General features: G+C 39.0%; 39 protein-coding genes and 2 tRNA genes (2 of these 41 running past the window's edge). 15 read left to right on the plus strand and 26 right to left on the minus strand.

The window, feature by feature from the left end; translation table 11 throughout:
* The 4 genes from H6G25_RS01845 to H6G25_RS01865 all read right to left on the minus strand — a co-directional run.
* Positions 1-1,126, minus strand: the start of a protein-coding gene (locus H6G25_RS01845; RefSeq protein WP_190391035.1) for a DNA translocase FtsK. The gene continues 1,421 nt to the left of window position 1, outside the view; only the first 1,126 of its 2,547 coding nucleotides appear in the window; it begins with the start codon at positions 1,124-1,126; its stop codon lies off the left edge, out of view.
* A gap of 29 nt (positions 1,127-1,155) precedes the next feature.
* Positions 1,156-3,207, minus strand: coding sequence for an ATP-binding protein (locus H6G25_RS01850; RefSeq protein ID WP_190391036.1), 2,052 nt, complete (start codon positions 3,205-3,207; stop codon positions 1,156-1,158).
* Positions 3,208-3,218: 11 nt separating this feature from the next.
* The gene (locus H6G25_RS01855) at positions 3,219-4,094 is read right to left on the minus strand and encodes a transcription factor RcaD (protein WP_190391037.1); all 876 of its coding nucleotides are present in this window, start codon (positions 4,092-4,094) and stop codon (positions 3,219-3,221) included.
* A gap of 694 nt (positions 4,095-4,788) precedes the next feature.
* Positions 4,789-4,860 (minus strand) — tRNA-Thr (locus H6G25_RS01865).
* Between the two features lie 33 nt (positions 4,861-4,893).
* Here H6G25_RS01865 and H6G25_RS01870 point away from each other — a divergent pair.
* Positions 4,894-5,157 carry a DUF3493 domain-containing protein gene (locus H6G25_RS01870; protein ID WP_190391039.1) on the plus strand — a complete coding sequence of 88 codons (264 nt, stop codon included), beginning with the start codon at positions 4,894-4,896 and terminating at the stop codon, positions 5,155-5,157.
* Positions 5,158-5,209: 52 nt separating this feature from the next.
* On the opposite strand, the gene H6G25_RS01875 is transcribed toward H6G25_RS01870, so the two are convergent.
* The 6 genes from H6G25_RS01875 to rimP form a co-directional block, all read right to left on the minus strand.
* Positions 5,210-6,859, minus strand: coding sequence for a DUF1565 domain-containing protein (locus H6G25_RS01875; RefSeq protein ID WP_190391040.1), 1,650 nt, complete (start codon positions 6,857-6,859; stop codon positions 5,210-5,212).
* A gap of 369 nt (positions 6,860-7,228) precedes the next feature.
* Complete coding sequence (locus H6G25_RS01880; protein WP_190391094.1) at positions 7,229-7,477, minus strand: hypothetical protein; 249 nt, start codon at positions 7,475-7,477, stop codon at positions 7,229-7,231.
* A gap of 596 nt (positions 7,478-8,073) precedes the next feature.
* Positions 8,074-11,178 carry a translation initiation factor IF-2 gene (gene infB / locus H6G25_RS01885; RefSeq protein WP_190391041.1) on the minus strand — a complete coding sequence of 1,035 codons (3,105 nt, stop codon included), beginning with the start codon at positions 11,176-11,178 and terminating at the stop codon, positions 8,074-8,076.
* 459 nt (positions 11,179-11,637) lie between these two features.
* The gene (locus tag H6G25_RS01890; RefSeq protein WP_190391042.1) at positions 11,638-11,913 is read right to left on the minus strand and encodes a YlxR family protein; all 276 of its coding nucleotides are present in this window, start codon (positions 11,911-11,913) and stop codon (positions 11,638-11,640) included.
* Positions 11,914-11,986: 73 nt separating this feature from the next.
* Complete coding sequence (nusA, locus tag H6G25_RS01895; RefSeq protein WP_190391043.1) at positions 11,987-13,240, minus strand: transcription termination factor NusA; 1,254 nt, start codon at positions 13,238-13,240, stop codon at positions 11,987-11,989.
* Positions 13,241-13,380: 140 nt separating this feature from the next.
* A complete protein-coding gene (gene rimP, locus H6G25_RS01900; RefSeq protein WP_190391044.1) occupies positions 13,381-13,842 on the minus strand; it encodes a ribosome maturation factor RimP in 462 nt (153 codons plus the stop codon).
* Positions 13,843-14,106: 264 nt separating this feature from the next.
* Between rimP and H6G25_RS01905 the strand changes: the two genes are divergently transcribed.
* The gene (locus H6G25_RS01905) at positions 14,107-15,099 is read left to right on the plus strand and encodes a zinc-dependent alcohol dehydrogenase family protein (RefSeq protein ID WP_190391045.1); all 993 of its coding nucleotides are present in this window, start codon (positions 14,107-14,109) and stop codon (positions 15,097-15,099) included.
* Between the two features lie 285 nt (positions 15,100-15,384).
* On the plus strand, positions 15,385-16,257 hold the full coding sequence (locus H6G25_RS01910; RefSeq protein ID WP_190391046.1) for an S-methyl-5'-thioadenosine phosphorylase: 873 nt from the start codon (positions 15,385-15,387) through the stop codon (positions 16,255-16,257).
* A 366-nt stretch (positions 16,258-16,623) separates the two neighbouring features.
* On the opposite strand, the gene H6G25_RS01915 is transcribed toward H6G25_RS01910, so the two are convergent.
* The 8 genes from H6G25_RS01915 to H6G25_RS20800 all read right to left on the minus strand — a co-directional run bounded on the left by H6G25_RS01915 (position 16,624) and on the right by H6G25_RS20800 (position 37,073).
* Positions 16,624-17,601, minus strand: a complete 978-nt coding sequence (locus H6G25_RS01915; RefSeq protein ID WP_190391047.1) for a Uma2 family endonuclease — start codon at positions 17,599-17,601, stop codon at positions 16,624-16,626.
* Between the two features lie 220 nt (positions 17,602-17,821).
* Entirely contained in the window at positions 17,822-19,987 is a 2,166-nt protein-coding gene (locus tag H6G25_RS01920; protein WP_190391048.1) for a caspase family protein, read from the minus strand.
* Positions 19,988-20,063: 76 nt separating this feature from the next.
* Entirely contained in the window at positions 20,064-21,245 is a 1,182-nt protein-coding gene (gene sat / locus H6G25_RS01925) for a sulfate adenylyltransferase (protein WP_190391049.1), read from the minus strand.
* 252 nt (positions 21,246-21,497) lie between these two features.
* Positions 21,498-26,876, minus strand: coding sequence for an alkaline phosphatase (locus tag H6G25_RS01930; protein ID WP_190391050.1), 5,379 nt, complete (start codon positions 26,874-26,876; stop codon positions 21,498-21,500).
* Positions 26,877-26,970: 94 nt separating this feature from the next.
* A complete protein-coding gene (locus tag H6G25_RS01935) occupies positions 26,971-27,330 on the minus strand; it encodes a putative 2OG-Fe(II) oxygenase (RefSeq protein WP_347239138.1) in 360 nt (119 codons plus the stop codon).
* Positions 27,331-27,725: 395 nt separating this feature from the next.
* Entirely contained in the window at positions 27,726-27,896 is a 171-nt protein-coding gene (locus tag H6G25_RS01940; protein WP_190391051.1) for a hypothetical protein, read from the minus strand.
* Positions 27,897-28,009: 113 nt separating this feature from the next.
* Positions 28,010-28,576: a hypothetical protein gene (locus H6G25_RS01945; RefSeq protein WP_190391052.1), complete on the minus strand. Its 567-nt coding sequence runs from the start codon at positions 28,574-28,576 to the stop codon at positions 28,010-28,012.
* A gap of 175 nt (positions 28,577-28,751) precedes the next feature.
* Entirely contained in the window at positions 28,752-37,073 is an 8,322-nt protein-coding gene (locus H6G25_RS20800) for an ExeM/NucH family extracellular endonuclease (RefSeq protein ID WP_199319624.1), read from the minus strand.
* A 1,445-nt stretch (positions 37,074-38,518) separates the two neighbouring features.
* Here H6G25_RS20800 and H6G25_RS01975 point away from each other — a divergent pair.
* The 3 genes from H6G25_RS01975 to H6G25_RS01985 all read left to right on the plus strand — a co-directional run bounded on the left by H6G25_RS01975 (position 38,519) and on the right by H6G25_RS01985 (position 43,338).
* The gene (locus H6G25_RS01975; protein WP_347239139.1) at positions 38,519-38,905 is read left to right on the plus strand and encodes a hypothetical protein; all 387 of its coding nucleotides are present in this window, start codon (positions 38,519-38,521) and stop codon (positions 38,903-38,905) included.
* A gap of 236 nt (positions 38,906-39,141) precedes the next feature.
* A complete protein-coding gene (locus H6G25_RS01980) occupies positions 39,142-42,465 on the plus strand; it encodes an N-6 DNA methylase (protein ID WP_199319625.1) in 3,324 nt (1,107 codons plus the stop codon).
* Between the two features lie 6 nt (positions 42,466-42,471).
* Positions 42,472-43,338: a hypothetical protein gene (locus H6G25_RS01985; RefSeq protein ID WP_190391053.1), complete on the plus strand. Its 867-nt coding sequence runs from the start codon at positions 42,472-42,474 to the stop codon at positions 43,336-43,338.
* Positions 43,339-43,523: 185 nt separating this feature from the next.
* On the opposite strand, the gene H6G25_RS01990 is transcribed toward H6G25_RS01985, so the two are convergent.
* Entirely contained in the window at positions 43,524-43,955 is a 432-nt protein-coding gene (locus H6G25_RS01990) for a MerR family transcriptional regulator (RefSeq protein ID WP_190391054.1), read from the minus strand.
* A 37-nt stretch (positions 43,956-43,992) separates the two neighbouring features.
* Here H6G25_RS01990 and cas12k point away from each other — a divergent pair, with 37 nt between their 5' ends.
* A complete protein-coding gene (cas12k, locus tag H6G25_RS01995; protein WP_242034858.1) occupies positions 43,993-44,589 on the plus strand; it encodes a type V CRISPR-associated protein Cas12k in 597 nt (198 codons plus the stop codon).
* 71 nt (positions 44,590-44,660) lie between these two features.
* Here the strand turns inward: cas12k and H6G25_RS02000 are convergent.
* Positions 44,661-44,732: transfer RNA gene (locus H6G25_RS02000), tRNA-Thr, on the minus strand.
* 238 nt (positions 44,733-44,970) lie between these two features.
* Here H6G25_RS02000 and argF point away from each other — a divergent pair.
* The 8 genes from argF to H6G25_RS02040 all read left to right on the plus strand — a co-directional run bounded on the left by argF (position 44,971) and on the right by H6G25_RS02040 (position 51,419).
* Complete coding sequence (gene argF, locus H6G25_RS02005) at positions 44,971-45,891, plus strand: ornithine carbamoyltransferase (RefSeq protein ID WP_190391055.1); 921 nt, start codon at positions 44,971-44,973, stop codon at positions 45,889-45,891.
* Between the two features lie 201 nt (positions 45,892-46,092).
* Positions 46,093-46,698 (plus strand): transcriptional repressor LexA, encoded by a 606-nt coding sequence (lexA, locus tag H6G25_RS02010; RefSeq protein ID WP_190391056.1) that lies wholly within the window; start codon positions 46,093-46,095, stop codon positions 46,696-46,698.
* 47 nt (positions 46,699-46,745) lie between these two features.
* Positions 46,746-46,883: an alpha/beta hydrolase gene (locus H6G25_RS02015; RefSeq protein WP_190391057.1), complete on the plus strand. Its 138-nt coding sequence runs from the start codon at positions 46,746-46,748 to the stop codon at positions 46,881-46,883.
* A complete protein-coding gene (locus H6G25_RS02020; RefSeq protein WP_190391058.1) occupies positions 46,874-48,355 on the plus strand; it encodes a DNA phosphorothioation system restriction enzyme in 1,482 nt (493 codons plus the stop codon). Before H6G25_RS02015 ends, H6G25_RS02020 begins: the two co-directional genes overlap by 10 nt.
* 63 nt (positions 48,356-48,418) lie before the next feature.
* Positions 48,419-48,652 (plus strand): hypothetical protein, encoded by a 234-nt coding sequence (locus H6G25_RS02025; RefSeq protein ID WP_190391059.1) that lies wholly within the window; start codon positions 48,419-48,421, stop codon positions 48,650-48,652.
* A gap of 199 nt (positions 48,653-48,851) precedes the next feature.
* Entirely contained in the window at positions 48,852-49,460 is a 609-nt protein-coding gene (locus H6G25_RS02030) for a hypothetical protein (RefSeq protein ID WP_190391060.1), read from the plus strand.
* A gap of 10 nt (positions 49,461-49,470) precedes the next feature.
* Positions 49,471-51,033, plus strand: coding sequence for a pentapeptide repeat-containing protein (locus H6G25_RS02035; protein ID WP_190391061.1), 1,563 nt, complete (start codon positions 49,471-49,473; stop codon positions 51,031-51,033).
* A 56-nt stretch (positions 51,034-51,089) separates the two neighbouring features.
* Positions 51,090-51,419: a Nif11-like leader peptide family natural product precursor gene (locus H6G25_RS02040; RefSeq protein ID WP_190391062.1), complete on the plus strand. Its 330-nt coding sequence runs from the start codon at positions 51,090-51,092 to the stop codon at positions 51,417-51,419.
* 130 nt (positions 51,420-51,549) lie between these two features.
* On the opposite strand, the gene H6G25_RS02045 is transcribed toward H6G25_RS02040, so the two are convergent.
* The 6 genes from H6G25_RS02045 to sufB form a co-directional block, all read right to left on the minus strand.
* A complete protein-coding gene (locus tag H6G25_RS02045; RefSeq protein ID WP_190391063.1) occupies positions 51,550-52,182 on the minus strand; it encodes a Uma2 family endonuclease in 633 nt (210 codons plus the stop codon).
* A 9-nt stretch (positions 52,183-52,191) separates the two neighbouring features.
* A complete protein-coding gene (locus H6G25_RS02050; RefSeq protein ID WP_190391064.1) occupies positions 52,192-52,791 on the minus strand; it encodes a hypothetical protein in 600 nt (199 codons plus the stop codon).
* 163 nt (positions 52,792-52,954) lie between these two features.
* Positions 52,955-54,220 (minus strand): cysteine desulfurase, encoded by a 1,266-nt coding sequence (locus H6G25_RS02055; RefSeq protein ID WP_190391065.1) that lies wholly within the window; start codon positions 54,218-54,220, stop codon positions 52,955-52,957.
* 150 nt (positions 54,221-54,370) lie between these two features.
* On the minus strand, positions 54,371-55,741 hold the full coding sequence (sufD, locus tag H6G25_RS02060) for a Fe-S cluster assembly protein SufD (RefSeq protein ID WP_190391066.1): 1,371 nt from the start codon (positions 55,739-55,741) through the stop codon (positions 54,371-54,373).
* On the minus strand, positions 55,741-56,526 hold the full coding sequence (sufC, locus tag H6G25_RS02065; RefSeq protein WP_190391067.1) for a Fe-S cluster assembly ATPase SufC: 786 nt from the start codon (positions 56,524-56,526) through the stop codon (positions 55,741-55,743). Before sufC ends, sufD begins: the two co-directional genes overlap by 1 nt.
* A 52-nt stretch (positions 56,527-56,578) precedes the next feature.
* A protein-coding gene (gene sufB, locus H6G25_RS02070; RefSeq protein WP_190391068.1) for a Fe-S cluster assembly protein SufB crosses the window boundary here: on the minus strand, positions 56,579-57,671 show its 3' portion. 347 nt of this gene lie beyond the right edge of the window; only the last 1,093 of its 1,440 coding nucleotides appear in the window; its start codon lies off the right edge, out of view — the gene reads right to left on this strand; it ends in the stop codon at positions 56,579-56,581.

A 57,671-nucleotide genomic window follows, 5' to 3' on the forward strand; every position in this document is an offset into this window, starting at 1 on the left:
AAAGACGTTTAAGTTCAAAATTAAAAACCAGACAATCAAACTCACCTCTAATTAATTGTTTTGTGCCATTAGGTAAATCAAAGTAATATTCTAAATTGTGTTCTCCAGAAATAAAAGTATTTTGAATAACTGTTTCCGCACTGCAATAACGACGATTGATGATCAACAATTCAGTAAACTTTTTAATTAATCCTTGTAAACCTTGCCAAACTTGTAATAATATAGGTGCTTTACTTCCGTCTTGTACAATTGTATTTTGTAAATAGGGAAAGAACTTAATTTGATAGAATAATTGTTGAATTTCCGATGTAATTTGATCTACATTTAATTCTGTTGTAGATGGATTAAATAAACTTTTAAATCTGGGTTCAATCAGCAGTAAATTAATAAAATCATCTGCTAATTTATGAAAAACATTACCAACACCCCCAAGAGTATCTTTAGGAGAGAATATTGCTTTACAATTAAAATGGTGATTGAGATAAAATAGTCGAGGACATTCAAAAGCTAATCTAACTTTAGTGGGAGTTAAAGAGGAATTTTCAGATTTGTGATCTACCATATTAAATACACGACTGATAACATCAGGATTGGATATTTCAAGCAAGCGATAATGAACAGCAGCGAGATAAACAGTATCCATAGCTGCATAGTTTAACTGTTTTTGAGTCAGGGGACGTTTTCCCCAATCACTTGTTCCTTCTTCTGCGTCTACATGAGAAAATTGACAGAGTTCAGCAGCTAGAGTTTTTAGTTTTAAGTTGGTAGTTTGTAAAACTTCTTTAGTGATTTTTCTCGCTATTTTTAAAGTACAAGTGACATTTTGTGCTAGTTCCTTCCCTAAATATTTTAAATCAAAACCAGCATTATGAAAAACTTTCTCAATTTTGGAATTAACCATAATTTGGTTAATGAAATATACAGCCAAATCAGGCTTATCTAAAACATCAAAAATGTAAGCAGATTCACCAGTTAAATCTGTATAATCAGCTAATACCTGAATTAGTGCTAATTTTGGTTTATCGGTATACCAATCAGCAATTTCCGTATCTATCCATAGGGTTTTATATAGGGACAGTTGGAAAATTTGCTGGTAAATTTCAGAAGCTTCTGTCAGGTAGTGCATTGGCTGATATAAAAAATGTGCTGGATAGATTACTTGTGAGGAACTAAACAAATTAATTGAGCTTCTGGCTTGGCTTTGGGGTCAAGAATTTGAATTTTATTTTCCTCACATAGTTGTTGAATCAATACATTAATTTGATCTTCGTTAACTGTAGGAAAGTTGCTAATAGCATTGTCAATTAAAGTTGGTTTTCCTAAAAAATGTTGAGTTTTAACTAGATCGAATAAGTAATCTTTACATTCTGTTAATTCTATTACTTTTGGTGGCGGTGTGATTATTATAGGTTTAATCTTTTTAAAGATTCCCAAATCTTGTAATAGAGAACAACCTTCTAAGATTTTAGACTCACGAATTAGTTCTTGTAAACTCTTGAAGTTGAGGTTTTTACTTCCTATTACCAAGTCTCCCTCACGAGCATCTTTTACTAAGTTGTGATATGTAACCAAGTAATGAACAGAATTAATATGTGGGGTGATGTGACGATGGGGAGAACCTGTAAAAAACTTTGTATAGCTTTGATAGCCTTTGTTCTTGGTATTACCTAATACTTCTGCACGAATGAGGTATAGGGTTAAGGTTGAATCTTCTTTAGCTGCTTTTTTGCACGCTTCCATAACATGAAAAAAAGTAGTCATACTACCATCTTCTGTCCAGACAACTCCTAAAAGTCTAGATTTATCTGACAATTTATATTCTAGTGAATAACTAGCATATTTTGTACCTGTAAACAGTGGATATTTAACTCCCTCTACGTGCAAAGTTTCTAAAACATCTTGCAGCATCTTAATTAAATCCGGTGCAGAAAAATGGCGAATTTTAGTAATTTGGTGCTGAACTTTATTAAATTCATTGAGCCATTTCAATTTAAAAGCTGCAAGTAATTCTGAAGGGTCATCTTTTTTTACACTTAAGTCAGGTTTAAACTCACCTTTACTACCACCAACCAACCATTCCTTATATTGTTGAATTACATCTTTCCCAAATATTATTATCTCTCTAGGTTTAGTTTTTCCTCCTGGAAATTCTTCCTCTAGATATTGGCGAGTTAAAGGGTAAATAGGAGATGATGGTTGAGAATGTGCTTGAAGGTGTAGAGAATAAAGACGAGATGATAAAAGTGATTCAGCTTGGGTCAAACTAATACTTTTTAAATAAATTCTTTCATCAATACGATCTTTGTGACTTTGATCAATTCGAGATTTATTTTGTTCCCAAGTATTAGTTCCTATGCTGATAATGATCAGAAAGTTACCATTTTCGCCACTAATTATAGTATTGACGTTGAATAACGCTTGTAAATTTTGTCTTCCGTCAGGTAAAAGAGCAATACTTTCTAATTGGTCGAAACACAGGACAATTGGTTGAGTATCACCAGCAATTCTGCTAAAATTTCTTAGATTTTCTCTTGCAGCTTCTTCTGTATCAATTGATTTTTTAATCCCTAAAGTTTTTAGAGAATCTTCACTTAAGTCATCACCTCGTAACCACTCGCAAGCTAATGGATAGAGTTCCGTATCAGTCAAATCATGCAGGACACCAAAAAAAACATCCGCATTGTAGATAGAGATACCTGCTTTTTTGTAGATATCCCTGAGTTTATTAATAAATTTTCCCCGCTCATTTCGCAGCAAATCAAGTACATCATCTTTGAAAATACTGTCTTTAACACTGCGTTCCTTGATAGAGGTTAATACATTTTCTACCCAAAGTAATAATTGAGAATCTTTTTGTCCCTCTGGAACTTGTACCAAACTATCAACCGTATATCGCAAAATATGCCGCCAAATTCTATCAGTTTCAGTAAATGGCGGAATATAGACAAAAAATGCCTTATGATTGAATTTCTTTTTGAGTCTACCCAATAAATAAGTCTTGCCACAACCAGCATCACCATCAAGTATTATAGTGCGTGTATTATGATCTTGAACAACTTGATCAAGTGTTGTTTCAATTTTAGTGATCGCTTCTTGATGGATAGAATCAACCGTAGGTTCTGGTTGTTGTTTATGCCAAAAGTTGACTGACCTAATATTACCAAAGGGGTTAATACTCCTGAGAATAATCTCATCAATAGATGTCATAAGCTTGCTCTTTAATTCTCTGTAAGTTGAATGAAAAATAATGGACTTCCTGAACGCTGGCTAATTCCGGCGTTAACTTGATCTGGGGTATATACTTCAGCGTGAATAAGCCCTCGCAGTTCAATTTGATCAGTCTTTTGCAACCTATACAACGCCTGATCTAAATCATCTCGTAATAAAGGTGGTTGTAATTTTTGTCGTAAATGGAAAATTGGTAAATAATTCTCTGTCCCCAATTCCCGATCTAATTTCTTGATAGTCTCTAAAATTTCTTCATCACTAATATTGCTATTAATATCAGAATATGATTCCACATTATCAGAATTATCAGAAACTAAAGTAGAAACTTTTTCTGACTTAACTCGCAAATTCTTCCGTAAAAACTGCACATAATTACCCAGCAAATCTAAACTAATAACAGGCTTATTACCTTTATTGGGAACATATTCATCCCGCAAAAACTCAATTCCTCTTTCTGTTAACCAAACTTCAGCCTTAGCCCTTTTCATCTTAATTTCAGCAGTAATCAAACCCCGTTCACTCAAGGTTTTTAAGATTACATCTCTTTCATCAGATTTTAGTCCTGAAACTTTGATTTCACTGGGGGCTATTTTTCCAGAACTTTTACTTATCTTCTCCAGTACCTTGAGTTCTTGATTATCAATAGGTAACTGTGTAGAGTCAAGTTTCAATAGTGCTTGACCAGCAGGTAAAATCTTCACCGTAGCAACTTCACGGGAATAGTCCACATATTCCAATTCTCCCAAATCTCGACAAATTTTGTTTTTTTCACTTTTAAAACCATCAAGAATGTTAGAACTCAAGCCAGTACGATAATTAGCACATCCTAACAGCATTAATAGAAACTTTAACTGATTTGTATCCATGCGGGTAATCTTGCTGTATTTGACACCTCTCCCATAGTAACTCAATGTGTATGATTTTCATAGGTTATATGTTGCAAATTTTTATTACTTCCTGAAGAGAAGTCTACCTTCGCAACTAACGCGCAATCTCCCAAACTCCTGTTTTCTCGTTTCCTCTGTATCCTCAAGTCCTTAGCTGCGATCTTATTTATACGTAGGTATGAGGATGAAAAAATATATTTTTCTAAAAATATTTTATACAGATAGTAAATAATTTCCACCAAAAAGCGAGATTTATATGTATCATCTTTTAGATAACCAGATCATCCAGAAATATTACCCCATATACCAGGTAAAATCATGAATAATTACAGCCATTGTCCGCGCAATTATCTACTGCAAAAACCAGTAAATAAAGATCAAATCAAACAAAAAGAATTATGTGATTTTTGTTGGAATGAATATTGTTTTTGTTGGTCAGAATACTGTTTAAATGAATGGTACGAACTGCAAATAAAACATGACAATTTAAAAAATAGACATCATACCAAAGACAGGAACTAAAATAGACAGGACTTACGCAAAATATTCCTCAAACCCTCATTTCTCTGTGTTCTCTGTGCCTGGAGTGGTTAGTTATTCCGTGACCCCTGCGTAATTCCTAAAAAAATGCGATCGCTACCCTCACGAATGTGCGAATGTATATATTACTAAAAGCCGATGATGGGATTTGAACCCACGACCTACTGATTACGAATCAGTTGCTCTACCCCTGAGCCACATCGGCGTACACAGTCAAACATCATAACATAATTTATTGATGATAGAACCAAATTCTCCAAATAATCTCAAACCTCAACAATATGAGCGTTTAAAAGCCGAAGTAGCCGCACCCTACCGGGGGTTAAGGCAATTTATCTATATCAGCGTGGGCGCTTCGGGTTTTATTGGTGCATTTGTTTTCTTTTTCCAACTCCTAGCCGGGCGCGATATTGAACAAGCCCTGCCAAATTTCGCAATCCAGCTAGGAGTAATTGGGTTAATGGTGTTTTTCTGGAAATGGGAAAATAAAAGGCGTAAATGACAGACAAGAGGCAGAAGACAAAATAATATTTCTCCTCTGCACCTCTCCTTAACTACTTAGTAGTTACAATATACTGAGAAGCAATAGGTTGAACACGACCAGCATTAACCAAGGCTTGATAGACAAAGGCCGCAATTTCGGCTCTAGTTGCTTGACGCTTAGGGGCAAGCTCTTTCACGTTTGGATAGTTAATGACTAATTGCCGTGAAGTTGCTGCGGCCACAGGACCTGCTGCATAACTGGGAATTTGACTAGCATCAGTGTAGAATTTGATTGCATTCTGATTACTGGCAGTTAAACCCAAACCATTTGCTAAAGCCACTATTGCCTGGACTCTTTGAATTTGTTGTTCTGGTTTAAAGGTTAGGTCAGGATAGCCGGTCAGGAATGGACTACTAGAAGCGGCTTGAATAGCACCATAACCCCAATAATTACTTTTTACATCTTTAAAGGTAATGGCATTGCGTGTAGCTGAGGGTTTAAAGGCTTTGTTGATAATGGCAGCGAATTGGGCGCGAGTGACGGGTTCATTGGGTTTAAAATTGCCATCTGGAAAACCAGCGATAATACCTTGAGAAGCTAAAGCTTCGATGTAAGCTTTTGCCCAATAACCTGTTTGCACATCTTTAAACGCCACTTTACCAGTATTTCCGGTATTGTTATTGTTATCGGGAGGTGTAGTCACCGTAGCAGCAATAAAATCAACAGAACCGGATATCTTCTTCTGGTTAATATCGTTACCAATGGCCGTAATCTTGCCTTTAGTGGAATTGTTCAGATCATAACGAGCGTTATCACGGATGAGATTACCACCAGGATTGCTGCTAGTACCGAGGTCAGGGGAGGCATTAATGGTAGCGACTATACCATCCTGTATATTATTGCGAATTGCGTTTTTACGGAGTATAGGTTTTGCCGTTTCCGAAATATACAAACCACTCTTATTTTGAGTAATGTTGTTAGCCTCTAACAGGGGTGTGGAACTACCGCCAATTGCTACACCGAAACCAGTATCCTGAAATAAGTTACCACGAATCGAACCTTGTGCTGATTTAGTTACGGAAATGCCCTGACCCCCGTTTTTCAGAAAGATATTACTTTCAATTTGGGGATTAGCATTACCAGTAAGATAAATCCCATCTCTATTGCTGTTAGTAAAGGTACTGTTTTTGATAACAGGGTTACTTGATTCTACCCATACAGCACTTCCCCGTGAATTGGGATTGGTAAAAGTTAACCCTCTAATGATAGTATTATCGTTAGCTAACAGTGTAATATCCTGTTTAGCCCAAGTGCGACTGGTGTAAAAACCACCACCATTGATTAAGATACCTTGACCTTTGTTAGTTTCATTACCTTGAAGTGTCACGCCTGAGTTGAGGACAAGGGGAAATGTTTCCCCAGTATCTTTACTATAAGTACCGGGGGCAACTTGAACTACTGTTCCGGGTTGAGCCTTGGACAGAGCAAAGGTAATTGTTTTATAAGGCGCTGCTGCGGTTCCAGCGCCAGCGATATCTTGTCCTGTAGCTGAGTTAACGTAAATGACGGTGGCTGTAGCCGGGGCTTGGGCTGTTAAAATTGGGTTAGGACTAGCCTTAACTTGATTAGATACCAGAGTAGAATTACCAGCAATTAATAACAAAGCTGTAAGGCTGGCTTGCAAGGATAAACTAGGAATGTGGAAACCCTGATTTTTCATTTTCTTACTGAATTGTGTGTTTAATAATGGTACTTTCACAAGAGTCTCAGGTGACAGATTGAATTCTGTAACAACATAAGACAAACTATACCCGATGATTGGCAATTTTTTAGCTAGAATTATAATTAAAAAAAATCACGGAACTTAACGCTCCCGTATGCTTCAGTGGTTATTGCCCCCCATTGTTGCATTTTTGGGTAGTTTTTCAGCCAGAAAATCAAAATTTTTTGGGGGTAAAAATTTTCGGTTTCTGCTGTTTTTGACTCTTATCTGCTCTTTCTTGTTCCCGGATATACATAAAAATTGAGGATAAGAAATCTTATCCTCAAGTCTCCTGCTAAAAACAGGTGGTAAGTATTGGCCAAATGATTAATAAGCTAAAGTGTCTAAAGTCTCTCGTAAATACATTTGCACTTGTTGATCTAGGCGTAAACTTTGTAATTGAGCATTACATTCTAGTTGCCACCGTTTAAAACCGGAACTAGCAGATATAACATATTTTAGTTCCTGCCAGAGTAGTTTGTTAGTAGATAATTGGATATCTCTAGGCTCACTACTGCTATAGCCTTTGCTGTCCTGTTGATGCGCGTAATCGCTAGAAGTTGGAAATTGAGTCATAATTTCTCATTCCTTATTTTTCGCGGCCCAGAAAATTTCAGATTTGGGATTTCAGTCGTCTATTTATTGCCAAATAAAAGGGAAAGACGTAAATCTAGTCACCCAGACCTAAAATTATCAAATTTTGCTTATCTTTCCCAATATAATGGTTTTATGCCTGCAAATTCTGTCTCGTTAATTACTAAAAGCGGAATTTATTTTGACACTCTGTGGTCTGAAGACACACGGATTCTTTAAGATTTGCTTAAAAGGGATAGGTAAATACAAACATCCCAGCAGCACCTAGCAGCGTAAATTTACACACCATTTTTAAGCCTTGTAATCAATTAAATTTTCGTAGCTTTTAATGGTAATCAGATTTACGCCGTATTGTACTAGACACTCAAGACAATTAGCAGTACGAGAGGTATTGCAATTGTACTTACTTTTAACGTTAAAAATTTGCAAAAAACTTGTTTTTAATGAACAAGAGAATTTTGATCAACGTTATTAGTCGTGAATTACGGAGTGCTGAGTTTAACTTATATGAGTGTTGAACTCTAAATAGTCTTAATTCAACACTCATCAACTCAGCACTCAACGTTCTCATCACGGAACTATTTCGTCATGGTTAGGGTACGACGTTTAGTTACCATTTGATAGGCTTCAATGATGTCATTTTCCACCCAGTCATGGAACTTATCAATGCCGATACCACATTCATAACCTGCGTTGACCTCGCGGGCATCTTCTTTCATCCGTTTCAGCGAATCGAGAACACCTTCATAAACTACCTTATTATGGCGACGGACGCGCACTTTACAGTTGCGAACCAGTTTACCAGATTGAACATAACAACCGGCAACTGCGCCCCGGCCAACTGGGAAGACAGCACGGACTTCTGTTTGTCCCAAGGGTTCTTCTACCAATTCTGGTTCGAGGAGACCTTCTAAAGCACCTTGAATATCTTCCAAGAGTTTGTAGATGATGTTATATTCTCGAACATCTACACCAGCTTCATCCGCGGCTTGTCTCGCGCCACTGGCGTAAGTGGTATTAAAGCCAATGATAACAGCGTTACTAGCCGCAGCTAAGTCTATGTCTGTTTCGGTGATTTCTCCAGCGGTAGCCAGGAGCATCCGAATTTGGACTTCGTTTTGAGGAATTTGGCGTAGAGAGCCGATAATGGCTTCCACAGAACCTTGCACGTCGCCCTTGAGGATCAAGTTGAGTTCTTTCAACTCGCCTTCTTGTGCTTGTGCTGACAGGGTTGTGAGGGTAACACGGCCCTGTAATAACCTGGATTGACGTTGTTTGTCCGCGCGATCGCTTGCTATAGAACGAGCTTCTTTCTCGTTTTCATAGACCTCGAAATCATCACCAGCAGCAGGGACATCACTTAAACCCAATACTTCTACAGCAAAGGATGGACTAGCAACGTCTACACGCTTGCCTCGATCATTAACCATAGCGCGGACTTTACCAAAGGCCGAACCAGCTACAAGCATATCTCCAACGTGGAGAGTACCATTTTGAATCAGCAAGGTAGCAACAGCACCCTTAGCTTTATCCAAATGAGCCTCAATGACTGTTCCCTTAGCAGCCCGATCTGGATTAGCGGATAGTTCGGCAACTTCCGACACCAGCATAATCATTTCTAGGAGAGTATCGAGGTTTTCGCCTCTGATAGCACTGACGGGAACCATAATAGTTTCACCACCCCAGTCTTCAGCGGTGAGACCGTAATTAGTGAGTTCTTGTTTAACTCGCTCTGGTTGTGCGCCTTCTTTATCAATCTTGTTAATAGCGACAACAATGGGAACATCTGCGGCTTTAGCGTGGCTAATAGCTTCCATGGTTTGGGGACGAACACCGTCATCAGCAGCGACGACCAAAACGGCTATATCTGTCACCCTAGCACCTCTGGCACGCATAGCTGTGAAGGCTTCGTGTCCGGGAGTATCTAGGAAGACAATCTGCTGTGGTTTGCCTTCATGGACTATATCAACATGGTACGCGCCGATATGTTGGGTAATACCGCCCGCTTCTCCAGCCGCAACTTTAGTTTTGCGAATAGAGTCGAGGAGGGTGGTTTTACCGTGGTCTACGTGACCCATAATGGTAACCACTGGAGGACGACGAATCAGGTGATCCAAGTCTTCCACGTCAATCATTTCTGTGATCTTGCGAGCCTCGGCCTCACGTTCCACGATTTCGACTTCTACTTCTAGTTCTTTGGCTACCAGGGTAATAGTCGGAATATCCAGGTTTTGGGTGATACTGACGGCCATGCCTTTCATAAACAGAATTTTGACAATCTCTGTATCGGCAATTACCAAGGCATCCGCCAATTCTTGAACTGTTAATGGACCGGTAACAGCCAGTGTGGCTGGACGGTCTGGTTTTTGTTCTACGGTTTCTTGACGACGATGTTGCTCGCGCGAAGAACTAGATTTTTTACCTCTAGTGGTGGGAGCAGCTACAACCGCTACCGTTGGCGCACCGTGGCGAGTCCCTTTAGGTTTGGGAGGACGGGCAATGGAAAGACTGACTTGGACTGCTGCGGAAATTTCACCCAGACCTTCATCAAGTAAATCCTCTTCATCGAGTAAATCATCTTCTAAGACTGGTTTGACCCGTTTGCCCTTGGGTCCAATCTTAGCCTTTTCTTTGATTTCGTCAATGATTTCTTCTTCTTGCCATTTTTTCCCGCCTTTGTTGAGACGTGGGGGTGTGGGACGTTTTAAATCCAGGATATCGGGGACTATTAGTGTATTATCTAATACTTCCTTCTTCCCTCCTCCCACATTATGCCGGGGTGGAGTGGCAATGGGCATGGCGGCCACTGGTTCACCAGAGCGTGCTGGTCGAGGGCGTTGGATGTCACCACCCACAGATGGTCTACCACTTCGCTGTTCTGGTTTTGTCGGGGCTGAATTAGCACGACTGGGTTTTGACGGTGCTGGTGGTGGATTTTGGTCCGATGAAGGTTTATTTGCTTTACCTCGAATTGGATGCGGATTATCTTCAGCGCGTTGTTGTCTATCCCGTTTGAGGACTGGTTTTTCCGATACTCCTACGGATTGTGTTTCAGGTGGTTTTGTCCCATCTACTCTGGGAGGAGGAGAAACCAATTGGGGTTTGTAAGGTTTCTCTGGTTTCGGTCTGGGTGCAGGTATTTTTTCTGACTTTTCCGCACTCACCCTTTCCCCTGTTGGTTGAGAATTAGATCCCTGTTCCGGTGGGGTGATATTAGGCTTGTGCGGAGTTTCAGATTGATTTCTGGGTACTGGTCGAGTTGGTGCCGTCGGCTTCATGGGTGACACTGGTGTAGCGAAAGTCCGTGGAGGTGAAGGATGATTAGCGTCAGCAGCAGCAGTCGCTACTGAAGCATCAGGTGTGTTGTTGGTGGTGTTTCTCAATATTTTCGGTTTGCGAATTTCCAGAATTTGCTGTTTGTGATTGGCGCTCTTGTGGTTTGGGAATGAATTTGGTCTATGGCCATTTGTACCTTGTTCCTTTTTAGCAGCTTTTTTGGCGGCTAAATTCGCGGCAATGACCTTTTGGGCTGCGGTACGAATCTGTTCAGCTTCTGATTCGGAAATCGTGCTGCTGTGACTTTTGACCGCGATGTCGAGCTGGTCGCAAATTACTAATAGCTCTTTATTATCCAAATTCAATTCCTTTGATAAGTCATAGATTCTAACTTTGCCGTTGTTCATCCACTCTTTCCCCTTTAATTTACAGTTTTAGCGGATGGTTGCCTGGTTTATGACATCTCCACCCTGTGATCACTGTTTTTTCGGTTGCCCTTGGTGATATTGCCGGTGCCTCCAGTTAGGAAAGAGAGATGTTTCGGTTTCATGGTGGCATCTCCACCATTCAATTTTCCTTACGCGGTCGCGTGGGCTATGGTTAATGCCCAACTGCGCTTTGGCGCTACCAGGTTGCCATGTTTGATTTTTTTTGTTTTGCTTTCCTTGTGAGTTTTCCACAACACAATCCAGAAAAACTCTTTGGGAGTAATGCCCCGCGTCTCGCCAAAAAAGAGAGACCGAAAAAGCTGTTTACACCCATTTACCATTTTGGCACTAACTTGAGCGATACTAAAGGATATGATCAGGGCAAAAATAGTCGGTTTCTTGTCATAATCTCTCAAAGGATTATCGCAATTTGTGTTATTACCATTGAATATGATTTTGGGAATTGCCGTGATCTAGACGTTGCCACAATGTTTGATACACTGTATCTGGCACTGCCCCGCGCAGGGATCTCCCTAATCTATTTTTCTTTTGAGCTGCTTGGAGGCAACTGGCTTGAGGACAGATATAGGCAGAACGCCCCATGCCCTGATCTAATTGTACCTTTCCAGATGGAAAGACGCGGACAATGCGCCAAAACTCTTGCTTCAAGTTGACTTGGCGACAACTAATACAACGCCGATAGTTCGGTTTCATCGGTTGTTAGTGGTTAGTGGTCAGTGGTCAGTGGAAAGAATTATCTTCCCCAGATATTGTCTCCCCAGGAGAGTTAATCTTCATCTAATTCTAGTTCTTCTGCGATTTCATCTTCTCTATCTGTCCTCTCATCTTCATAATTTTGTGACTGATATTGCGCTCTTACTGCTGCAAATTTGGTATTTTCGCCTTCATAATCATACTTGGCTTGATCTTTAATATCAATTTTCCAACCGGTAAGACGGGCTGCTAACCGCACATTTTGTCCTTCTTTCCCAATTGCTAAACTCAGTTGATCTTCAGCGACTAAAACGTGGGTTTGGCGACTTTCTGGGTCCATGAGTCTAACTTCATCTACCTTTGCTGGACTCAATGCATTGGCAATATAGGTGGCTGGGTCTGGTGACCAGCGAATGACATCAATTTTTTCCCCTCGTAATTCGTTAACTACGACTTGGATTCTTGATCCCCTCGCCCCAATACAAGCACCAACAGGATCTACATCCCGATCTAGGGTATCAACGGCAATTTTTGTCCGCGGTCCAACATAGCGAGATGGCGGATTGGCCTCTCGCGCTACAGCCACAATTCTCACCACCTCATCTTCAATTTCCGGAACTTCATTGGCGAATAGATAAACAACTAAACCTGCATCAGCACGAGATAGAATCAATTGTGGTCCTCTCTGCTGTCCTTGGGAAACTTTTTTTAGATATACCTTAAAGGTAGCATTAGCTCGATAGTTGTCGTTGGGTAGCTGTTCTCGTTTTGGTAATTCTCCTTCTACTTCTGCTTGTCCAAATCCACTGCTAACTGCTAAAATAGCTGACTGGCGTTCAAAGCGTAATACCCTGGCTTGTAAAACTGTTCCCTCTAAGTCTTGAAACTCTTCTTGTACCATTTGGCGCTGTTGGTCTCGCAATTTTTGCGCCAATACTTGCTTAGTTTGCATGGCGGCCATGCGCCCAAATTCTCTCTGATCCGGGGTGACATCTAAAACTACGGAATCTCCCAATTGGGCTTCTGGAGCTACTTGCTGTACTTCGTCTAAGGAAATTTGGTGGTCGGTGTTATTAACTGCTTCAACAATGTTTTTGGTGGAAAGAACACGAAATCCTTCACCCTCTATATCTAATTCTACTTCAAAATTGTGAAAATACTCCTCATCAAATTGTTTACGTTCTAAATTTTGGGCGCGACGATAACGTTCGTAACCCTTAAGTAATGCTTCTCTAATGGCTGCTTGTACAGCTAAACGCGGTAAGTTGCGTTCTTGGCTAATACTTTCGATTAGTTCTTTTAATCCCGATAAGGTCACCATTGACATACGCAGTCTCCTAAAATTTTATGCAAGCAGTCAGCACAATCAGATAATGTGTGATAGGTAATTGTTTCTCCATGACCAATTACTCCGCACCAATTACCTTTTTCCCGTTCCCGAATCCAATGTCTAAAATCTAATATTGATTACCTACGCTCATCTATTTGTACTCTGCTGATGAGGTCACGGGGAATTTCCACTACACGACCTTTCTGGTTAAGGTAAACTGTAGTTTCGTCCCGGCGAATCAATAGACCTATCCACTCTTGCTTTTTTTCGTAGGGTGGGAAAGTGGAAATCACTACAGGAAATCCTTTGAAGGAAATAAATTCCCTGTCTGTTACTAGTTGTCTTGAAATACCAGGACTAGATACTTCCAATATATAAGCGTCTGGTATGATCTCTGCCGCATCTAATGACGCTTCTAAGGCACGGCTCATCCTTTCACAATCATCCAGGCCAATGTCTTGTAGAGGATTAAATATATCTACCCGTAGGATTGGCGGAGTTTGATTTGTATGAAAAACTACATTAACAATTTCCAACCCTAATTCTGTCGCTACTGGTGTCGCCAAATCAATAATTTGTGGTATTAAAGGATGAGTCATGAGAGAATTCAATAAAAAAAGTGGGCTTCAACCCACTTCCTGCGATAGGGATATCTTCCAAGAAGTCTTGTGACGCACTCCATGAGTTCGCCCCTAACATGAGTGTAGCCTATTTCTTTAATTAATAAAGATGGTCTCTCAAAAATTAGGGAACAGGGAACAGGAAATAGGGAATCAAGAGATTTTTGAATTAGTGGTTATTTATTTTTGTCATTTGTTTGTAATTTTTACTTTGAGTTAAACAAGTACATTGGGGGGAAAAGCATGAAAGCAATATTAATGACAGCAGCGGGTAAGCCGGATGTTTTACAGTTACGAGAATTACCTCAACCCGTACCAACAAACACAGAAATTCTAGTTCGCATCTTAGCGGCTGGTGTTAACCCGATTGATACTAAATTACGTCAACGAGGTACATTTGATCCTGAACAAATGCCAGCTATTTTAGGATGTGATGGCGCTGGTATAGTAGAATCTGTGGGCGCTGATGTGCAAAAGTTCCAGGTTGGTGATGAAGTATATTTTTGTTATGGTGGTTTGGGCGCACATCAGGGAAATTACGCTGAATACACTACTATTGATGAAAGATTTGTTGCTTTTAAGCCCAAGTCTGTTTCTTTTGCAGAAGCAGCAGCCGCACCCCTGGTTTTAATCACTGCTTGGGAAGCTTTATATGAACGGGGAAGACTTGAACCGGGAGAAAGTGTATTAATTCATGCTGGCGCTGGTGGTGTTGGTCATGTAGCCATTCAATTGGCTAAACTCAAAGGTGCAAGGGTAGCAACTACGGTTAGTTCTTTGGAAAAGGCTAATTTCGTTACTCAAATTGGCGCTGATAAAGTGATTTTCTATCGAGAAACTGATTTTGTCAATTCTGTATTAGACTGGACTGATGGTGTAGGTGTGGATTTAGTGTTTGATACTGTTGGTGGTGATATTTTTGAAAGGTCTTTTCCCGCAGTACGCATTTATGGTGATATTGTCACTATTCTCGAACCTAAAGCTAATACTGTTTGGAAGGTTGCTAGAAATAGAAATCTACGAATTGGTTTGGAATTAATGTTGACACCAATGTTATCAGGAATTGTGGAAGCATTAGAACATCATGGAGATATTTTACAACAATGTGCGAATTGGATAGATGAAGGTAAGTTAAGGATTAAAGTTAGTCAGACTTTTCCTTTAGCTGAAGCAGCACAAGCACATACTTTAATTGAAAATGGTTCGGTTTTAGGTAAGATCGTTTTATTTAATTGATAATTAAGGAGGAAATTTGTTGAGATAATTGTGTTTATAATATTCCCGTTCTTGTCGAGGTAAAATAATAGGAATTTAACCACAGATAAACACAGATAAATCTCTAATTTTGTGGAGGATAAAATGGTATATATGATGAGAAAGTTAGGGATTAACTGAATTTTGGATTTTGGAAAAAAGCATCATATCTTAACTTCCATAAATTGTTTTTAACCATGATGGGAAATAGTTGTAATATTTCCTGTAAAATTACTTTTTAGACCAATTAATCACAGGTTTGATAATATGACAGTAGCGAGAATTGGAATTATTGGTGGTAGCGGTTTGTACAAAATGGACGCTCTTAAAGATGTGGAGGAGGTAGAAATTTCTACACCTTTTGGTTCTCCCTCTGACGCGATTATTCTCGGAACTTTAGAGGAGACAAGAGTAGCTTTTCTAGCGCGTCATGGTCGTGATCATACTCTATTACCTTCTGAGTTGCCATTTCGGGCTAATATTTACGCTATGAAGCAATTAGGGGTAGAATATTTAATATCTGCCAGTGCTGTGGGTTCTTTAAAGGCTGAAGCTAAACCCCTAGATATGGTAATTCCTGATCAGTTTATTGATAGAACCAGAAATCGAATTTCTACATTCTTTGGTGAAGGTATTGTCGCTCATATCGCTTTTGGTGACCCGATTTGTAAAAAGTTATCTGGTATTTTAGCGGATGCGATCGCAGCTTTAAATTTACCAGATGTTACCTTGCATCATGGCGGTACTTACGTATGTATGGAGGGACCGGCTTTTTCCACTCAAGCGGAATCTCATTTTTATCGAAGTTGGAATGCTACAGTGATTGGTATGACAAATTTACCAGAAGCAAAGTTAGCTAGGGAAGCGGAAATTGCTTATGCAACATTAGCACTGGTGACAGATTATGATTGTTGGCATACTGATCATGATAGTGTGACGGTGGAAATGGTGATTAGTAATTTACATAAAAACGCGATAAATGCTCAAAGGGTAATTCAAGAAACTGTAAAGAGATTAAGCGAAATTTATCCCATTAGTGATGCTCATTCGGCTTTAAAGTATGCTATTTTAACGAATCTGGACAAAGCACCTACAGCAACTAAGGAAAAATTGCGATTATTGTTAGAGAAGTATTTATAAGGGAAATTATACCTAAGAGGATGTTTGGTTTGCAAGTCTTATAAGACACAAATAAACCTCAAAGACCTTTCCTAAGACGAGAGAGAAAATGAAAAAATCAGGACTTACGCAAAATATCTCTCAAATCCTCATTTCTCCGTGACCTCTGTGCCTGGAGTGGTTCGTTATTCCATGAATCTTGCGTAAGTCCTAAAAATGAGTGTTTTAAGAAGGTGGGTTTCAAAACCTTTATCCTTTTCTACTTTGCAAGCATCCTCTTAGAATGTTCAAAGCAATAAATGGATTATAGGTAAATTACGGTGTAGTAATTACACCAAATCCATATTGTTTAATTCTCCTGGGATTGTTTCGTGGGAATAATCTCAGTTATAAATCATCAGTTTCAATACCTAATTCCTGCAAACGTTGAGTTAAAATTGCTACTTTTAGCTCTGCCTCATCAGCCCTTCGCTTTTCAGCTTCAGCCTTTTGTTGTTCAGCTTCAGCTTTTTGACGTTCAATTTCAGCTTTTTGACGTTCAATTTCAGCTTTTTGTTGTTCAATTTCAGCTTTTTGTTGTTCAGCTTCAGCTTTTTGACGTTCAGATTCAGCTTTTTGACGTTCAGATTCAGCTTTTTGACGTTCAGATTCAGCCCTTCGCTTTTCAGATTCAGCTTTTTGACGTTCAATTTCAGCCCTTCGCTTTTCAGATTCAGCTTTTTGACGTTCAATTTCAGCTTTTTGACGTTCAATTTCAGCTTTTCTAATTTCTTCTAAATTTGCTTCTTCTGGCGTAAGTATTAATCTACCCTCAACGGTAAAATACCTTAACCTATTTTCCAGCACTCCTAAGTATAATCCTAATTCCTGACTCCAATACCAACCATTTTCTGAAGGACTAATACTTTCGTATTTATTTCCTACTAATCTCCAACCTACCAATTCTAAGGTATTCGGGGAAAACCAAAAATACTCAGGAGTCCTAAATCGAGTTTGATACAATTCTTTTTTCAATCCTCTGTCTACTTTGGCTGTAGAATCAGAAAGTAATTCAATAATCAAATTCGGATATTTACCGTCCTCTTCCCATATTACCCAGGAAGCGCGGGGGCGCTTTTCCGTGTTTTTGACTAGGAAAAAGTCTGGTCCTCTAAAGTCTCGATTTTTTAACTGTTGTCGACTATAGTAGATGCTGAGATTTGCACCAATGAAAAAATCTTCTTGATCGCGCCATAACCATTCTAAGCAAGTTACTAATATTAATAGTTGTGTGTAATGTAAGGAGCTTTCCATTTCTGGTTCGTCGCTGAGTAGTTCCGTGCAATCTGGCATTAATGCTTCTATTTCTTGTGCGGTTAAAGCCATAGGTTTGATTTTGATAAGTTACTAAGTAGGTTGGTGTGAAAAATTGTCGTTATGACAAGGGAACAGGGAACAGGGAACAGGGAAGAGGTTTTGGGCAACTTTACTTTTAGTTACTTATGTCGGTTTTTTTACGTTCACTTACTTATATTTAGTATTAATTATAAATTATCACGAAAAAATTTTTATGGCACTGATCACCCAAAGTACCAGCAGATGTTACTTAAACAACTTGAAAACTAAAGTTTAAACTTGCCCAATTATTGACATCTAAAATATAGGCATCAGTGGTAGTAGGATTAATATCATCTTTAACTTTACTGCTGTGATGTAAGTCTTGCAATAGAGCTTGAGCAACTTTTAAAGGATTAACTAAAGGACTAATGGCTTGTTGATCTGTGGTAGGATATTTGGCAGTGGCTAAGGCTGTGAGAGTTTCCTTAAAGGGGTTTGTGCTGAGAATAATTTGGTGTTGACAAAAGGTAGAAAGTGTGGGAACTAACCAACCAGGTACAGGTTGATTATCTGGAATTTTGACGGTTTTTCCGGGAGGAATGAGGATTTCTGTTAATTGGGGTTTGTGAGGAGAAATGTTGTTTGGTGGAAAAACTTGCCAAGGATAAAAGGCAAAGGCACTTTGGTTATTATTTAAAGCTACTAGAATCAAGTATACAGGGCGATCGCTCAAATTTTCAATTCTATACTGCACCAGACTACCTACAGAAATTGTGGGAATAGCGGTGGGGGAATAACTGGGTCTGGGATAGGTTTTATCACTATTAGCAGTTTCTACGGTTTCCCTAACCATGAGAATACGAGGTAGAATGTTATTAACAACCTCTAAAGTTGCCCTAACTGGTAAACGGGAAGTACCCTCATTTTCCGTAAGTTGCCATAATTTTGATGCTAACAGGGTAGAAAATTTTGGTGTTAATCGTTGCACTGCTACTTTTACAGCTTCATCAATTTCCCCTACAGTATTGGTAATTAGTTCACCACCCAGGGAAAAAACACCATAACGGCTGGGTATTTGGGAAACTTTACCAAAGACATAATCAGCGGTTTCTGTGCTGGTGACAATATTAACTACATTGTTAATTCCTGAAAAAGCGCTGGTAGCATCTACCCGTTCAATTCTTTCTAAACCCTGATCTAAGGCCATATTAAGATGGGTATTTCTGGGTAATGCGCGAACAGATTCTTGTACTATTTGTCCAAGTGGTAATTTGATAATTTCTTTATCTACTTGGGCTTTGGCTATTAAACCAGTTCGGGATTTAATAATTAACTCTTCTCCAGTCTCGACCATTAAACGAGAATTTACGCCATAATTTGCTAAAACCAGGGGAGGTAATCCTCCTAACCATAATTTGATTGTTTTACCATCATCTTCTATGGATTTGATTATGCCCACACCCCTAGAGTTATTAATAGGGAAATAATCAGTAATGAGAGCATTTTCGGGATTTTTCCGCGCACTTAATAGGCTTGGTTGTTGTTTTCCTGCCAGTTTATATATAGAACTACCCACATGAGAAAGGAGAACTTGTATTGTTTTTTGGGGAGTAGTTTCCCACAAATATTGAGTTAAGGCATAAGTAAATAATCCCGCACTCCAACCAGGGAAAAGTAATTCTCCCGCTTGTTGATCTGGTTCTGAAGTAGCTTGAAAAATCAGGGCATTATTAATAGGTGATTTTTGATTTTTGAATTGTGATAAAAACTCTAATTCTTCTGTTTTCAAAGTTAGAGATGATAATTCTGGACGAGTACGAATTTGCAACCCTGTGGATTTTAATTCAGTAGGATGATAGTAACTCGTATCCAATACTGCTATAACTTGATTTGTGGGTAGAGATTGCAATAATAGTAAGAGAGTTTCTTCTAATAAATAGTTGACAGATTTTTCATCTCCTAAATTATTTTCATCAACAGGAAGTATAGCATTTTGTAATATACCTGTTCTATAGATTCCCGATTTCTTAAAAAAGTCAGGGATTTGATCATTTGTCTTCACGCGAGTACCATAACCTGAGAAATGGAAAATCACCACATCTTCAGGTTTGACTTGCTGACTCAAATGATCTACAAAAGCCGCTGTAATTAGGTCTTTAGTTGCTTGTTTGTCCGTTAAAGTCAGAATATCTGCTGCTGGAAAACCAAAGCGATTAATTAACAATTCCCTTTGTAATTCCACATCAGTAACACAACCAGCCAAGACAGGACTCTGTGAATATTGATTAATACCTATCAATAATGCTAACTTGCGAGATTTAGATTGTGCTAAAGCCTGGTAATAAGGATTGCCCAAACTTAACCACTCTTCTTGTGCTAGTCCTAACGCTGCTAAGACGCAGCTAATTTCTTGTAAAAACTTACGCCGTTTCATAATTAACCATCAGACCCCAGCCCGTCAGTAATAGCTTAAAGGCTGAAGTCCATAGAGTAAAGTTTCTAGTCTTAATCTAAACTAATACGGGCGAATTTTGCATAGCCCGTGTTAATTCAGCAGCTACTTCTGGACGAGAAAATTCTGGTGGTGGTAATTCACCCCGACGTAACATTTCCCGCACCTTTGTTCCAGACAGATGAACCCGTTCTTCTGGTCTGCTGGGGCTGGTTTTAGTTGTAGCCATTTGTTTGGTGCGTGTGCAGTAAAAAGCGTGTTCAAACTTCATAGGAACAATTCCCAACTCTTCTGGCGCAAATTCATCGAATATGTACTGAGCGTCATAAGTGCCGTAATAATCACCTACACCAGCATGATCCCGTCCGACAATAAAATGTGTACACCCGTAATTCTTGCGAACTAAGGCATGAAAAATCGCTTCCCTTGGACCTGCATAACGCATTGCTGCGGGATTAATTGCTAAAATTACTCTATCTAGGGGATAATAGTGTTCTAGCAGAATCTCATAACAACGCATCCGCACATCAGCAGCAATATCATCTTCCTTAGTTGCTCCTACCAGTGGGTGTAAGAATAGACCATCAACAGTCTCTAAAGCGCACTTTTGAATATACTCATGGGCCCGGTGGATGGGATTACGAGTTTGGAAACCGACAATTGTTTTCCAGCCCTTGTTTCTAAACATTTCCCGTGCAGCAGCGGGATCAATTTGGTAGCTAGGAAAATGGGGATGAGAGTCCCGTTGTAATAACCAGATATCACCAGCCAAGTTAATAGAACCCTGATTGTATACTACCTGCACGCCGGGATGTTTAGGGTCGTCAGTGCGGTAAACATTAATAGCTTCCCGTTGTTTGTCGTAGGCATATTTTTCGGTTAATTCCAATACCCCAATAAACTGCCCGCTGGGGTTATCCAGACGCACTAAATTACCTATTTCTAAAGGGGCTGCCACTGCTGGGGTTACAGACAGTGTAATAGGAATTGACCAGACAATATTGTTAGCTAACCGCATTTCTGTAACTACTCGGTTGTAGTCTGCTTGGTTCATAAAACCAGTCAACGGACTAAAACCACCAATAGCAATCATTTCTAAATCAGAAACTGCTCGTTCATCAAGTTCCACACGGGGTAAAAAGTCAGCTTTGGTTAGAAATAGTTCTCTTTGTGCTGCGGAAGCAACTCGGTTAATTAACTCTCCACCGTGGGGGGCATTTGCTTCTGGATGATAACTCAAGGTAATGTTTCCCTAATTGTTGCGAATTATGTATTAATTTATCAAATTTTTGTAGACATTGTTAAATTTTTGTGAAATTTTTGTGAAATCCTAATTTTTGGTTGCCAGTTGTTGGCTGGAGTCTTCTGCTTCTACTGCTAAAAAAGATTTTAGCAGTTTTTTAGCATCAAACAAAAAAAGTGGGAGATGATAGCGCGATCGCGCTATCATCTCCCACCTCAGAGATCACTGATTAAGTGAACTAATTACTCATTAAACAAGAGAGAAATTACTAGCAGTCAGAGTGGGAGCAGTAGCAAGAATAGCAAACTCACTACCAGTACCAAAGCCCGCAGCCGCGCCATTTTGGTTGTAGTAAAGACTACCACTGCTTTGGCTATAGACAATTAGCCCGTTACTAGTACCTACCAAATCATCATCTTCAACCACAGCAAACTCGTTTGCTACACTGAATCCTTGACCGATAACACTGGTAACAGAAGCGAATACAGACTTACTCAACAATATTTGGTCACTACCGATACCAAAGTCTTGGATAGTATCTAGACCTTGACTAGCGGAAGTGAACGCCGCATTCCCTGTAAAGCTGAAGACATCATTACCAGCACCACCAGTCAGAATGTCATTACCAGCACTACCAACTAGAGTATCATTACCAGCACTACCAACTAGAGTATCATTACCAGCGCCACCAACCAAGCGGTTATCTAGGCCATTACCGATAATTCTATCTGCTCCAGCACCAGCAATCACATTTTCAATGGTATTAGCGGCAGTTAATTTCAGTTTTGAACCATTAGCAACCAGGGTTTGAGTAGTGATGATGCCTAGATTTAGGCGGATTGCTGCGGTTGTACCAGTGAAGTCAATAGTATCTTGACCACCACCTACTGCTTCTGTAATGGTGTCAGTACCGATGCTAGTGGTAATGGAGAACAAATAAGTATCATTTCCTGTACCACCAACCAAACTATCATTACCAGCACTACCAATCAGGGTATCATTTCCTGTACCACCCAGCAAGGTGTCGTTACCGGCACCACCATTAAGGGTGTTATTTCCACTGTTACCTGTGATGGTGTTATTCAGGCTGTTTCCAGTGCCGTTAATGGCTGTATTTCCAACAGCCAGGGTGAGGTTTTCTACATTGTCGCCCAGAGTATAGGTGACAGATGATTGAATCAGGTCTATACCTCCATTCAATGCTTCTGTGACTACATCAAGTATGTTGTCAACAATATAAGTGTCGTTACCTGCACCACCAATCAGGGTGTCAATACCTAAACCACCATTGAGGGTGTTATTTCCACTGTTACCTGTGATGGTGTTATTCAGGCTGTTTCCAGTGCCGTTAATGGCTGTATTTCCAGCCAGGGTGAGGTTTTCTACATTGTCGCCCAGAGTATAGGTGATAGATGATTGAATCAGGTCTATACCTCCATTCAATGCTTCTGTGACTACATCAAGTATGTTGTCAACAATGTAAGTGTCGTTGCCTACACCACCAATCAGAGTGTCCTTACCAGTACCACCATCAAGGGTGTTATTCCCACTGTTACCTGTGAGGGTGTTATTCAGGCTGTTTCCAGTACCAATCAAGGCTGTGTCTGTGAGGGTGAGGTTTTCGATAGTGGCATAACCAACCAAACTCAGGTCAACACCGGACCGAATGATATCTATGCCTGCACTGTCTGTAATAGTGTCAGTGGTCGAATCCACAATATAAGTGTCGTTACCTGCACCACCAATCAGGGTATCAGTACCTAAACCACCATTGAGGGTGTTATTTCCACTGTTACCTGTGATGGTGTTATTCAGGCTGTTTCCAGTGCCGTTAATGGCTGTATTTCCAGTCAGGGTCAGGTTTTCTACATTTTCGCTCAGAGTGTAAGTAACAGATGATTGAATCAGGTCTATACCTCCATTCAATGCTTCTGTGACTACATCAAGTATGTTGTCAACAATATAAGTGTCGTTACCTGCACCACCAATGAGAGTGTCGTTACCAGCGCCACCAATGAGAGTGTCGTTACCAGCGCCACCATCAAGGGTGTTATTCCCACTGTTACCTGTGATGGTGTTATCTAGTCCGTTTCCAGTGCCGTTAATGGCTGTATTTCCAGTCAGGGTCAGGTTTTCTACATTGTCGCTCAGAGTGTAAGTAACAGATGATTGTACTAAATCTCTACCTTCACCATTTGCTTCCGTAATCACATCACCTGCGTTGTCAACAATATAAGTGTCGTTACCTGCACCACCAATCAGGGTATCCGCACCGATGCCACCATTGAGGATGTTATTACCAATGTTGCCAGTTAAGGTGTTATTGAAGGTATTACCAGTTCCATTCAGGTCGGTAGTTCCTGTAAGAACTAGGTTTTCTACATTGGTTGCCAGCGTGTAAGTTACAGATGATCGAACAGTATCTATTCCCGCATTAGCAGCTTCAGTAATGGTATTAGTTGAGGCACTAATGATATAAGTATCATCACCAGCACCACCTCGTAGAGTATTTGTTCCTGCACCACCATCAAGGGTATCGTTACCAGCACCAGCAGTGATAGTGTCATTGCCTGTGCTACCAGTAGCGTTGAGAGTTCCCAAGAAGTTAGCAAAATCGAAGCGCTCAAAGTTTTGAACTACCAGTCCTGAAATACCGCTTAATTGATTGCTAGTATTGGCAATATTGGCAACATTCAATGTTAAAGTGGTTGATGCTGTTCCTCCAGATATTACTAAGGTATCTGTGCCTATGCCACCATCGAAAAGGTCATTTTGTCCGGCGTTAGCAACAGTTGAGGTGATAGTATCATTACCTCCATTACCCAAAATTCGATCTGGGTTAGTAGTGGCTGTGAGATTATTGTTACCACTTGTACCATTGATTAGATTGTAGACACCAAACATGGTTTGGTACATGAGGTCATAGATTACGGTATTGTCCAAGGTACTAGGCAACTTTTCGGCATTCATCCCATAGGCTTTGGCAACAATGCTACCAGGGAAATCAGGAGTACCGACCCAAGCCACACCGAAGTTACCCATCGCTCCATCTATGCTGCTTTTTGCTGCAAAGGGTTTCCAAGGTGCTTCTGCTGTACCTGTGCTGCCGTTAACACCATCCAAAACTGCCTGATTTGTATTAGTTGTAGTGGGGTTAACACGAATAAATGGCGCACTAGGCTCAGTATTTGCCAGTGTGGGGTTGTTGGGGGTAAAGTTGCCAGCAGGACGGGTGTAAGGCTCGAATTGGAATACTTGCAATCCGCCAGCATCGCTATCTGCGGCTGTAATCACCAAAGTATTAGGATCTTGGGTGTTGATGTAGTTCATGGCTACACCGATCGCTGCATCAGCGCGGCGAACAGCTTCAATAGTGCCGACTGCATTATTGTTATTCGCAAAGTTGTCGCTACCTTCCTCTTCCACTACTACAAAGAAACCATCAGGGTCTTTGCTGAGAATTTTTAAAGACGCATCTAGCATCTCTGCCACTGTGGGCGCAGTAGCTAAATATAGGGGCTGAGGATTGGCACTGTTGAGTCCTAGTGCTTCTTCAGTGCGATCGTTAAAGGTGTGGTTAGCAGCAAAGACTCCCAGTAACTTCGTGGAAGCAGTAGCGCTCGCCACAGCAGTATTCATTTGCTCTTCCGTGTAAACCACGCTATAACCCAAAGATATTGCTAAATCAATCAGGTTAATGGTAGGGCGATCTTCGGCATCAGCGAAAGCAGCATCAATTTCGGCAGTAACGTGGAAGCCAGTAGTACCCTTAGGTAGTAGATAAACTTCACCCCCCGCCATGATGATTTGAGTGCCAGAGCGAATTACCTGTTCGGCAATTTCGGCTGTTTTATCACGGGCGCGGATGTTATTGCCAACGCGGTTAGTGGTGGCAGCAGCAAAAGCGGCTGTTCCCGGTTCACCAATATGACCTGATTGAATAAGGGCGGTTGCTTTACCAGCGGCGATCGCCTCTTCTAAAATTGTGTAGCCAACTTTACCAGAAGCAGGAGTAATAATAGATTGGTCTTCATTCAAGCCAAAGGACTCATTGAATACCTTCACACCATTAGCATGAGTGACAGCCCCGGCATTGGAAGTACCAGTTAACTGGTTTTCCATGTGTCCTAAATAGACACCTGCATTTGACATCTTGTCCCAGTTGAGCCTACCATCAGGACCTAAATCAACATTGCGGGTTGCCATGTAATGAGAAGGACTTGTACCATCTGGATGGATAAAAATCACATTCCCAGTTGACTTGGTAGCTGGGGGGGCGGGTGTGGGGTCAGGATTCCGAGATACCAATTCAACATTGAATAGAGTCTCGTACATCAACTCATAAATCTTGGTATTGTCTAGAGTTGCAGGTAATTTATCTGCATTGAGACCATGAGCTTTAGAAACAATTGAACCACTAAAATCCGGTGTACCCGCCCAGGCAACACCAAACCCAAACACATCACCATCAGCATCTGGAGCAGCGACAAAAGGTAAAGTGTTAGCACCAGTTTGACCGTCTAGAGGTACGTTGCGAGCAGTCGTAGTGGGATTAGTGGGATTATTATTAATATTACCTAGATTTGTTCCAGGAGTGCGAGGATCAACTACTTGTAAACCACCAGCATCGCTATCAGCAGCAGTCACCATCAAGGTATTAGGATGCCTTTCGATGAAGTTCATTGCCACCCCAATGGCTGCGTCTGTCCGCCGTAAACCCTCTAAGCTACCAGGGGCATTGTTGTTATTACCAAAGTTGTCTACACCTTCTTCTTCCACAATGGTAATAGAACCTTTGTTAAAGTTGGGGTGCTTTTCCATCAATTTCTGGGTGACATCCAACATTTCGGCAATAGTTGGTGCTGTTTCCCTATAGAAAGGCAAACCCTGTGCGGCTAAAACTTCTTCAGGGCGATCGTTAAAAGTGTGAACAGGTGCAAATACACCCAATACTTTAGTTGGTGGGGTGGGGAGAGTTAGCAGAGCATTGAGTTGTTGTTCTGTATAAACAACTGTATAACCCAAGTTCTGAGCTAGTGTAATCAGATTTTCCGTAGGACGTTGTAGAGAACTGATACTAATTGCATCCAGTTGTGCGGCTGTACCGTGAAAACCATTTGTACCGACAGGTAACAGATTAAGTTCACCACCACCCATGATAAAGTCAACACCTGAGTTAATTACCTGTCTGGCAATTTCCGCAGATTGGGCGCGAGGTACGGTGATACTTCCATTGGCGTTAGTAATTTGCTGTGTCTTAGCAACAAAGGCGGCTGTACCAGGTTCATAGATCGCTCCAGATTGAACTAGGGCGGTAACTTTACCTGCATCTCTAGCTTCTTCAACAATGGTTTTGGTAGTTCCAGAAAGGGATGTGACAGGTAAATTCCCTAGTTCATAACCAAAAGACTCAGCATAAACCTTAGCACCTGTAGCGTGGGTAACAGCACCAGCGTTAGATGTGCCGCCCAACTGGTTTTCCATGTGACCCAGATACACACCAGCATTGGACATCTTGTCCCAATTCAAACGTCCATCGGGACCCTTATCTACAAATCTTGCAAAAGCATAATGAGATGGACTTGCTCCATCTGGGTGCATGAAAATGACATGATTACCTGTTGTCATAAAACCTCTCAATTGGTTAGTTCAGTTTTTGCAAGTAATACTTAGATAATCATACTTATGTTAAGAACAGTTACCACAACAGGTTAAGAACAATTTATTTATTTCGTAAGTTTCTTGATTTTGATAATAAGTATTTATCTATATAATAAGTTTGCAGCACTTTGCACGACTCACTGGTACAGTAGCAGCAATGATAAAAACAGTAAGTTATTTTAGGAAAATTCCACAGATTAAACTCTATAGAAGGTGGTACGATCATCTGTGATGCTGGTCGAGGATCACAAAAAAATATGCCACCACAATTTTCAGGATTTTTCAGATAATAGACTCCACTTAAAATTGAATTTGGGTAATTATGTACAGAGTTGGAGGCAAGTTTACGATTAATAATTGCCCAACAAGTTGTAATTTTGAGGCTGAATTTTTGTAAGTCCCGTTGCAAGTAAAGTGGCAACTTCTAAGACATTTTTATGAATAATTTTTGTAAAGTCATAAAAACTGTCTTTTTCATGTAACTTATCCGCACTATGCCACTTTAGTATATTTGACCACTTCTCACCCTAACTATCCTGCTGCTCCTCTGCATATATAGTTTGTAATAGCAGGGGATTTAATTGCTGATGATTTTCTACGGAAAAATGCCAAACAGACGAAAGATTTTACCAGTTTTCTAGCATCAAACAAAAAAAAGTGGGAGGTGATAACGAAGTAGGGGCAATCCCCCCGTGGTTGCCCTACCTACGAAAAAGTGGGAGGTGATAACGAAGTAGGGGCAATCCCCCCGTGGTTGCCCCACCTAAGAATCATCCCCCACCCCATGAATCACTGATTCAGTGAACTAATTACTCGTTAAATCAGGGAGAAATTACTGGCATTCAGACTGGTAGCAGTAGCGAGAATAGCAAACTTACCAGCAGTACCAAAGCCCGCAACCGTGCTATTTTGGTTGTAGAAAAGACTACTACTGTTTTGGCTGTAAACAATCAGCCTGTTAGTAGAAGGATGTTTTTGTGCAAGCAATTCGCACAGGTTTGGATGCAGCTTAAGATATGATATCACGCAGAGGCGCAAAGATAATTTTGAGTGGCTTTGTGTTTGGGTATGATATCTACAGTTATAAATATGCTGTATCTTTAGCTCACTTCTGGTTCGGCTTGTGAGATTGTTTTTGCTTTAACTTGCCGCCAGTTTAATATTTTACGGATAGCAAAGGGAACAACCAAGAAGGCTAAAGTAAAAGGTGAAGATTCAAAAGGTACAGCAGTAACAGTCCCGCCGAAATCAGTAATACTATTGTCACTGTTACTAAAAGTGATTCCACTAGGTGAGCTACTGAAATAATATCCAGTAGTATTATCACCAATAGAAAATCCATCACTTGCATTAGAATCTCTAGACTGCAATACCAAGTTACTGGCAATATTGTAGTTAAAGTTAAAGGCTGGAGTGGTTGTTTGAAGATAATTCAAATCATAGGATGCCAGGGTGGCCTTGGAAGGATTCTCAAGGGTGATATTAAAGGTTATAAATTCACCTGTGCGAGCAAAACCATCATTATTGACATCATTGAAAGTAAAATCAACCATAGCTGAGTAACCATCATCACCACGCCAATTAAAGGTTATCGCCTGGGCTGACAATGATCCTTGCAGACAAGCTAGAAAAGTGATTATGCCGATGGTAAAGTTAACTTGACGCATAGTATGGATTCCTTAAGAGTAATTACAGAGTACTGTTGGTGAATTTCCTAAAAAATGGTGAAAAAGCGTAGGTAAAGGGTTTAGCTGGTCATTGGTGTCAAAATCCCCATGAGCTAGTCAAATAGTTTTGCGGCTACTAAACCCTAACTGTGATTAGTCAGTAGTGAGCTTTTATCTAGAAGACAGTGGTGAAATCCGAACTGTTAAGAACACTGATATTGACGTTCATCAAAGTTGCTAGAAGTGAGCCATCGCTGGTGAGTTTAATTTGAGCATTAGTAGCACTTTGAACAAAAGACACAGCACCAAAGCTGAAGCCCAACTTGTCAATGTTATCCTCGTAGTCGCGGATGCTATCAGCCCCATTCCCTATTTCAAGGACAAAGACATCAGCACCCGCGTTACCCCAGAGGTTGTCATTACCAGCACCACCATAGAGCGTGTCATTTCCATTACTACCATAGAGGAAGTCATTGCCGGCATCACCCTTGAGAATGTCATCATTGTCTTCTCCGTAGAGTCGGTCTGCGCCTAAGCCACCAGAGAGCGTGTCATTACCAGCACCACCATAAAGGAAGTCATTACCAGTACCACCCCAAATGTTGTCATTACCAGCGTTGGCGTAAACTGTGATGACTCCTGTTCTAGCACTGGCATTAATAGTATCGTCACCAGAGCCTGTTGTATAGTTAGCTACTTCTGAACCTGCGGAGGCTGTAATTGTTTGACCAGTATTACTGCTGCTCAAATTTTGGCTAACTGTGGCAGCAGCAACGTTAATTGAGAAATTGGTGGACACATTTCCCACGCCGTCAGATGCTTGGACAGCGATTGTAAAAGTACCAGTACTGCTAGGAGTTCCGCTTAGGGTGCGAGTGTTGGCATTAAAGGACAGCCACCCGGGCAGTCCAGATGTGCTTAAAGTCAGTGGTTTCCCTTCAGGATCACTAAAGATATTGGTTGGTAAGATGTAGATAAAGGCTTGGCCGTTTTCCCCACGTTGGGAGGGAATTAAATTGCTGACAATGGGAGCTTCATTGACATCATTAATATTAATTGTCAATGTCTTATCAAACGTCAGGCCACCATTGTCGGTGGTTCTGACCCGGATGTTGTAACTAGATTTGGTCTCAAAATCTGGGGAAGCGTTAATTTTTAGTTGATTTCCGCTAATGGTGAAGGCACTGTTATCATTTGCACCTGTGCCATTAACTAGGCTGTAGGTGAAGGTGTTACCCGCGTTTACATCTATGCTAGAAAATGTGCCAATCACTGAGTTGGCTGCAATATTCTCGTTGAAGTTGGTAGCACTTAATGCTAAGTCTGTAGGGGCTTGGTTAAGGTCAGCATCAATACTAAAGCTGAGAATTGTGCGGACTGGATTGGCTGTAGATGGTTCTGGGAATAAGTTTTGACGATAAGAGTTAACCCCTTGCACGTTGACGTTCAAGGTTTTACCATCAGCAGAAATGTCAAAAACGGTGTAATTGAAGGTGTCGGGAGAATAGAAATCAACGGGTTCGATTTGTGTGGGATTGGTGTCGTTTTCACGCCACACACTTTTTAAACCAGGGAAATTAGGATCTAAACCAAGTGGGTTGACTCCTGCGTTTATCTGATTGGTGGCAAGGGTGTTGGCTAAGGTCTGGATGTTAGCAAAACTATGGTCGGTAACAGTATCCGGTCCAGTAGCCCCTACGGGACCGCCTACAATTGATAAGGCATTGGGTAGAACCTTAACCACACCATTATCTGTGTAGGTTAATTCATTGATGCGATTTTGGTGGTCATCTGCGGACAAAAAGACTACGTTTTTGATGTTATTGTCACCAATGAACTTGAGTAAGTCGTTCCGTTCGGCACGATAGCCACCAATCCATGATTTACCACTATCCAAACCAGAACCAATAGCACCAATTTGATCAATCGGACTAGATACGCTGACAAATTTCCAGATGGTGCCGTTATTTTGAGCGTCTAACAGGGTTTGCTTTAACCATGCTAGTTGAGTGCTTCCTAGTAAGGTGCGGTTGGGATTATCAGCACGAGAACCTGTATCATCAGCACCACCAGCAGTCTTTAACCGCACATCACGGTAGCTTCTGGTGTCCGTATTGATGTGGATAACGTTTTTACCCCATTGTTGGGCTAAATAAAGTTGTTGTGTACCATTAGTGCGAGGGTCAGTCGGAGCAGAAATGATGCTCTCTCTAATGGGTTGGTAGTCAGAATATGCTTGAATTAAAGCTTTAAAACCAGGATTTTGGTTAATAAATACACCTGTTGTATTGACATCATCTACCGTATTACTAGAACCATTACCAGATACAGCAGCTAAAGCCCCCGGTGCGCCACCATTGATTAATTGTCTGTTCCCTAATTCATGGTTATCTAACGCAGTGTAATTGCCTTGAGAACTATACAGACCTTGTAAACCGGAAAAGCCGTTATTATTGACAGGCCGGAGATTTTCTAAATATTTACGTTGGTAATCAGCCAAAGCTTGACCGGGATTACCAACGATATTAGTAATTGCTGCCGGAGATCCAGCGCTTGCTGCTCCATAAATTGTGTCCCCCAAGAACATGAAAAAGTCTAAGTTCAAATTGGGGAAATTTTGGGTAGAAATGTAGGGTCGCATCAGACCGTCCGCATCTCCACTAAAAGCAAATTTTACAGGTGCTTGGGCTGTAGCATCATAAGCAGTTCTAAATGTCCCTACTTGGCTCAATTCCCCAGCACTTGTTTGGAAGCGGTAGTAGTATTTTGTCCCACTCTGTAAACCCGTAGCATCTATTTTCAGAGTATAGTCGCGGTTGGCATCCCGGGTAACGCCACTAATTGACCTGACTATAGTGGTAAACCCAGCATCAGTAGACAATTGCAGAGTCACATCTTGTGTAACACCAGGTTGGGTGCTTGTATTAGCAGCGTCAAAAGTACGAGTCCAGAGTATAGCACTATTAGCCGTAGCATCTCCAGCAGCTACCCCTGTAAATCCAGCCGTAACTCCGTTAATAGCGATCGCTATATTTTGAGTAGCTGTACCATCAAAAGAAGTAACAGTAAAAGTGTCTATTTTGCTTTGACCTGCTCCTAAATACTGTACAGCGCCGTTATCAACACTATAGCTAAATGCTCCGGTTTCTGTAATTGTCAAACTACCTAAATTACCATTAGCAGAAACAACAGTAGTGGCAAATTTATTTTCACCAGCATCTTGATCTGTAACCGTTAAAGTACCAGAAGCGGTTAGCTTACCAGCATTAACATTAATTCCTTCCTTAATAGTGACATTGCCATTACCACTAATGCTTGCGAGATTGTTCATAATCCTTCCTGGTGAACCAGTTTCTTTGGATGTAACATTCAGCGCATTATTAAAAGATAAAAACCCTCCATTAACTCCGACGGTGCTTAGAGTTGATACTGTTGGCAGAGGTAGGGTGGTGCTACCTAGTCCAAGAGCATTGTCGAAGGTTGTGTATGTGGTAGACCCACCAAAACTAACGCCTGTGATTCTTGTGCCATTGGCATTGAAGAGATTGACAGCATCGCCGCCGGTGCTTAGTCCTACGCCACTACCTGTGTAACTGCCGATGGTTAAATTACTGGGAACATTAGTACCAAACCAAGCAGTTTTAAATGCAGAAATAGTAGTGTCAGGTATAGCGGTTTCTAGGAAGACCACGGATTGCCCAGGAGCAATACTAGTAACACCGTTGAGGGCTACGGAACTGGCGGAGGAGTTGGAATTGTCATCCATCTTCCAGCCTGTGATGTCTACAGCACTAGTACCAATATTTGTCACCTCAAACCAGTCGGCAGTATAGACGCTATTACTACTGCTCCAGGGTGATACTTCCGAGATAATCAGAGCCGGTAGAGTAGGAATCTCATTGACGATATCAGTAACAGCCAATGTAAAATTGGTAGTTGCGTCGGGATTGTTACCAAGGGTGGCATCGTCTACATTAATGGTGACGCTGTAACTGGTTTTAGTTTCGTAGTCTAAAGTAGTACCAGCTTTGATGTACAATGCAGTGTCGTTAATTTCAAAGAAAGTGGCATCTGCTCCACTTAAACTCAGAGTATTTATTCCTAATCCATCGTCGGTAATGGTAATGTCAGCTATTTTTATGGCAGCGGTGGTACTGGTGTTTTCGGCGATCGCTAGTACCTTATTATCCAGAACCAAACCAGTGGGGGCTTGATTAGGAAGTGCCGAAGGTGCATAAACCCAAAGTTGAGGATAATTAATACCACCACCACCATTTTCGCTGACTACATAGAGATAACCATTGTTATCCATAGTCAGTCCTTCATGTTGCTGGTCTGCAACGGAAGCTGGATTACCAGGATCGGAAATGATTTTTAATGAACTAGAGATATTTCCAGAGCGGTCAATGCTGACAATTTTGCCGGATTCTTGGCTCAAAACTAGTAAGCGGCCATAATCCGGTTGTCCATTCAGAGACGACAGATTAGATAAAGCATAAACATCAGCGAAGTCCAAAAGATTGGCTAATGCTGGATCAAAAAGGTTTGTCGAGTTAACTGTCGTAGGAGAACCATTACTAGCAGTTCCAGCCGCAAAATCAATGGTTGTTTGGAAAATACCTGCCGGTTGCTTCTCCTTGACTGCAATAAATCCACCGCTTTGGGGGTCCCAAGAAATCCCTTCTATACCGATGTTGTCAATAGTTGTACCCAGCTTAACAGTTTGGGCATTGGCTTTAGTAAGAGTAGTTCCGGGAGTATAAGTAAACAAATTGGCCTGTCTGTCTCGTTCTTCAACCAAAACAAACTTGCCATTGCCAATATAAGTAATTCCCTCAATGTCATAAAAATCCGTTCCCTGGGGACTATTACCACGAGATAAAGTCATGGAATTGATCAACTGCCCAGTTTTTGATACCTGTACAATTGATGTACTGCCATCTCCAACAACAAACAGCGTATCTGTATCCCAGTTGTAGGTGACAGCCGAAACCTCTTGAGCTAATAGACTATTAGTAGGTGCGGTGGTGCGGGTAGGTTCGGGTAAATCGTATCGGCCAACCCGGACATAAGTAGACAAATCTACAGTAGTGACTGGGTTGATACCGTTGATAGTAATGCTGATATCTCGGCTGGCTGTACCATCTAAAGATGTGACAGTAAAAGTATCAACTTTAGTTTGACCAGGGTTTAAATACTGTACGGCACTATTATTAACGCTATAGCTAAATGCTCCGGTTTCTGTAATTGTCAAACTACCCAAATTGCCATTAGCGGAAACGACGGTGGTAGCAAATTTATTTTCACCTGCATCTTGATCTACAACCGTTAGCGTACCGGAGGCAGTTAGCTTACCAGCGTTAATGTTAGTTCCTTCTGTGATGCTAAGGGTACTGTTGCCATTAATGGTGGCGGGGTCATTCATGTTATCAATGTTAATTGTGAACACTTTATCGGTGTAAAGTCCACCTTGATCCGTGGAACGGACGACAATGCTGTAACTAGACTGAGCTTCAAAATCTGGTGAGGTATTAATGAGTAATTGATTGCCATTAATTATGAAGGCTGCATTATCATTTACACCACCAGCCACCAAGGTATAAATAAAAGTATCACTGTTATTGGAGTCAACGGTTGCAAAAGTACCTACTACGTTGGCAAGTACATTTTCATTAATACTAGTAGCAGTTAAGGTGATATTAGTAGGAGCAGAGTTAAGATTCAACCCAACAATTACCGGATCATGATCAGAAGCACGGAATTGGTCAGCACTGTATAAGCTGGTAATTTGACTTACTGACTTAAATTCGGTGTTATAGTCTAATACACTAGGTTCATCGGCGTTAATGTGCCATTTTTCTGCACCGGATACCTGTGCAGCTAGACTGCTGGTAGCCAAAGCATGATCAAGAGAACCTAACTGGCCATCAAAAACGTAAGAATAGGAAGTGTTAGGAAAGAGATTGTTATATCCAGCGATAGCTAATGTTGTCAGTGGGTCTTCTTGAGCATAAGCATTGAGATCACCCAACAGGAGATAATCAGTATCATTAGTACCTGTAGGATTCGTAGCTAACCATGCGGCTAAATCTTGGGCTTGACGGGTGCGAGTACCATTAGATAAACCTTGACCATCACCAGCATCAGCATCACCAACACCACCAGTGCTGCTACCCTTAGATTTAAAGTGATTAGCAACTACGGTAAATAATTCGCCGTTTGAGTTTTGTTGGAATGTCTGCGCTAGGGGTTTGCGTCCAACTAAATCAAAAGCACCAGTACCATAACTATCAGGTAAGGTAGCAGCAGTACCATAAGGGGTAACTTGACTGGATTTGTAAATCAAACCCACACTAATTGCATCTGTCCCCAGTCTTGTACCAGGATTAATAAAACTGTAAGTACCAGCACCAGCAACTTCATTTAGTCCAGTGATTAAACTTTGAATTGCACTATTAGCACCATAGCCATTGTTTTCCAACTCCATCAAACCTAAAACGTCAGCCCCAGAGGTAATAATGGCTTGGATGATTTTATGCAATTGACGAGTTAACTCAGTGGCAGTATTAGCACCACGAGGCTCAAAAGTTAATCCATTGGTGGTGATATTAACATTCGTATCTAAATCATTGAAATAGTTGAGAACATTAAAACTAGCTACTTTGAGCGTACCACCAACCGTGGGAGCAGCAACAGGACGAGGATTGGCGGGGGTAAAGTTAACGCTATCTCTAGTTTGGATACGATACCCTTCATAACGCTGGTCTAAAATACCAGTGATAGTAGCAACAGTGTCACCACCCCGCAGGGTATTAGTTGCACTTAAAGGATTACCACCACGACCAAAGATAATCGGGTCTGGGTTTTGAAGGGTACTACCATCATCAAGATAGATTTTGCGAGTGGCAAGATCGGCTAAATAGGCGGTATAACCGCTGACGCTGGGGGCGTTGAATTGGGTATATTGATCTAGTCTGGCATCTGTACCCGGTTGGTTACTAGAACCCATTGCTGAGAGAACAACCTGCCCATAACGTCCTAGTTGATAATACTCTGTTACTGTGAGGTTTCCACTGCCAGCACTCAAGTTAACTAGCATTCCCTCGTAGCTTTCTAAATTGCTATTGGGTAATTGGACGTTAACTGCTGTGGGTAAGGCACTTACTCCCAGATTAACAATGCTTGTTAAATTAGAAAGTTGGGTTAAACTGCTGGTATTAGTACCGCTAGTGGTAGTAAATTCACTAACTGTCCCGGTAATTCTGACTTTATCACCCACATTGCCGGTGAATAATCCTGATGGATCATAAATAAAGATCGCTTCTGAGGTGGCAGAATTACCATCAGTATCAGCGTCTTCTTCTTGGACATAGAAGCCATTGAGTTTAGTAGCACCAAGGAAAGCGCGGGTAACGATACCTTCAATGGTTTGAGTTCCTGTTAATGCTGCTGTTACACCACTACCTTGAATGGCGCTAATTTTGGTAATGGCGATGTCATTATCTGTGATAGCGATGTTTTGAGTTGTGGTGTTACCTAATGTCAGACCACTAGAAGGATTGCTAATGGTTAAAGTGGCGGTTTCTGTTCCTTCTACTAAAACATCATCAACAACAGTGAAGGTGACAGTCCCAACGGTTGCACCATTGGGAATAGTGATGATGCTATTGCTGAGAGTGTAATCTCCTGTGGTGATACCTGTTCCGGTGACGGCTAAATTAACGGTTTGATTACCAGAAACCGCACTAGAGGCTGTTGCTGTAATAGTGATGACTGTTGTACCCGTTTCTGTTCCCGTGTTGGAACTTACGGAGAGGTTAACAGTTGGTAGAAGTGAAATGCTGCCTGAAGAAAGTGTAGTCAAGTTAACAACCGTTGAGTCTCTAGCCGTAAAGTTACTAGCGTCACTCAGGGTGATGATATTCTGTGAATAGGCGTTTGCGGCATTAGTAAAAATAGCATTGTCCAAATTGCCGAGGACAAGAACTTGACCGCCAGAAATCGTTGGTGTACTGGATGATTGTGCAGAACCAGTGCCATAAGGGGAAACACCAAAGCCTATAAACGCAATCAGATTGGGCGTACCAGTGAGGTGCGTACCACTGCTAACAGTGTAGGCTGTGAGTGAGTCTCCGCTAGTAGAAAAGCTAAAGTTATTCGTCGCATTGTTGAAATTAGCTAATAGCGTCACCGCACCAGCACTACCTCCACCATTGCGTGCCACAGATGATGGGGTTGGGGGGCTGGTGCTACTATCACCAGCATTGATTAGGAGTACGCTGCCAGCAGCGATTCCCCCCGTAGGTGCGGTATACTGTAGGAAACCTTCGCTCGAACGGAAAAAACTCGATGCGGCTCCCCCATTTCCAGTAACACCACCATCGGTGACATAGAATGTATCACCAGCAGCAATTGGTTTTAATGCAAGAATTGCAAATTGATCAGGATTGGTAGAATTTACCCCAAGAAAAGCAATGTCGCCCGCGAGAACTGCCATACTAGAATCTCCTTTAATAGTCTAGTTACCAAAGCGATAATGTCACCTGAGAATTCTTGTCAGTTCAGGTTTTTAGTTGTATTTATACTGAAAATTTGCCCATTACAATTAGACAATTCTTCTTTTTTATTATCAATACACTTACGATAGTATGGATAAATTAAGATATGGTTAATAAATAGTTAAAATTTTCTTAGATGATGAATATTTAGAAAACATTTTAGAATGTATCTGATGAAAATCAGAAAATATAGACAAATATTATTAATATAAACAATTTATTTTTCTGTTGATTCTACAATATAATCTAGATTTTTGATGTCAAAAAATATAGATATTGGTATATAGAAATGAACAAAATAAATCCATCATCAAAAATAAATAATTACTCTAAATTTATAGCTCTTCGGTACTTCTTGTGCTAAATTGTTTTGCCAAACGCCAAAATCTTTATATGGCAAAGATTTTAACTTAATTCATCCCTTAATTTGACATAATTAGATTGGCGTTAAAAATTGTCGTTATGACAAGGGAACAGGGAAGAGGGAAAAGGGAAGAGGTTTTGGGCAACTTTACTTTTCGTTACATATTTCGGTTTTTTCGGTTCACCTACTTAAATTTGGTATTAAAAACAATGAAACGCTTTATTTATATGGGTTATGGGGTAAATAAACTCATATTTGGCATAACGGGTACGGAAGAACCAAATTTATTAAATTTTTAGGATACTAATACAGGAATTTATCAGATTTTGAAATGAGATATTTTTCCATCTTGATTCACTAATATAGTATTTTATCAAGATAATTTAGATGCGTTGCCCCTGAGCGCGGAATCTGGGTCAAATAATTTCCCATTCCTTATCTGTCAAACAGAAGAAGGCATTTTCCACTAATTAAACTTTCTGTGCAATTACAATTACAATTACAAACAACTACAAATATCCAGGTTACATTTTTTAGTGATCGCCCTGTCAAAAATATCCCAAATTGGTTCTATTTTAGGGAAAATAACTTGGCAATGCGGACATTAATTTGTGAAGGCGATCATTTGATTTGGCACACGACAATAAAAAGAATAAAACATACAGCAGTTTCCGATATTATGAAGTACAGATATTAATAATAAAACTCTTGTTGTGCGGGCATCTTGCCCCCACAAGGTATACCTCACTCAATCTGTCGCTTGCCAAATTAAATGACCACTTGACAAATTAATGTCCACAAAAATATTAACCCTTAAACCCTTACATAGCAAGGGTTTTGTTATTTTAGCCTATATTGAGCCTCTTCAACATCAATTGACAAAATAACTGTCCGAATTTAAAAACCTGACAAATTAGTTGTCCTGTATTGAAAATCTCTATTTTTCCAACATTGACTTTACTTGACAAATTAATTGTCCTCCGATAGAGTATAATTCAACTATGTGTTTAATAAACATATATGCTAGAAACACAAAATGATAAACCCAATTGGGAAAAGTTTCGTTTTAATCCCCCTCCTTCTCGGCAACAGTTGGAGGCTTTGGCTGAGGTTGTAGGGGTTGATGCTGATAGGTTAAAGCGGATGTTACCACCTGCTGGGGTGGGAATGAATCTTGAACCTATTCGGCTTTGTGCTGCTTGTTATGTGGAGTCGCCTTGTCATCGGATTGAGTGGCAGTTTAAGGTAACTCAGGGGTGTCAGCATCATCATTTAAGTTTGCTGTCTGAGTGTCCTAATTGTGGGGCTAGGTTTAAAGTTCCGGCGTTGTGGGTTGATGGTTGGTGTCATCGGTGTTTTTTGCCGTTTGGGGACATGGTGAAGCAGCAAAAGTTTTGGATTATGTAAAGTAATATTACTGATCTTTAATTACTTGTTGCATTTTTGATTAGTGATTGTGATAAGTTATATAAATATCGTATTATATCACTGATAATCTTTCAGTGTTTATATATGACTGCTACTTAAATTAATTAGATATGGTTGTAGTGCGGAACTCTGTTCGTGAACTTTTAGAAGCTGCTTACTCCACTCTCAATTTTCAAGAGGGTGAACTTCTTGCTACAGATACTTCTCCTACTAACTTGACGCTAGAACAATGGATTGAAAAAGGAGATTGGCTATCTTTAGGTAAGCAAGTTGGGGCAGAAAAGATTTTTTTTGTTAACAATAATCCCATAATTGTTTTTGCTGGTGTAGAAGAAACTGAAGATGATGAAGTTTTGCGTCGTGTTTTTAACAAAATTTGGTGCATGGCAAGACCTCAATATTTATTTTTAGCAAAACAAGGTGAACTTGCTGTTTATGATTTAACTAAGCCTCCATCTAAAACTATTAAAGAGTGGCAAGACAAAGAATCATTGGCTGTTGCTAGAACTACAGCCGAGGTAGCATCAAAATTATATCAATATAGGCGTGAGCAAATAGAATCTGGTAGATTATTTGAAGATCAGCGTTTTGGGACAGACAACCAACGGGCTGATCAATCTTTAATTCAGGATCTTAAGAGAGTCCGTTTTGCTCTCATGGATGAAGGGCTTAGAGGAGATAAATTAAAATATGCTCATTCCCTTATAGGCAGATCAATTTTTATTAGATATTTAGAAGATAGAGAAATACTTTCGCGGGAGTATTTTGATGAAATAGCACAAAAAAATCCACAATGGCAAGCTTTATTAAATACACCAGAATTTCTACAACGTAATCTTGAGCCTGAAGCTAAACAATTTTATATCAGGATTCTAGAAAACAAAGATTTTACTTATGCACTTTTTGAGAGACTAGCTAATGATTTTAATGGAGATATGTTTCCCTCTGATCTTAAAGAGAAACAGGTAATTACAGCAGATCATCTCAAACTTTTACAAAGTTTTTTAAGGGGAGATTTTTCTTCAGCAAAACCATTATTTTTCTGGGCTTATAAATTCCAAATTATACCTATTTCCCTAATTAGTAGTATTTATGAAGAATTTTATCATGAAGAAAATGAAGAATCAGATGATTTTGGTACACACTATACACCTGGTTCGTTAGTAGAATATCTTCTTTCAAAAGTTCTTACTTCAGAACGTTTAAATACAAATCCTCGTGTTATTGATCCGTGTTGTGGTTCAGGAATATTTTTAGTTGAATCTTTTAGACGCATAATTCGCCATCATGTTTACAAAAGTAATGGTCGTCGATTAAGTGCGGACAGAATGAGGGATATTTTACGCGATCAAATCGCTGGAATTGAAATTAACGAAGAAGCCATACGCATAACCTCATTCAGCTTATATTTGGCTCTTCTTCACTACCAGGAAGCTCCAGATATACTTGAACAAATCAAAAATGGAGAACATCTACCCAATCTTATTTACCAAGATGGTTGGACTGATGATAAACAGCATTTTAATAATTTGCTTAGAGCAAATACTTTTGATATTGATTCAGCAATAAATAATAACAAGAAAATATTAAATAGGTTTAATAGTAATTGTGCTGATGTAGTAGTTGGTAATCCACCCTGGGGTTCAAATCCAACTGGATGGAATATAACATCTAAATGGTGTAAAACGCATGAATACCCAGTTGGAGATCAAGAACGCTCCCAAGCTTTTATATGGAGAGTGCTTGACTTACTACGTGATAATGGTTGGGCATCTCTTTTAGTATCTACAGGTGTTTTATTAAAAACACACCAAAAAAGTCAAGAATTTAGGAAAGAGTGGCTAAAAAAAGTTGAACTGAAAGAAGTTATTAACTTTGCTCATGTCAGAGATGTTTTTTTTCGTCGAGCTACAAAAGGTCATAGAAAAAATAAAACATCTGCAAAAACTAGTAGTAAAAAATCCAGAAAATCTTCTGCAATTGCTCCATTTGCTTCAGTTTTATTTTGCAAGAAAAGTGACGCACAAACTCCGAAAAACTATGTTTTGTACTGGTCAGCTAAAAAAACTGCAATGGTTAAGGAACTTCAAGCAGTTGTTTTGAGTGTTGTTGATCGTCATGTAGTAAGACAAGCAGACTTTTTGCGTAATAATACTCTTTGGAAAATTTACTGGTGGGGTAATCATAGAGATGTAGCCTTGGTATCCGCTATCAATTTATATACGCCTCTAAGCGTTTTACATAATCCAAATAATAGTGGGCAGGGTTTTACTAAAAGCATTAAAGAGAGAAAACCTTCAGATTGGTTAGTGGAATATCAACAATTACCAATAGATAATTTTACCAAATATGGAACTATTAATCCCGACTTGTTTATAGAACCACCTCCAGAAGTCAAGCGAAGAGGTAAACAAACCTTCTATCAAGGAGATAGATTACTTATAAAGCATGGTATTACTCAATCTTCCGGTAATAAAGGGCAGATTATAGCTCGTATGGAATCAGCTAAATTCTGCTTCACTAATTCAATTAACTGCATTAAATTAATTCAACCAGAAACGTGGAAATATAAAGTTATTCTGGGGATTTTGTGGTCTTCACTGCCACGTTATTACTTTTTTCTGACTTCCAGTAAATGGGGTATATGGCATGATGGAATCTATATGGATGAATATCTAAATCTCCCAATTACTTTACCCACAGATAATAATCTGCGTGAGCGAATTATTCAGATTGTTGAAGAACTACAAAATTGGAATCCAGTTGAAAGATATGAATTAGTGAAGCAAGTAAGAGATTCACTGCTTAATACAATACCAATTATTTGGCTACTTATTGGGAGAATCAACTGTATAGCGGGTATGATATTTTTGTACAAGTTACACAATTATCAAATACTGTTAAATAATCAACTAAAAGATTTAGAGTATAGGTTAGATGAAGCAATATTTGATTTATATGAGTTGAACATATCAGAACGTGATCTAATCAGAGATATGTGTGATGTTGGAATAGAATTTTTCTACAACCACAGTAATAGTCAGGCTGTGCAATCTTTAAATATAAAATCTCTTCCAAAATTGCAAGGTACTATTGCAGATATTTCCAATATACGTGGTAATCAAAATCATATTCAAAGCTATATTTACACTTTTCTCAATATTTGGAATCGTGAACTTGAACCTGATGGTGAGTTTAATTGGAAAGTCATTGATGCTGAAACAAATTCAAGTATGTTAGCTGTTGTATTTTCAACTCAAGAGAAAAATATTTCTCTACCAGACCGTTATAGTTCTAGTTCTAGCGAAGATGAATGGAAAGAAATATTAGGAAGTATTGGTAAACATAATTTAGTTCCTTATGATAGTCATCAAATTTATATTGATGGTATGATTCGTGTAGTTAGCGATACTCAAATTATTATCATTAAGCGTAATGAAATGAGATTGTGGACTCGTAGTATGGCTCGTGAAGATGCTGAAGCTACCTTGCTACAAGCAATTCACTTACAAGAAACTAATCAGGGTGATGTGGAGTGACAAAGTATGATACGTATACAAGGCAACAAGATATGGGCTAATCATGAAAAAAGAGTATTAAATATATTTACACTTGCTTTAAAAATGTTGAGTGAAAAGCCTACCCTTCCACTTGAAGAAAACAACCTGAATAGAGAACTATACTTGTGTGCAAACCGTGTTAATGGAATGCTACTCAAAGAGAATAGAGGTCAAGGTATTGAATCAACTCTTATGTATGAATCTAAGAATCAGCCTGATCCAGATGACAAGACTCGAACTAAGCGAGAAGATAAAATACCAGACTTTCAGTGGGGTTTCTGTGACTGTAAAGAGGCTGATCCTGATAGAATGACCAAATATTTCATTATTGAATCTAAGAGATTAGGTTCTCCATCAAGTTCCACATGGATATTTAATAAAAACTATGTAGTTAATGGTATTAAACGTTTTGTTGATCCTGAATGGGGTTATGGTAAATCATCAACTTCAGGTGCAATGATTGGCTACATTCAAGATATGGAATTGCAAACTATTTTGGATGAAGTTAATACTAATGCTGCATCTGAGTTATTATCTAATATTACTATATCTTCTGATGGTGAACAACCAGATATCACAAGACTAGACCAAATATTAGAGCGTGAACAGATTCAACCTACGCCATTTGATCTGAGACATCTTTGGGTTGATTTAAAGCACCATTATCAAGATAAAGATAAAACAAACCAACAAATAGAAGAAGAAGTTAGTAAACCCAAGCAAACTAATAAAAAATCTAGAACGACCAACAAAAGTAAAGGTGGAGAACCTCCAGAAGAAGAGGTTAGTAAACCCAAGCAAACCAATAAGAAATCTAGAAATACTAAAAAAAGTAAAGCTGGAGAGCCTTGATTATTTAATATTTGAGCTTTTTGCAAAAATAAACAGGTATCAAAGAAAGTTATTTGATCAAGCGAAATTAATTGTTACAGCACTTCCCAGTGTTATGAGGTACAAGAACTCCACCCACAATCCCCTCCCCGCAATTGATGAGGGGGGTATAATGTACTTCATAACAAAGGAATCTGCTGTATTAGCTAAATATAATTGTTCCCCAATTTCAGAACTAAATGTTGATAAATAACATCTAACCACACGGGAATCACAGCCTTACCTTCATCCAGGAATGCGATCGCTCTTTCCCTATCAAATTCTACCAAAGAAAGTGAATCATCCCGTGATAACAACATAAACCGCCTCCCCTGACCCGAAACAAACAACTCTGGTTCTTGTTCCTTGAGTTGTTTCAGAATAAAACAAGCAATATCAAAACTTATCCCCGTAGACAACCAATATACCATAGCTGCCAACTCCACTAAATTAGACCTTGAATAATAAATACTGCGTCCCGTACCTGTATCACTAATTATAGGTATAACAATCCCCTTCTCTCGCCAATACTGAATCTGGCGAAGGGTACAACCTGTCAATTGAGCCGCATCCTTACTTGTGAAAAAAGTTTCTTGCATAAAAAACCATTTTACAGAAAGAAACTATAATACAGATATGTTAGTATTAGACAAATATGTTTATTCTATGAGCCAAATCACTATTCAGTGTCGTCTACTAGCCAGTGAGTTTACCCGTCAACAGTTATGGCAATTGATGGCAGAGAAAAACACGCCACTGGTTAACGAACTACTGATGCAAATGGGTAAACATCCAGAAATTGAAACCTGGCGACAAAAAGGTAAACATCCCACAGAAGTTGTTAAAGAACTGTGTGAATTGCTGAAAACTGATCCGCGCTTTATGGGGCAACCTGCAAGGTTTTACACCAGTGCCACAGCATTAGTAAATTATATTTATAAATCCTGGTTTGCTCTGATGAAGGGTTATCAATCCCAATTAGATGGTAAATTACGCTGGTTAGAAATGCTCAATAGTGATGCTGAATTAGTAGAATACAGTGGCGTTTCATTAGATACTCTTCGTAATAAATCTACTGAAATTTTGGCTCAATTTGCATCACAAGAAACCAACGGAAATACACCCACCAAAAGTAAAAAGTCCAAAAAGGGGAAAAAATCTGAAAATATAGGTCGGTTTAATTTGGACGGAGCTTATGATAGTAAACAAACTATTGACCGTGAGGGACAATAATTTGGCAAGACGGACAATAACTTGTCAACGCGGTCAAATAATTTGGCAAGTGACACTTGCTGTAAGTCTTAGGCCAGCAGCTGGATTTGAACCTGCGACCTTCCGATTACAAGTCGGATGCACTACCACTGTGCTATGCTGGCGGTTGGTGTTGGCGGGAAGATTTTTTTATTCCCTCACCGATTACACATTATAGCCTCATGTAAATGATTTGTCTAGAGGGTAAACAAAATATTTTCTGTTTGTCAAAAATAGTCAAAACTAGCGGCCATGTTGTAGATTCATGCAAAAATATTTGGTAAAGTTCAATTTTGTATTCCTCATAACACAGCTAAGTGAAGGCGCGTAAAACCATTTGTTCTTTATAATATATAATCAGGCATGACAGCATTAATAGGCAGAGATTTATTAAGTTTAGCGGATCTAAGTTCTGGGGAACTACAAGAACTGCTAGAATTGGCTACTCAACTCAAGTCAGAAAAACTCAAACTGCATTGTCAAAAGGTATTGGGGTTATTATTCTCCAAAGCTTCAACACGCACTAGAGTTAGTTTTACAGTAGCCATGTACCAATTAGGGGGACAGGTAATTGATCTTCACCCTAATGTAACTCAGGTGAGTCGAGGAGAACCTATCCAGGATACTGCTAGGGTATTAGATCGTTATTTGGATGTTTTAGCAGTTCGCACTTTTGCCCAACAGGAGTTGGAAACTTTTGCTAAATATGCGAAAATTCCTGTCATCAATGCCTTGACAGATTTAGAACATCCTTGTCAAATTCTAGCTGATTTGTTGACAATTCAGGAAAAATTTGGGAGTTTAGCTGGTTTAACCTTAACTTATGTTGGTGATGGTAATAATGTCGCTAATTCCCTGATGTTGGGTTGTGCTTTAGTGGGAATGAATGTCAGAATAGCTTTTCCGTCAGGATATTCTCCAGATGCGGAAATTGTGGAAAAATCCAGAGCGATCGCTAATAATAAAACGGAGGTTCTGCTGACTCATGATCCTGAAGCAGCGGCTAAAGGTGCATCTGTGCTGTATACTGATGTTTGGGCAAGTATGGGACAAGAAACACAGGCCAATAATCGGTTTCCTGTTTTTCAACCCTATCAAATTTCTAAACAGTTATTAAGTCTTGCTGATCCAGAAGCAATTGTTTTACACTGTTTACCGGCACATCGTGGTGAGGAAATTACTGAAGAGGTAATTGAAGGTTCACAGTCACGAGTTTGGGATCAAGCAGAAAATCGCCTACACGCTCAAAAAGCTTTACTAGCCAGTATTCTTGGGGCAAAATAACAGTAATGGTAATGGGTAATTGGTAATGGGTAATTGGTAATGGGTAATTGGTAATTGGTGAAATTCTTATCTGCTTACTCTTGCCTCTTGCCTCTTGCCTATTATTTACCATAAATTTTCAATAAAAGCTTGTGAAGAGAAGAATTTTGTAGTACCAATGTTCTATGGGCATTTATTTATTATTCACTTCCCGAAAAAATTATGGAACGTCTCACAGAACCGCAAAAAGAACTATACGAATGGTTGGTAGAATATATTAAATTAAATCAACATTCTCCCTCCATTCGCCAAATGATGCAAGGGATGAATTTGAAATCTCCCGCACCAGTGCAAAGTCGTTTGGAACATTTACGCAATAAGGGCTATATTGGCTGGGACGAAGGTAGAGCCAGAACTCTGCGTATACTTAATCCTCTGAAACAAGGTGTACCAATTTTAGGAACTATTGCCGCAGGTGGCTTGATAGAACCCTTCACAGACGCGGTAGAAATTATGGATTTAGCTAATTTATCATTACCTCCTAAAAGCTATGCTTTACGGGTCGCTGGGGATAGTATGATTGAAGATTTGATTGCAGATGGTGATGTAGTATTTTTGCGCCCGGTGGCTGAACCGAATCAATTAAAAAATGGGACTATTGTGGCTGCAAGGGTGGAAGGACACGGAACAACCTTAAAACGTTTTTATCGTCATGATGATCTTGTCACTCTCAAACCGGCAAATCCTGATTACAATCCCATAGAAGTTCCCGCAGTGCAAGTGGAGGTACAAGGTTCTTTGGTGGGTATTTGGCGCAATTATAACTAAAGGATGTCAGTAGTCAGTAGTCAGTGGTCAGTGGCAAATAAAAATAAGTGACTACTGATGATCACCAATTACCAATTACCAATTACCAATTACCAATTACCAATTACCAATTACCAATTACCAATTACCAATTACCCATTACCAATTACCAATTACCAATTAATTATTCCAGTTTATGTACTTAACGCGAAATCCAGCCCCGAAACTGCCTACTTTTAAACTCAAGTTACCTTATGCGGGGGAGAAAAAAGGCAGTTATCAAGTTAAGCAACCATTACCCGGCTTTCCGAAAATGCCTTTATCTCTGCAATTGCGGGAGTATCAACGTCAAGCTGTGACTAGCTGGTTTACTAACCATGGCAGGGGAACATTAAAAATGGCTACTGGTAGTGGTAAGACTATTACTGCATTAGCGATCGCTTGTGAATTATATCAGCAAATTGATTTACAAGTCCTGTTAGTGGTGTGTCCCTATCGTCATCTTGTTACCCAGTGGGGCAGAGAATGTGAGAAATTTAACTTACAGCCAATTTTAGCATTCGATAATTTACGCAGTTGGCAAAGTCAACTTTCCACAGCAATCTATAATTTGTCCTCTGGTTCTCAAAATTTTCTCACAGTAATTACCACTAATTCCACTTTAATTAGTGATGGTTTTCAGACACAACTTAAATATTTTCCCCCAAAAACCTTAATTATTGGTGATGAAGCCCATAATTTAGGATCACCGAAATTAGAGGAAAGTTTACCACGCAATGTGGGTTTACGTCTAGCTTTATCAGCGACACCAGAAAGATATTTTGATGATGACGGAACACAATCTTTATTAGATTATTTTGGTCCAGTTTTGCAACCCGAATTTAATTTACAAGATGCCATTGCCCAAGGTGCATTAGTTCATTATATATATAATCCAGTGTTAGTAGAATTAACGGAATTTGAAAGTATATCTTATTTAAAATTAACCAAAAAAATCGGCCGTTCTCTACTGTATAAAGATCGAGATACGGGGGAGACAGGAGATTTTGAAGAAAACGAAGATATTAAATCATTATTAATACAAAGAGCGCGGTTAGTTGGCACAGCGGAAAATAAATTAACAGCTTTACAAGAGTTAATGAAAAATCGCAGAGGAACTACCCATACACTGTTTTATTGTAGTGATGGTTCTCAAGAAATTGGACACCGTTATTCTTTGCGTCAACTCAAAGCAGTTGCTCAAATTTTGGGGGGAGAATTAGGTTATAAAGTCAGTACCTATACAGCAAACACCTCATTACAAGAAAGGGAAATTTTACGTCGTCAATTTGAAAGTGGAGAATTACAGGGTTTAGTCGCAATTCGCTGTTTAGATGAAGGTGTGGATATTCCCGCAATTAAAACCGCAGTAATTTTATCAAGTTCAGGAAATCCCCGTCAATTTATCCAACGTCGGGGACGGGTTTTACGTCCTCACCCTGGCAAGGAACGGGCAACAATTTTTGATATGATTGTGTTACCACCAGATTTGGATAGGGAAACTATTGAAGTGGAACGGAATTTATTAAAGAAGGAATTAAAGAGGTTTGTGGAATTTGCTGATTTAGCGGATAATGCTGGGGAAGCGAGGATGAAGTTATTGGCTTTGCAAAAACGATATGGGTTATTGGATATTTAATTGACTTTATGGACTAAAAAAGGTAGGATTTTATTTAGTAGATATTCTTGAGGATAAAAGATAATGAAAACAATAGAAACAGTTGTGAATGTTACCCCAGAGCGACAAATTACAGTCCAATTACCTTCAGATATACCCGCAGGTGAATATCAAGTAGTTATAGTTCTTAATGAAAGTGTTAAACCAGAGCAATTAGCAGCGAAGAATCAAGCAAAAATGTTTAAATGTTCAGCCTATCCTGTGGGTTTAATTGCTGATAATTTCACGTTTCGTAGAGAAGATTTATATGATAGATAAAGCAATTTTTATAGATACAAATATTTTAATTTATAGCAATTTAGCTTTAGAGAATATGATTATTTAATATGTATATAACTTACGTGCTAAAGTCATACTAAAACGGTATATAACAAATATATCCAATTAAGTGTTTACACTATTGACTTGTTATGCGTATAACTAGATAATCTTTCACACGCTACGACAAAATGAATTTATGTTTAAATACAAAAACGCTCCTATAGCTCTAATTAGTGCAATTTGCTTAGAATTGAGCATTACACAACTATCTGGTTCTCAGTATGTATTAGCACAAAATAGCAATAATGCTGATCCTATTTGCTACTGGAAAACTACAGATGGCAGAAGTGTAGATTTGGGGACTTTATGTGGTTCTAAACCGCAAAATGTTTCTCCTTCCTCAACAGCTAGTCAAAACTTGACTATTAACAAGGTTGCTATTACTCAGATCAATAAAGAATATTATGTAGTTGGTACAATCACAAATACAGGAAATAGCTCTCAAAAATATATACAAGTTTCCTATCAGACCTATAGAATGAGTGAAGGCTCATTAAAACCAAATGAACTTAACACAACTTTCGTTGACAATTTGGAGCTACTACCAGGTGAAACAACTATTTTTAAAGGTAAACTTCGCCGACGTGGTGATTTATTCATGCTGAAAGATTTGAATTCAATTGAGGGAGGAACTCAAGCAATTAATATTTGTTATGCTAATAGTGTGGAGAAACAAGAATGGTGTAAACGTCTTTCTGCAAGTTCAATAAGAAGATTATCTTCATTAAGAGAATTAACGAAATAAATATAAATATATGGATGCTAAAGAATTATTGTCTCTATATGCAGCAGGAGAAAGGTATTTTCGTGATATTTGCTTGATGTACGTTGATTTAAGTAATGCTAATCTAGAGGGTGCTAATCTAAGTTTTGCTGATTTCATGAATGCAAATTTAAGTGGAGCTAATTTAAGTCATGCAAACTTAGTAGGTTCTTACCTGAGAGAAGCAAATTTAACTGGAGCTAATTTAATTAATACAAATTTGATAGATGTTGATTTACGAGGCTGTAATCTTACTGGTTGTGATTTGAGAAATGTAAAACTTGATTGTGCTAAGTTGGACTTCGCTAACTTAAGTAATGCAAACTTAAGTGGTATTTGTCTAGATCATCATTCTTTACGATATGTCATATTAACCAATGCAAACTTAACTAAAGTTTCTCTAGCAAAAGCCATTTTGAGCGATGTATCGCTAGACTATGCTGATTTAAGTGAATGCAATTTATCAAGTGCAAGACTATTTGATACAAATTTATTCGAGGCAAACCTGAAAAATGCTAACTTGAGCAAAGCAAATTTACTTTTCGCAAAAATGGAATTTGCTAATTTAACAGGTGCTAATTTGCAAGGTGCAGATATTAGTTGTGCTAATTTAGCACACACTAAACTATCTGATTCTAACTTGTATCTGGCCGATTTAGAACAAGCTAATTTATATAAATCTGACTTGAGCAGAGCTAATTTAGAAAAGGCAACACTATCTGACTCTTACCTTTGTTGCTCTGATTTAAAAGAGGCAATACTATCTGAATCTGACCTTCTCCGCGCTAATTTAGAAGGTGCTAATTTAGAACTTGCTAATTTAAAATGTGCTAATTTAGAAGATTCTAATTTAGAACGTGCTAATTTAGAACTTGCTAATTTAACTAAAGCAGATTTAAGTGGCGCAAATCTCACTAGAGCGCATTTTAGTAATACGATTTTAACAGGAGCTAACTTCAGTAAAACTATATTAGATGGGGTTGAGCCAGAAGCTTTATCTTATTTAATAAAGGACATATCAGACATTTATATAAAAACAACTGACCAATTAGATCATATAGATAATGAATCAGAAACTGGAAAAAGTTTAATATTACCTTTTATTAAAATGCTGGGTTATGATATTCATAATGCTCAAGAAGTTAAATCTGAGTTTAAAGCTGATTTTAGAAATAAAGGTAAAGGTAAAGCAAATGCAGTTGACTTTGCTATTCAAATAAATAATGAACCTTTAATAATTATTGAAACAAAACATCACAGAGAAAATTTGGAATCATACCAGGGTCAATTAGCAGAATATTTTGCAGCCAGCAACAGCAAAGGTAGAACTAAAATTGGTATTCTTACAAATGGAATTATCTATAAATTTTTCACTGATGATAATAAAGAAAATGTAATGGATGATAAACCATTTTTTGAGTTTAGTTTTCGTAATTATTCCTGTGAGGATATAGAAAAATTACTGTTATTTCACCGTAATTTTTTTGATATCACAAACTTTAAGAATGAAGAACTTTTTTATTGCTTTAACTTTGGCAAATTTGGCGGACACTAATTTTTGTCAGTATTTTAAGTTATACTGAGATAAGAGAGTATATATAGAGGTTTTTTATGATAGAACAAGTAACACAATTTTTTGAAGAAGTCAACAATGAAGCAAGTTGGCAAGAAAAAGTAAAAGAAGTAAAAGACATTGACAGTCTTATTAAGATTGCTCAAAAAGAGGGAGGTTACAACTTTACGCAAAAAGATTTAAAAATAGGAATTAATAATCTCTTAAAGATTAAAGTTTATAATAATGCCAAGAAACGCTGTGAAGCAACATTTTTCTTTGCAGAAAGTAAATTTGAATTCAAAAAAGTACCAGAAGGTATAGGAGGTTTAGATTACTTAAACAGCAAAATTATCAATCTCTTCAAGCAACAAGAGCAACCAAAGTAATGTGAAGAAAACTTTATTTATATGTTGGGTAGAGCGATCGCAACACCCAACTTACTTTTACAAGTATCCATTTGTCTGTATATAACTTTGATACAAACATTATTTCCTCTTTAACTTTGCGGTAAGTAAACTACCCTATTTTTTCCCGTACCCAAGCGCGGAAAGATTTCAACAAAGCAATTTCACCCATAGTTTTACCTTGCTGGATAAATCTATTCATATCTCCAACAGAAACTAGAGGAAAAGCCATACTAAACTTAATTTCAATATATTGATTTTCCACTAATTGATAAAATTTTAAAACTTCACCGTCATATTTCCAAAGTTCAGCCACACCTAAAGCCGCATAAATATTAAACTTATTCACAGAACTGCTAGTAATATCAATTTCAACTGCTAAATCTGGAGGAGGATCTATTTCTAAATTTAAAGTTTCCCTACCTCTCATAGCCGCTTCATTTTGGATATAATAACAACTATCTGGTTCTATTCCTTTGGTCAAAGATTTACGTTTTAATGTTGTAGAACCAGCACTTCTGATTTCTATATCTAATTCTTCAGCTAAAGCAATAATAAAATTACCCAAATTGCTTTTCGGGTTTTCGTGTTCAAAAAGTGGAGTCATAATTTCTAAAGTACCGCAGTCATAAGCAAAGCGAGAACCCCTACCCTCACCTGTATCTCTCAACAAGGCTTCAAAAGTTTCCCAGCTAAGGTTATATAAAACTGTTCTTTGTTCAGCAATAATTGACTCCAGAAGCATATACAATACCTATTCCATGACGATATTAGATAAAATCCCCAGAATTTTACTTACATGATTAATATAATAATCTGTCAAATCAATTTCGACAACTTGATTAATAAGTTTTAAAAATTTCCAGTTAGTACCAGTGGTGACAGTTCCATAAATTGTTTGAATATTATTACCTTCACGTTCATTAAACATTCTTGCGGCTATCATTTCGGCTACACATTGTCCTAAACCTGCATTAATATTTTCTTTTTTAGCCTCTACAATTATCACAACTGGAGCATTAATAATTAATAATTCAGGTGAACGGCTAATAATAAAATCACAATTACCGTTTAATCCTTGTTCTGTATCTACAGTAAAATCAATACCTGAAAATAAACTGATTTGATTGTTTAAATATTTTCTAGCAGCTATTAAAATCGGTGCAATTATCATTTCAGAGCGGGATTTTTCCGTATTACTAGCAAGAGCTAAAGGTACATTTTCCTGTAATACTTCTGCTAGTAAAGCCGGACATTCAATTTCTGGAATAGATGCAAAAGCATTAATTTTATCTATAATTGTTAAAGCAAAAGCTTTTCTAACTTTATCTAAAGTAAATTCACTGTATGACATTTGATTTATTCTTTGATTTATTCCTGGAAGTTACCCGTGGTAAATTTATTTTTCCATTTCTTCAGCAATTAATTTTTTCTGAAAATCATACTCACAAAATAATTTGAAATTAAATTAAATTAAATTAAAAAATTAAAACAGGTGGGAAATACCCACCCAAAATTTACTCAGCAAACACACCAGCAAAAAAGTCCAAAGTCTCTTTTAATGCTTTGATGAAAATATCAATTTCTTCACGAGTATTGTAAAAAGATAAACTAGCCCGTGCAGTTCCCGCTACACCTAAATAACGGTGTAATGGTTGTGTACAATGGTGACCAGAACGTATGGCCACACCTTCCTGATCTAATAATGTAGATAGATCATTAGCGTGGACACCCTCTACCGTAAAAGCTGCTAGAGCGGCTCTACCTTCGCCTTGAGCATTGGGTTTTGGTCCGTAGATTCTAATTTGGGGTATTTGTGCTAATTGGGCGAATAAATAGGCGGTTAATTCCGCTTCATAAGCATGGATTTTATCCATACCGATATTAGTAAGATAATCTATGGCCGCACCTAATGCGATCGCTTCTCCAATCGCAGGAGTACCGGCTTCAAATTTATGGGGTAATTCTGCGTAGGTAGAATGGTCTAAAAATACTTCGGAAATCATCTCACCACCACCGAAAAATGGCGGCATTACTTCTAGTAATTCCAGCTTACCATATAAAAAGCCGATGCCCGTGGGAGCGCACATTTTATGTCCAGAAGCTACTAACCAATCACAATCAAGTTCTTGAACATTAATAGGAGTATGGGGAACACTTTGACAAGCATCAAGTAAGAACTTTGCACCGAATTTGTGAGCAATTTCAGCAATTTCTTTAACTGGATTTATACAACCCAATGTATTAGAAATATGAACGATAGATACCAGTTTTGTTTTTTCAGAAATCAGGTTTTTAAACTGTTCTAAATCAAAAGTTTCTGCTGGAGTTAATTCCACAAATTTTAAAACTGCACCAGTTTTTTCAGCGACAAATTGCCAAGGAACAATATTACTATGGTGTTCCATGACCGAGAGAATAATTTCATCCCCTGGCTGTAAATTGTGCATTCCCCAACTGTAAGCGACTAAGTTAATAGCCTCAGTTGCGTTGCGGGTGTAAACAATTTCTTGGCGTGATTTAGCATTAATGAATTTAGCAATTTTATCACGGGACTCTTCATAAGCATCAGTAGCTTTTGCACTTAAAAAATGTGCGCCACGATGAACGTTTGAGTTATATTGTTCGTAATAATCACGCCAAGCATTTAAGACTGATACAGGTTTTTGAGAAGTAGCTGCATTATCCAGATAAACCAGGGGTTTACCATGAACTTCCTGATGTAAAATTGGGAAGTCAGAACGGACTTTATCAGCTATAGTTTTGGTAGAAGTGAAGGTCATATTTTAGAAGTTCAGAATAGTAACTAAAATTTAGGAGTATGGCAGAATTTAAGAAAAACGAACCACTCCAGGCACAGAGGACACAGAGAAAGAAAGTTTTAGAGGGTTTTTTGGTGGGTTTTCCCCACTTTTTGCAGGTGGGGTTTTTGATTATTTATTGGTGAGACTTGTGACTGTTTTTAACAAACTCTCACGCAAAGAAGGAACAGGGATAAAGTTAATAATTTCCGTTGCGAAAGCATTAACTAATAATTTGCGGGCATCATTTTCATCAATACCACGACTTTGCAGGTAGAATATTTGATCATCTTCCAATTGACTGACGGTAGCCCCGTGAGCGCATTTAACATTATCAGCGGTGATTTCTAACTGAGGTTTGGTGTCAATTCTCGACTTAGATGATAACAGCAAATTGCGATTTAATTGCGATGCGTCCGTTAATTGAGCCAGTTTAGGAACAAATATTTTACCATTAAATACACCGTGAGCGCGATCGCTTATAATGCACTTATGTAATTGTTTACTAACACCATGGGGATGATTTAAAGATAAAACACTGTGAGTATCAGCCAACTGATTATCAGCAATAACAGTTAAACCATTCAAGGTCGTTTCTGTTTGTTCACCAGTTTGTAATATCTCCAAATTATGACGAGAGATTTTACCACCAACAGTTACAGCATTACAATTATAACGACTATATCTGGCTTGAGTAACAGCAGTTTTACCAATGTGAAAAGCCGCCGCACCTTCCCGCACGACCCTATTGTGAGTAACCTGAGCATTTTCCTGTACCCAGATTTCCGTCACCCCATTAGTAAAATAAACCTCCTCCTCTTGTGGAACAGGCATCTTGCCTGTAACATACTCTTCAATTAAACTTACCTGAGAATTACTTTCAGCTACTACTAAAACCCGAGGTTGGGAAATAGTTGCAGACTCACCCGACACAGAAATAAATAATAGATGAATTGGTGTTTCCACCACCACATTTTTCGCAACCCATACCACCGCGACATCATTTAAAGCCGCAGTATTCAAAGCTGTAAAAACCTCTTTAGCACCTTCAGCTTGCGCTAAATATTCCTGAACAACTTCACCAGGTAAAACATCCAAATTACCAACAATTAAGCCAGCAGGTAAATTTTCAGTATTAGATAAATCAGGTGAATAAACACCATTAAAAAACACTAACCGCCCAGAAACTTCAGGTAAAATCATGGATTGTAGAGACGTTCCATGGAACGTCTCTACATGATTGTGAACATGAAACATTCCCAACTGAAAATCTACCTGTTTGAGAGGTGACAAATCAGTAAACCGCCATTCTTCCTCGCGGGTATTGGGAACAACAGAATGACGTACCCAATTAGCAGCCTCTTCGCGTAAATCTTGTAACCAACCATCTGTTTTTGTAGTAGTTACCCGACTTAATAAACCACTTAAAAAAGCGTCTCTATCTAATAAATTTTTTGGTAGAGACGTTTCATGAAACCGCTCTAAATTAATTGACATATTCATTATACACCCACTCCCAAAACTTCCTCCAGCACCCAATCATAACCGCGAGATTCTAACTCTAAGGCTAACTCCTTACCACCACTTTTAATAATTCGTCCTTGTGCCATCACATGAACAAAATCAGGGACAATATAATCAAGAAGACGCTGATAGTGAGTAATCATAATTGTGGCATTTTCGGGACTTGTTAAGCGATTAACCCCATTAGCGACAATTTTGAGAGCGTCAATATCCAAACCAGAATCAGTCTCATCTAAAATGGCTAATTTAGGTTCTAAAATAGCCATTTGTAGGATTTCATTGCGCTTCTTTTCCCCACCGGAAAAACCCTCATTCACACTGCGACTAAGGAAAGAGGAATTCATTTTGACAATATCCAATTTTTCCTGAACTAAATCATCAAAATCGAAAGCGTCAACCTCCTCCAAACCTCTAGATTTCTGACGAGAATTATAAGCAACTCGTAAAAAATCTAAATTACTGACACCGGGAATTTCCAGAGGGTATTGAAAAGCTAAAAACACACCACCCCTAGCCCGTTCCTCCGGTGACATTTCCAAAAGATTTTGGTTTTGAAAAACCACATCACCACCAGTAACAGTATAAGCTGGATGTCCCGCCAAAACCTTAGAAAAAGTGCTTTTTCCCGAACCATTTGGACCCATAATCGCGTGAACTTCTCCAGCGCGAACCTGCAAATTCAACCCCTTTAAAATCGGAGTTCCATCAACATCAGCGGTCAAATTCTGAACCGACAAAATCAAATCACTATTCTCAACAATCATCTTCTCTTCCTCTCTTTCTCTGGGTACTCTGTGCCTGGAGTGGTTCGTTTTCTTAACCCACACTACCTTCTAGTTTCAGACTTAACAACTTATCAGCCTCAACAGCGAACTCCATAGGAAGCTGATTAAAAACATCCTTACAGAAACCGCTAATCATCATTGAAATAGCATCTTCCGCAGAAATACCCCGTTGAGCGAAAAAGAATAATTGATCTTCACCGATTTTAGAAGTAGAAGCTTCATGTTCAACCTTTCCCGTATTATTCTGAACTTGAATATAAGGAAAAGTATTAGCTTGAGCATTATCACCAATTAACATCGAATCACATTGGGAATAATTTCTCGCACCTTTAGCAGTAGGATTAATCTTCACCAAACCCCGGTAACTATTACTAGATTTACCAGCAGAAATACCTTTAGAAATAATTGTACTGCGGGTATTTTTGCCAATGTGAATCATTTTCGTACCTGTATCAGCTTGCTGCTTATGATTTGTTAATGCAACGGAGTAAAATTCACCGACGGAATTATCACCAACTAAGACGCAACTAGGGTACTTCCAAGTAATAGCTGAACCTGTTTCTACTTGAGTCCAAGATATCTTAGAATTAACACCTTGACACAAACCACGTTTAGTAACAAAGTTGTAAATTCCGCCTTTACCATTTGCATCACCTGCGTACCAGTTTTGCACGGTAGAATATTTAATTTCTGCATTATCTAAAGCAACCAATTCCACAACGGCGGCGTGTAATTGATTGCTGTCGTACATTGGTGCTGTACAACCTTCTAAATAGGAAACATAACTATCTGCTTCCGCGACAATTAATGTCCGTTCAAATTGTCCTGTATCACCGGAGTTAATGCGGAAATAGGTTGACAATTCCATAGGACATTTTACGCCCTTGGGGATATAAACGAAAGAACCATCACTAAATACCGCTGCATTTAAAGCAGCAAAGTAATTATCAGCAATAGGAACAACGCTACCCAAATATTTTTTAATTAGTTCTGGGTGTTCTTGTAAAGCTTCGGAAATAGAGCAAAATATGACACCATCTTCCGCGAGTTTTTCTTTAAATGTAGTCGCCACCGAAACACTATCAAAAATCGCATCAACAGCAACATTAGCTAATCGTTTTTGT

The organism is Dolichospermum sp. FACHB-1091 (assembly GCF_014697585.1).
Classification (GTDB): Bacteria; Cyanobacteriota; Cyanobacteriia; order Cyanobacteriales; family Nostocaceae; genus Dolichospermum.

What these genes read in the sequence shown, in the direction of transcription:
- H6G25_RS01850 (WP_190391036.1), bottom strand. Translation starts at nt 3,207, where the DNA reads ATGACATCTATTGATGAGATTATTCTCAGGAGTATTAACCCCTTTGGT.
- H6G25_RS01855 (WP_190391037.1), bottom strand. Translation starts at nt 4,094, where the DNA reads ATGGATACAAATCAGTTAAAGTTTCTATTAATGCTGTTAGGATGTGCT.
- H6G25_RS01870 (WP_190391039.1), top strand. Translation starts at nt 4,894, where the DNA reads ATGATAGAACCAAATTCTCCAAATAATCTCAAACCTCAACAATATGAG.
- H6G25_RS01875 (WP_190391040.1), bottom strand. Translation starts at nt 6,859, where the DNA reads ATGAAAAATCAGGGTTTCCACATTCCTAGTTTATCCTTGCAAGCCAGC.
- H6G25_RS01880 (WP_190391094.1), bottom strand. Translation starts at nt 7,477, where the DNA reads ATGACTCAATTTCCAACTTCTAGCGATTACGCGCATCAACAGGACAGC.
- infB (WP_190391041.1), bottom strand. Translation starts at nt 11,178, where the DNA reads ATGAACAACGGCAAAGTTAGAATCTATGACTTATCAAAGGAATTGAAT.
- H6G25_RS01890 (WP_190391042.1), bottom strand. Translation starts at nt 11,913, where the DNA reads ATGAAACCGAACTATCGGCGTTGTATTAGTTGTCGCCAAGTCAACTTG.
- nusA (WP_190391043.1), bottom strand. Translation starts at nt 13,240, where the DNA reads ATGTCAATGGTGACCTTATCGGGATTAAAAGAACTAATCGAAAGTATT.
- rimP (WP_190391044.1), bottom strand. Translation starts at nt 13,842, where the DNA reads ATGACTCATCCTTTAATACCACAAATTATTGATTTGGCGACACCAGTA.
- H6G25_RS01905 (WP_190391045.1), top strand. Translation starts at nt 14,107, where the DNA reads ATGAAAGCAATATTAATGACAGCAGCGGGTAAGCCGGATGTTTTACAG.
- H6G25_RS01910 (WP_190391046.1), top strand. Translation starts at nt 15,385, where the DNA reads ATGACAGTAGCGAGAATTGGAATTATTGGTGGTAGCGGTTTGTACAAA.
- H6G25_RS01915 (WP_190391047.1), bottom strand. Translation starts at nt 17,601, where the DNA reads ATGGCTTTAACCGCACAAGAAATAGAAGCATTAATGCCAGATTGCACG.
- H6G25_RS01920 (WP_190391048.1), bottom strand. Translation starts at nt 19,987, where the DNA reads ATGAAACGGCGTAAGTTTTTACAAGAAATTAGCTGCGTCTTAGCAGCG.
- H6G25_RS01930 (WP_190391050.1), bottom strand. Translation starts at nt 26,876, where the DNA reads ATGACAACAGGTAATCATGTCATTTTCATGCACCCAGATGGAGCAAGT.
- H6G25_RS01945 (WP_190391052.1), bottom strand. Translation starts at nt 28,576, where the DNA reads ATGCGTCAAGTTAACTTTACCATCGGCATAATCACTTTTCTAGCTTGT.
- H6G25_RS20800 (WP_199319624.1), bottom strand. Translation starts at nt 37,073, where the DNA reads ATGGCAGTTCTCGCGGGCGACATTGCTTTTCTTGGGGTAAATTCTACC.
- H6G25_RS01975 (WP_347239139.1), top strand. Translation starts at nt 38,519, where the DNA reads ATGCTAGAAACACAAAATGATAAACCCAATTGGGAAAAGTTTCGTTTT.
- H6G25_RS01985 (WP_190391053.1), top strand. Translation starts at nt 42,472, where the DNA reads ATGATACGTATACAAGGCAACAAGATATGGGCTAATCATGAAAAAAGA.
- H6G25_RS01990 (WP_190391054.1), bottom strand. Translation starts at nt 43,955, where the DNA reads ATGCAAGAAACTTTTTTCACAAGTAAGGATGCGGCTCAATTGACAGGT.
- cas12k (WP_242034858.1), top strand. Translation starts at nt 43,993, where the DNA reads ATGTTAGTATTAGACAAATATGTTTATTCTATGAGCCAAATCACTATT.
- argF (WP_190391055.1), top strand. Translation starts at nt 44,971, where the DNA reads ATGACAGCATTAATAGGCAGAGATTTATTAAGTTTAGCGGATCTAAGT.
- lexA (WP_190391056.1), top strand. Translation starts at nt 46,093, where the DNA reads ATGGAACGTCTCACAGAACCGCAAAAAGAACTATACGAATGGTTGGTA.
- H6G25_RS02020 (WP_190391058.1), top strand. Translation starts at nt 46,874, where the DNA reads ATGTACTTAACGCGAAATCCAGCCCCGAAACTGCCTACTTTTAAACTC.
- H6G25_RS02025 (WP_190391059.1), top strand. Translation starts at nt 48,419, where the DNA reads ATGAAAACAATAGAAACAGTTGTGAATGTTACCCCAGAGCGACAAATT.
- H6G25_RS02030 (WP_190391060.1), top strand. Translation starts at nt 48,852, where the DNA reads ATGTTTAAATACAAAAACGCTCCTATAGCTCTAATTAGTGCAATTTGC.
- H6G25_RS02035 (WP_190391061.1), top strand. Translation starts at nt 49,471, where the DNA reads ATGGATGCTAAAGAATTATTGTCTCTATATGCAGCAGGAGAAAGGTAT.
- H6G25_RS02040 (WP_190391062.1), top strand. Translation starts at nt 51,090, where the DNA reads ATGATAGAACAAGTAACACAATTTTTTGAAGAAGTCAACAATGAAGCA.
- H6G25_RS02045 (WP_190391063.1), bottom strand. Translation starts at nt 52,182, where the DNA reads ATGCTTCTGGAGTCAATTATTGCTGAACAAAGAACAGTTTTATATAAC.
- H6G25_RS02050 (WP_190391064.1), bottom strand. Translation starts at nt 52,791, where the DNA reads ATGTCATACAGTGAATTTACTTTAGATAAAGTTAGAAAAGCTTTTGCT.
- H6G25_RS02055 (WP_190391065.1), bottom strand. Translation starts at nt 54,220, where the DNA reads ATGACCTTCACTTCTACCAAAACTATAGCTGATAAAGTCCGTTCTGAC.
- sufD (WP_190391066.1), bottom strand. Translation starts at nt 55,741, where the DNA reads ATGAATATGTCAATTAATTTAGAGCGGTTTCATGAAACGTCTCTACCA.
- sufC (WP_190391067.1), bottom strand. Translation starts at nt 56,526, where the DNA reads ATGATTGTTGAGAATAGTGATTTGATTTTGTCGGTTCAGAATTTGACC.